The organism is Mesorhizobium sp. GbtcB19, from assembly GCF_019091085.1.
Lineage (GTDB): Bacteria > Pseudomonadota > Alphaproteobacteria > Rhizobiales > Rhizobiaceae > Mesorhizobium.
In genome coordinates, this window is the sequence record NZ_JAGXJY010000002.1 from 316,722 (window position 1) to 370,800 (window position 54,079).

Consider the following 54,079-nt stretch of genomic DNA (forward strand, 5'->3'; position numbering starts at 1 on the left):
CGTTGCGCTCGACGGCAAGCCGAACACCGATTTCCAGGTCCCGGACGGCATGAAGCTGATCGCCATCAACCGCAAGACTGGCATGCGCGCCGCCGAAGGCGCTCCCGACACCATCATCGAGGCATTCAAGCCCGGCACCGGCCCGGCCGACAGCTACTGGGTGATCGGCATGGGCGCCGACGGCTCCAACGCTGCCGGGGCGCTGTCGCCGCAGGCCAACCAGGCCATCCAGAGCGGCGGCGGCGGCCTCTACTGACGTCCTGCATTTCCCGAAATGGGCCGGCGCGAAACCGCCGGCCCATTTCGCTTTACAGGCGGCGATGCCGTGCCTATGTATCGCGCCTATCCCGCAAAGACCGAAAAGAACAGGACCGAACGAAAAGCCATGCGCGCGGAAACGCTCAACATTGTCGACGAGATCAGGCAGGCGATAACCCTGCTGAGGAGGCATCTTTGACTGGGATCAGGCTGTAAAGCGGCTTGAGTACCTGAATTCGCGCGCCGAGGATTCCAGCCTCTGGAATGATCCGATTGAAGCGCAGAAGCTGATGCGCGAGCGCCAGGAACTCGAGGACGGCATCGCCGCCGTCAAGGGAATGACCCAGGCGCTGGAAGACAATATCGGCCTGATCGAGCTCGGCGAGGAAGAGGGTGACGACAGCATCGTCGCGGAAGCCGAGGCGGCGCTGCGCTCGATGCAGGGCGAGGCCAAGGCCCGCCAGGTCGAGACGCTGCTTTCCGGCGAAGCCGATTCCAACGATACCTATCTCGAAATCCATGCCGGCGCCGGCGGCACCGAGAGCCAGGACTGGGCTTCCATGCTCCTGCGTATGTATACGCGCTGGGCCGAACGCCGCCGCTTCAAGGTCGAGGTGCTGGAAGTCCATGACGGCGAAGAAGCGGGCATCAAGTCCGCCACCGTGCTGATCAAGGGCCACAACGCCTATGGCTGGCTGAAGACGGAGTCCGGCGTTCACCGCCTGGTGCGCATCTCGCCCTATGACAGCAACGCGCGCCGCCATACATCCTTCTCCAGTGTCTGGGTCTATCCTGTCGTCGACGACAAGATTGAGATCGATGTCTCGGAATCTGACGTGCGCATCGATACCTATCGCTCCTCGGGTTCGGGCGGCCAGCACGTCAACACCACCGATTCCGCCGTGCGCATCACCCATCTGGCGACCGGCATAGCGGTCGCCTGCCAGGCTGAGCGTTCGCAGCACAAGAACCGCGCCAAGGCCTGGGAAATGCTGCGTTCGCGGCTCTACGAGGAAGAGCTGAAGAAGCGAGAGGCGGTCGCCAACGCCACCGAAGCCTCGAAGAGCGATATCGGCTGGGGCCACCAGATCCGCTCCTACGTGCTGCAGCCCTATCAGTTGGTGAAGGATCTGCGCACCGGTGTCGAGAGCACTTCGCCGTCGAGCGTGCTCGATGGCGATCTCGACGAATTCATGGAAGCCTCGCTCTCGCATCGCATCGAGGGCGGCGCAGGCGAAGCAGTGGCGGACCTCGACTAGGATATGTCCATATTCAGGTGGTGCTGAGCCTGAGCTGAATCTGATCATATCCCCGCGTTGCATGAAGGAAGAGCCGGTGACGCGCAAACTTACCGGACAATGCTTTTGTCGTGCCGTGAGTTACGAGGTGGCGGACGAATTCGTCTATGCCGCGAACTGCCATTGCTCCAATTGCAGGCGCACGACGGGCTCGGCCTTCAAGCCCTTCGCCGGCATCGAGAGCGATAAGTTTCGCCTGACCGCCGGCGGCGACCGGCTGCTGATCTATGGTGACGAAACCGGCCACGACGCGCATTGCGGGCAATGCGGTTCGCTTCTCTATTCGCTGGTGCGGGAGGGCGCTTACGTCCACGTCCCCATAGGAACGCTGGTCGATGAACCAGGCATTCGCCCGAGCGCCCACATCTTTGTCGGCTCCAAGGCGAAGTGGTTCACAATCACCGACGACCTGCCGCAGTATGATGAGCACGTTTCCGGCTGAACGCCGGGAACCAGCTTGAACCGAATCCCGTTGTCCGGCACCCGTTCCGCGCGGCTAACCGCTCGTTAACCAAGCCGGCGCACGATTCTGGACGGCAGAGGCTGGCGTGAATGACGGCATCGCCGTTGCAGGCGGTTGCTTGCGCCAGTCGAGGAATCAGCCCAGCCTTGGTGCTGGGGTTAAAAGCATTTATGGCCGGATGCGGCATATCTGCGACCGACGATTCGGCCACTGGGAAGACACGTTCCGGGAACGGGCAAGCGAAAAACGCTTGATGCTCGAAAGGAACGCTTCGATGTCTGCTGCCAAATCAAGATCGGCCCAAGCCGCTCGACCGGCTGGCCGACTTTTGTTTTCCCTGTTCGCAGTGGGTGCCATCTCGGTGCTGGCGCCGCCGGCCATCGCACACGACGCCAAACCCACGGCGGTGTTGCCGCAGGGGTGGAGCTATCCATTTGCCTGCTGCGCCAATTATGACTGCAAGGAGGTGCCGCAATCTTCGATCAGCGAGCGGCCCGAGGGCTACGTCATAAAAGGGACGGGCGAGGTGGTGGCCTATGCCGACAAGCGGGTCAAGAACTCGCCCGACGGGGAGTACCATTGGTGCGCCCATCAGGCAGGGCTCGATGCCGGCAAGACCATCTGCCTGTTCGTGCCGCCGCCCTCTTACTAGACCTCGCAACCCAAACACGAAGCGCGAGGGTCTTCGAGCACGGCAGGATACCTGCCGAAGCTGCTGACTGACAGTTGTCAGGATCGCTTCTTTATGTTGCCCTGCCACCAGGGGAATTCCGGCGTGGCGGCAGACAACGGAGAGGTGATTTTGATGACGATCAAGGGAAGCTGCCACTGTAAGGCGACAACCTTCGAGGTTGCCGAGCCGCCGCAGACGGTGACGCAATGCACATGCTCGTTCTGCTCGAAGCGGGGGGCGCTATGGGCCTACTACGTCCCGTCGCAATTCAGGCTGACCAGCCCCCCCGGAAATGTCTCCTTCTATCGCTGGGGCTCGAAGACCGTAAAGCACGGTTTCTGCGCCACCTGCGGCTGCGGCACCTTCACCGAGACGCCCGACTGGTCGACCGGGAAGCCGGATTTCGATAACCCGAAGATCAGCGTCAATTCGCGTCTGTTCGACGATTTCGATCTGGACAAGGTCGAGGTGGTGGTCATCGACGGTAAGAATTTGTGGTAGCGGCGAAACGGGAGGGATCGCCGAAACGTCGCCGGCCGCATTCCCGTTCCGTTTTTCGCCGCATTTCATGCTACAAGGCTGCGGAAGGGCTGATTTGGCGCGGCCGCAAAGGCCGCGAGTTGGAGAGGGACCAATCTCATGAAGAAGACTGTGCTCGTCGCCGTGGCGACGGCTTTACTGGTGAGCGCCTGCACCACCACCGATCCGTATACCGGCGACCAGAAGATCTCCAATACGGCGGCCGGTGCCGGCCTCGGCGCGCTGGCCGGTGCCAGCCTCGGTCTGCTCGCCGGCGGCAATGACCGCCGCAACGCCCTGATCGGCGCCGGCATCGGTGCGCTTGCCGGTGGCGCGATCGGCGCGACGATGGACCAGAACGAGGCGGAGCTCCGCCGTCAGCTGCAGGGCACCGGCGTCAGCGTCACCCGCAGCGGCGACCAGATCATCCTCAACATGCCGTCCGACATCACCTTCAACGTCGACCAGGACGCGGTGAAGCCGGGCTTCTATCCGGTGCTGAACTCGGTCGCGCTGGTGCTGAAGAAGTTCCGCCAGACCACCGTCGACGTCTTCGGCCACACCGATTCGACCGGCGGCGACCAGCACAATTTCGATCTGTCGCAGCGTCGCGCGCTCGCCGTCGCCAACTACCTGTCCGGCCAGGGCGTCGATCAGCGCCGCTTCGCCGTCACCGGCTTTGGCAAGACGCGCCCGATCGCATCCAATGCCACGGCCGCCGGCCGCGAGCAGAACCGGCGCGTCGAAATCCAGCTGTCGCCGCTCACCTGAGGCAAAACCGCCCGAAAGAGCGCATTTCCCGCGAAGCAAAACGGCCCTTTACGGGGCCGTTTTTTGTTTGGCGTTGCCCAAAGATGGGTCGAAGGTCTTAGGCCATTAGCTTGTTCTAATTGATACTTTTCCAGAACCTAGGAAAGGACTACCATCCTGATGTTCCAGAGGGGATGGGGTGGTCAACCGGCCGCGCAATCTGCATCTGCCGCCCCGGTCTTGCACGGCCAGATCAAGGGAATCTGGGAGGAATGCATGACAAGAACAGCTCGTCTCGGGCGCTGCGGTGCCCTCGTTTTGGCAGGCCTTATGGGCACATGGCTCGGCTCCGCCGCGGCCCGGGCCGAGGACGCCAACAAGGCCGACCTCGAGGCCTTGAAGAAATCGCTGGCCAAGTATGAAGATTACACGGCCGCCATCCGCGACCTCTATCTGTCGACCGAAGGCTGCGTCTACTATGCCGGCGAGAAGATAGAAGGGGCGATGTACTATCCCAAGGGCGCCATGGGCGTCCATTTCGTCAACGTCCCGAGTATCGGCAAGCCGCTCGACCCGATGAAGCCCAACGTCCTGATCTACGAGCCGACGAAAAAGGGTTTGAAGTTGGTCGGCGTGGAATGGCTGGTTCCTTTGACACCGGACGTGAAGGAAGCTCCGAAGCTGTTCGGCCAGAAATTCATGGGGCCGATGGAAGGACACTACCCGCTCATCCCGAGGGAGTTCGTCCACTACGACCTGCATGCCTGGCTGTTCAGGGACAATCCGAACGGCATGTTCACACCGACGAACCCGAATGTGAAATGCACCAAGGCCGAGTTCCCGATGCTGGAGAAGCCGACCAAGATGATGCCGGGCCCGATGTAGGGCAGGGCCCTTGGCCGGATTGCTTCAGGCGAAGCAGCCGCAAAAAAGAAACGGCCCCGTTCGGGGCCGTTTTCATTCTACCGGCGCTGGCATGCAGCTCAGACCTTGGCGACGATCCGCATGAAGGCCGGCACGTCGTCGCCGAAGCCGACGGTCGCGTCGTCTTCCTCGCGATGGCGGCCGGGGCGGTCGCGCTGCGGACGGGCGTCGCCGCGCTGCTCATGGCGGTTGCCCGAACCCTTGCGCTCATTCTCGGAACGGATCGCGTCCTCGCGGGCGCGGCGCTCGGCGATATCGGCCACTTCGGCGACCGGCTGCTCCTCGCGCGCGGCCTCGGGCGTCTCGTCGCGCTTGGCGTGACGGTCCTTCTTGCGCTCGCCGCGATCCTTGCGGTCCTCGTCTTTGCGGCCGGCGCGACGCGGCGCGCCGCGGCCACGGCGCGGCTGCTCCTCGCCTTCGCTTTCGGTCACGGTCGACAGGTCGCCGTCATGCCATTCGATCTTGGTGCCGATCAGCCTCTCGATGGCGTCGACATATTTGGTGTCGGAGCGCGTGGCGATGGTGAAGGACTTGCCGGCGCGTCCGGCACGGCCGGTGCGGCCGATGCGGTGGACATAGTCCTCGGCGTGGATCGGCACGTCGTAGTTGAACACGTGGCTGACATCGGGAATGTCGAGGCCGCGCGCCGCGACGTCCGAGGCAACGAGATAGCGCAGCTTGCCGTCGCGGAAATTGGCGAGCATCTGCATGCGGGCGCGCTGGTCCATATCGCCATGCAGGGCGCCTGCGTCGAAATCATGCTTCAACAGCGAGCGGAACAGTTCCGACACCTCGACCTTTCGGTTGCAGAAGATGATGGCGTTCTTCAGGTCGGCGTCTTCGGCCTTGATCAGGTTGCGCAGCGTTTCGCGCTTCTCCCAGGGCTTGTTGCCGGACTTCACCAGGCGCTGCGTGATGCTGGTCGCGGTGGAGGCGGCCTTGGAGACCTCGACGCGCACCGGCGCGTGCAGGAACTTCTCGGTGAGCTTGGTGATCTCCGGCGGCATCGTCGCCGAGAAGAACAGCGTCTGGCGCGTGAACGGGATCATTTCGCAGATGCGCTCGATGTCGGGAATGAAGCCCATGTCGAGCATGCGGTCGGCCTCGTCGATGACGAGGATTTCGACGCCGTTGAGCAGCAGCTTGCCGCGCTCGCGGTGGTCGAGCAGGCGGCCGGGCGTCGCGATCAGTACATCGGCGCCGCGCTCGAGCTTCTTGTCCTGCTCGTCGAACGAGACGCCGCCGATCAGGAGCGCGATGTTCAGCTTGTGGTTCTTGCCGTATTTGACGAAGTTCTCCTCGACCTGCGCGGCGAGCTCGCGGGTCGGCTCCAGGATCAGCGTGCGCGGCATGCGGGCTCGCGCCCGGCCTTTTTCAAGGCGCGTCAGCATTGGCAGCACGAAGGACGCGGTCTTGCCGGTGCCGGTCTGGGCGATTCCCAGCACGTCCTTGCCGAGCAGCGCGTGCGGGATGGCGCCAGCCTGGATCGGAGTCGGCTTGGTGTAGCCGGCATCTGAGACTGCGGAGAGGACCTTCGGCGAAAGGCCAAGGTCCGAGAATGTCAACGCTTCTTGAGCGGTCGTGGTGTCTGAGGACAAGTGTTTGATGTCTTTGGCTGGTTCGGGAAAATCGCAACACGTGTTGCGGCAGGCGCCGCGCGCTTGCAAGATCGCGGTTGCAGTTAGGCGCAAGTCCGCGATTTGTCAACAGAAACGGGCAGAAATCCGGCGATTGTGAAGACGTAACCTTAATCGCGATGCTTAAAGCGCGTCGCAATGAAACGGAAACAGGCGACGCGCTTCAAGTCTTTGCTTGATGGATGCCGTTTTTCCAAAACCGCTGCGCAGTTTTGGGCGACGTGCATCAATCGAAACAGTATCGCTGCGCCGGCTCAATAGCGGAATTGCTCGGCTAGGATGCGTTCGTTCCACGAATGGTTCGGATCGAACAGCAAAGTCGCCGTCGCCGTCGGCGATTCCCGCACGGTGACGGAAGCCACGGCCTTCACCTCGGTGTGGTCGGCGGCGGCATTCACCGGGCGCTTTTCGGCTTCCAGTATGTCGAAGCGCACGGTCGCCTTGTTGGAGAGCAGCGCTCCGCGCCAGCGCCGCGGCCGGAAGGGACTGACCGGCGTTAGCGCCAGAAGCGGCGCATCGAGCGGCAGGATCGGCCCGTGTGCCGACAGATTATAGGCGGTGGAGCCGGCGGGCGTCGCGATCATCACGCCGTCGCAATTCAACTCCTCCAGCCGCACCTGGCCGTCCACGGTGATACGAATCTTCGCCGTCTGGTAGGACTGGCGCCACAGCGCGACCTCGTTGATGGCCGGCGCCGAAATCGTTTCGCCGTCATGCGTCACCGCGACCATCTCCAGCGGGCGGATCGTCTCGGCGACCGCGGCGGCGATGCGCTCCTCAAGGCCCCCGGCACGATATTCATTCATCAGGAAGCCGATGGTGCCACGGTTCATGCCGTAGACCTTCTTGCCCGTGCTCATCGTGTCGCGCAAGGTCTGCAGCAGAAAACCGTCGCCGCCGAGCGCAATGATGATCTCCGCCTCCGCGACAGGCACCTGACCATAGCGCGCTGACAGGCTTTCCAGCGCGGCGCGGGCGTCGTCAGTGTCGGAAGAGACGAAGGCGAAACGGCTGGCGGCTTTGCTCATGACTCCCGGAGGGCGACCATTTGCCGGGCCGCGCCGGCGACGGCGTAGCATGCGGCGCCCGTGTCTGTGAAGGGCGCTATGCAGCGCTGGCGAGTGGGGTCCTCGACATGCAATCGCGCTTCGTGACAGAGGCGCAACGAATGTGATGGCTGTAATGGTTAAGACGAAGCTTAAACACTCGTAAAGCCGGATCGATCATGTTAGCCGACAGTGGATGGGTTGGCGGGGGCTGACCAGTCGAGAGACCTGTCTATTGCCAGTAACGCGTCTGATCATAGTCTTCCTGATGATGGGAAGCTTCGCGCTGATGTTCGCTGAACTGGTGCGTCATTCCGAAGAGATGAGCCAGCGCCCGCAGCCTACCGCTTCCCGCTGTGGCGACGCCACCGGAACGCCCTGTCCACAAAGAGCGCTGTAGGCTCCGCTTCCCCGATCGCTCAGCCGCCCTGCAGGTGGCAGCCTGGTTTGCGCTTGCCCGCGACATATTCGTCGATGAGCTGGAGGTAGCGCACTTTGCCGAAACTCGGAAAATGGCCGCCATGCACGACCGAGACGTCGAGCTCGCGCAGGGCAAGCAGCGTGCCGACATAGTCCTCGATGTCTGAGTGATAGACATCGTCGATCAGTGGCCCGTCATAGACGATGTCGCCTGACAGCAGGATGCCGGTTTTCTTCTCGTAGAGCGCGATGCCGCCGGGCGAATGTCCAGGCGTGTGGATGACCTCGAAGGCGCGGTCGCCGAGATCGATGACGTCGCCATGCCCGAGCAGCCTGTTGGCCGGCGCGGGCTGGATGCGATAGCCCGCCGTATCCCAGCCTTTCGGCGCGCCGTCGAACATCTCCTCATTGGCGTAGCGGTCGGCGACCGTCCATTCTTTGCGCGGATCGGCAAGGATTGCCGCCTCGGCCGAGTGCACGCAGCGATCCGGGAACTCGTGGTGGCAGCCGATATGGTCGAAATGCGTGTGGCTGGCGACGCAGGTAAGCTTGCGCTCGGCCACCAGCGGCACGTGGCGCCGCAAGCTGAAATGGCCAAGGCCGGTGTCGAACAACAGGTCGCGGTCGCGCCCGCGCACATGCCAGATATTGCAGCGGAAGAACGGTTTTATCCAAGGCTCGTGGATGAGCGTGACGTCGTCGGCCATGCGGATGGTTTCGTACCAGTCCGGAGCCTCTATCACCGGAAGCATGTTCATAATCAGACCGCCAGCAGGATGATGTCTTGAGCGTTGCACGAAACCGCTGTCGTGTCGCCCGCCTGAACGGTGGCCGAAGCGGGAGCCTTGGCGATGAATTGCAGCGCGGGATCCAGTGCCGAGGCGGCAAGCACGCGCTTGAAGCTGCCCTGGAAGACGACATCGCCGACCGTGGCCGTGCCGAGCGCGACATCGCCTTTTGCCTCTCCGAGAACCAGGTGTTCGGGCCGGATGGCGAGCGCGATCTTGGCGCCGGCAGGCGATGGGCCGGGCACTGAAATCGGACCGACCGGGGTCGAGGCCGTAACGATCCCGTTCCTCGCCTCGGTCACGGTGCCGGCAAGGATGGTGCTCTCGCCCATGAAGGTTGCGGAAAACCGTGTCGCCGGCCGCGCATAGACCCGCTCTGGCGGGCCTTCGTCCTCGATGCGCCCGTCATTCATCACCACGCAATGGTCGGCCAGCGCCATCGCCTCTTCCTGGTCGTGGGTGACATGGATGAAGGCGGTGCCGACGCGCTTCTGGATCGCCTTCAGTTCGTCCTGCATCTGCCGGCGCAGTTTCAGGTCAAGCGCGCCGAGCGGCTCGTCGAGCAAAAGCACCGCCGGTTCGATGACCAGCGCCCGGGCCAGCGCCACGCGCTGCCGCTGGCCGCCGGAGAGCTGATGCGGCTTCTTGTCGAAGGCGGCCGCCAGCCCGACAAGGGCAAGCGCATCGCGTGCCTTCGCAGCCCGGGTCGCGCCGTCGACGCCCTGCATGCGCAGCCCGAAGCCGACATTGCCGCCGACGCTCATATGCGGGAACAGCGCATAATCCTGGAACACAGTGGTCGTCGGGCGTTTGGCCGGGGGCACTGCGGTGCAGTCCTGGCCGCGAATAAGGACCTTGCCTTCGCTGGGCGTGACGAAACCGCCGAGGATGGAGAGCAGCGTCGTCTTGCCGGAACCTGAGGGTCCAAGCAGGATCGTGTAGCTGCCGGGTTCGATCGCCAGCGAGACGCTCTTCAGCACCGCAAGCTGCCCGAAGCGATGCGAGACGTTGCGGATATCGACCAGGGGCGCGCTCATGCCGGCTTTCTCCGCAACAGCGTCAGTTCGAAAAACACCACCAGGACGATGGAGACGGCAAAGACCAGCGAGCCGACGGCATTGGTCTTGGGGTTGAGCCCTGAGCGCAGCAGGTTCCAGATCTCGACGGGCAGCGTCGTCTCGAAACGGGTGAGCAGGAAGGAGATGACGAACTCATCCCAGGAGAAGGTCATCGACAGGAAGAAGCCGGCGAAGATCGCCGGCGCCATCACCGGCACGGTGATTAGCAAAAGCACCTTCCATTCGGCGGCGCCGAGGTCGCGCGCGGCACGCTCGATGTTGATCTGGTGGTCGCCCATCTGGCTGTAGATGATGGCGAAACAGAGCGGCAGGTTGATCACGACGTGGCCGATCCCGGCGGCTAAAAGCGACTTCGGCACGCCGGCCCAGTTGAACAGCACCAGCAGACCCATGCCGATGATCAGATAGCTGACGGTAAGCGGCAGCGTGATCAGCCCGCGCAACAGCGCCGAGCCCGGCAGCACGAAGCGCGCGAAACCCCAGGCGGAAAGGAAGCCGAGCGTGACGGAAGCGAGCGAGGACAGCACCGCCACCAGGATCGAATTGACCAGCGCCGAGGTGAGCCGCGCATCGGACAGCACCGACTGGTACCAGCGCAGCGACGGGCCGGTGAAGGGCGGGATCGGGAACGAGGTCGCCTGCAATGAGAACAGCACCAGCACCACCACCGGCAGGAAGATGAAGCCGTAGACGGCGATGGCATAGGCCCAGGCGGCGAGGCGGACGGCGGCGCGCATCGTCAGGCCCGCTCGATCTTCAGCCAGCGCGCGCAGGCGAGATAGGCGATGGTGACCACTGCCATCAGGATGATCGACAGCGCCGACGCCAGCGGGAAATCGCCGCGTCGGCCGATCTGCATCATGACGAGCTGCGGCATGACCAGCTCATTGTTGCCGCCGAGGATCTGCGGCGTGATGTAGTCGCCGATGCAAAGCACGAAGGTGAGGAAGGCGCCGACCATGATGCCGGGCAAGGTCAGCGGCAGCACGACATGGATGAAGGTGCGCACCGGTCCGGCGCCGAGATCAGCCGCCGCCTTGCGGTAGCTCGGGCTGAGCTGCTTCAAATTGGCGAAGATCGTCAGCGTCAAAAGCATGACGAAGAAGTGCACGAAGCCGGTGACGGTGGCGAAACGCGTGTTGGCAAGCTGCAGCGGCTCGCCGATCAGGCCGATGCCGGTCAGCGCCCGGTTGATGACGCCGTTCTGCGCCAGCACCAGCAGCCAGGAATAGGAGCGCACGACATAGGACGTCCAGAACGGCAGCACGGCCAGCATCAGCGCCAGCCGCTGCCAGCGCTCCGGCACTTGTTCCGCGAGGATCCAGGCAAAGGGATAGGCAAGCAGGATCGAAATGACGGTGACGATCGCCGTCACCTCCAGCGAGTTCACCATCGCCCGCCAATAGGAGGGGTCGGTGAAGAACTGGCTGTAATTGGCCAACGTGAAGCCGCCGCCCTCATGCGCCGTGAGGCTCGAAAACCCCATGGCGATGAAGGGCAGCACGAAGAACAGAAGCGTCCACGCCAGCGCCGGCGTGACCAGCGCCCAGGGCAGGGCACGCGAGTTTCCCGTGAACGCCATCGGCCGGTTACTGCGCCTGCAGCATTTCGGTCCACATATCCTGCATCTTCTTGTCGAGATCGGCGCTCGGCGCCGGATAGGCCTGGGCGCGGGCGAGGAAGCCGGGCTGCTCGTCGAAGCGCAGGATCTTCTTCTGTTCGTCGCTCAGCGCAGCCTTGTTGTTCGCCGGCATGCCCCAATAGCAGGAGGAGGTGGCAAGCCGCGCCTGGCCTTCCGGGCTCATGATGTACTGGATGAACTTCAGCGCCATGTCCTTGTTCTTGGAATCCTTGAACATGGCGAGCGACTGCGACCACAGCACAGCACCCTCTTTCGGGATCGAGAAGTCGAGCGCCGGGTTTTCCTTGGCGAGGCCGGCCGTGACCCACTCGCCGCCACCGACCAATATGTCGACCTCGCCGGTAGCGAGAGCGGTCTGGCTGGCGGTGACTTCGCCGACCAGCTTGGCGTTGGCCTTCATCTTGAGGAGCTCGGCCTTCAGCGCAGGCAGGTCGGCTTCGGTCAGGTCGGACGTCTTCTTGCCGATCGCCAACGCGGCCATGCCGATCACCGGCAGGTAATAGTCGTAGATCGCGACCTTGCCCTTGTATTTGTCGCTGGTGAGCGAGGCCAGCGACTGCATGTCGGCCGGATCGACCTTGGTCTTGTTGAAGCCGATGGTGTTGTAGCCGAATTTTTCGGTGATGCCGTAGCGCTTGCCGTCGACGATGGTCGACTTGTCCATCTTCACCTCCGGGAAGAGGTCGACGAAGGGCAATTTGTCCTCCGGCAGCGGCTCGAACAGGCCTTTCTCGACGCCACGCGGCACGTCGATGCTATCGATCACCATCACGTCCCAGTCGCCCGGCTGCGACTGTTCGACGATGGCGAGACCGGCGCCGGTGCCTTCGAACTCCTTGACGTTGACCTTGACATTGTTGGCCTCCTCGAAAGGCTGCAGCAGCGCAGGGTCGGAATGATCGCACCAGATCAGCGCGTTGAGATCGGCGGCCTGGGCGCTGCCGGCCGCGAGCAGCAGCGCAGCTGTCGCGCAGGCGGCTCCGAGACGGGACTTGAGGGTGGAAAGCGGATTCCGGACGGTGACGGTCATCGAGTGTTCTCCCTGCCTTGCTGGCTTGTTGGAAGAAAAGTTGAACCAATTCTAAAATTGAGTCAATTATGATTTTGTGGCAGAGAGGCCGATATGAGCGGATTGCGCGAACGGCAAAAGGCGGACCGGCACCGCCGCATCATCGATGCGGCAACGGAACTTTTCCGCGAGGCCGGCTATGAAGGCGCCAAGATCGAGGCAATCGCCGCCCGGGCCGAGGTCTCGATCGGCACCATCTACAATTACTACCAGAACAAGGGCGACATCCTCGGCGCCATCGTGTCGATGGAGGTCAACGAGGTGCTGAATGCCGGGCAAGGGGTGGTCGCCAGCCCGCCGGCCAATGTCGGCGACGCGCTGGACACGCTGATCGGCATCTATATCGAACACTCGCTGAACTATCTGAGCAAGGAGATGTGGCGCCAGGCGATGGCGATCTCGACGCAGCTGCCCGACAGCCCCTTCGGCCAGGCCTACACCGGGCTGGATCGGGAATTGACCAAGCAGATAAGCGCGCTGATCGCTCGCCTCCAGGAGATTGGCCTCGTGCGCGTCGATATCGATGGGGCGGCGGTGGGCGAGCTGATCTTCAACAACATGAACATGATGTTCATCGAGTTCGTGAAGCGCGACGAGGCGAAAATACCGGAGCTGAGGGCGGCGATAAGAAGGCAGAATAGGGTGCTGGTGGCGGCGATTGGGACATAACGCCACGAACTATCGGAACACAGAGCTTTCCGCATGTGCTTGTAGGGCGTTACCAGTTCAAAACCTCTCAAGCGACAAGATGATTTTGCCGGTGACACCGGGATTTTCTGACTATTGTAGGAGAGGATAGGCGCAACCCGGAGCAAGCCGCGGTTCTCTGAAGGAGTTCTGATGCTAACTATCGACCACGCAGTAGGCATGATCGAGAGGCTCGATGGGGGCGTGTTCCAGGTCGCGACGCAAACTTTGCCAAACGACCGCATCAGTTTACTGCGGTTGCAAAATCTGTCCCGGTCGGCTGCAGACGGCTACGTCTACCTTGAAGTTGGCTCGCATCTCGGCGGAAGCTTGTTCCCGCATTTGATTGATCCGCATTGCAGGGCAGCCTTTTCGATTGACCCTCGTCCGGCGCTCCAGGCCGATGAGAGGTCCGAACCGTCTGTTTACAGCGAAAACTCGACAGCCCGGATGATCAGCACTTTGTCAGACTGCCTTCCGCCCGGCACGACTACCAAGCTTGTGACGATCGAAAGTGATGTGTCGGACGTCCGAGCTCACCAGGTGGAGCCGAAAGCTACGCTTGCCCTAATTGACGGAGAGCACACCAACCGGGCGTGCTTTTCGGATTTTGTCGGACTCATGCCGCTTATGAAGCCCGACTGCCTGATTTGCTTCCATGACTCCAATCTTATCGCCGACGCTATCCTCAATGCCGAGCGTTACCTCGACTATCTTGGCCTACCGCATGAGACGGTGTTCCTCCCAGACGCTGTGGCCGCGATAGGGCTCGGTAGCCTCGCAGCCGCGGTGCGAGACGGTCTTGGACCCTTTGCGTTGCACCGTGGTCCCTATCTCGAAAGGTCACGACAAGAATTGTGGGCTCACATAGGCAGGGTGCAAACCAAGAACCTTCAAGCAGAGTTAAATCGTTTGCGCGTCGACAATGCTCGCCTGTTGGAGTGTGAGAAGCATCGCGCAGATCTCGAAGCCGAAGCCGACCGGCGGCGCTTCGAAGAGGCCCGGCTTGTTCAAGAGATCGAGCGAGCGCAACAGGCACAAAGAGCGGCTGAGGCCAGATTTTCAGAGATAGCTGAGAGCACGACCTGGCGCGCGACTGCCCCGGTGCGTGTCGCGGTCTATGGCTTAAAACGATGGATCGGCGTATCTCGATAGTTGGTGCTGGTGCCCCCGGCAGGGATCGAACCCGCGACCTTCGGTTTACAAAACCGCTGCTCTACCAGCTGAGCTACAAGGGCATGGCGCTCCGGTAGCATATTTCGTGCGCCAGTAAAGACAAAACTCCGTTTCGGGTTGCTAATGGACCCGACGCTGAGCCGGCATGCTGAAAAGCGACGCGGCGCTCCCTACATATTCTCCAAGTGCTATTGCATCGAATGGGGTGCCGCATGATCAGATTCGTCATCATCCTGCCGCTCATCGTCGTGACCTGGCTTCTCCTGGTGAAGGTCGTCAGCGACCTGAGGAAAGCCAACATCGACTGGACTGGAGTCGCCACCTTCGTCGGCTTCATCGTGCTTGCCTTCTGGCTGAGGCACGTCACGGGGATGGGGTGAAGGGAGTGAATAGGCAGTAGGCAGTAGGCTTGCTTCAATTCCCTACCGCCTAGTTCCTACTGCCTAACCCCTCAAAACCCTTCGAACCTTTTGCGGCTTCGCCACGACTGATCTCCGAGAGGCGAATGGTCGCCTCGATCAAGGATCCAGGAGATCATCATGTTCAAGCGCACACTGACTTCCGCTCTCGCAGCCATCTTTCTCGCCACCGGCGCGCTGGCCACCACGGTGCAGACGTCCTCGGCTCACGGCATGCATCACCATCACTACGACTACGACGACGACTTTGGTGACTATTGGTGGTACCACCACCATCATCATCACCACGGCCGGGTGGTCATTATCCTTTGAAACGAAAACCTGTTGCTTTCGAAGGGCGGCCTCGGCCGCCCTTTTTCATTTGCATGCAACCGGCCGATGGCCGACCGGCAAAACCGCCTGCTGCTCCAGCGAAAAAATTCTCGAACAATTTTCGAACCTTTTTCGTCGCCGCCGCGACCCATGATCAAGAGGCGGATGGTTCGCCTCTCCAACGAAACCCAGGAGATCGTCATGTTCAAGCGCACCATCGTTTCCGGCCTCATCGCCACCACCGTCGCCGCCGGCTCGCTCGTCGGTACCGTTCAGCCCTCGGCTGCTCACAATCATCACAATCGCGAACTCGGCATCGGCATTGCCGCCGGCGTCGGCGGCTTCGTGCTCGGCAGCCTGCTCTCCCAGCAGCAGCGCCCGGTCTATGTCGAAGATGACGGCTACGACTCGATCCACGTCCGCCGCTGCTACGCTCGCTACGCCAGCTACGACGAACGGTCGGACACCTATATGAGCTACGACGGCCCGCGTTATTGCCGGCTCTAAGAGGGAGCAAAATCAACGACAGGAAAAAGGGGCTGCACGCAGCCCCTCTTCTTGCGTTTGAACGCTTCCGCTGGACCGGCTTGACCTCAAGCGGCTCTTCTACAGCCGCCAGTTCTAAGGATTGGGCTTCGGTTCGGGCATCGCCAACCCAGTCGCGCGGCAGGTGCTGCCGACCGAGATGTCGTTTATCGCCAGCAGCTCGAAACTGCTTCCGTCATCGGGGTAGATCTTGCCGATGAAAGGTTCGGCGCTGCCTGGAGAGCCTTTGTCGTCGACATAGCCGCACACCAGGATCTCGTGGCGACCGCTCAAAGTGCGCTCTCCGGCGAGCATTGTTCCGAACCTGGCAGCGATCGGGTTCTTCAAATGCTGGCGGACGCCGGTAGCGATGATCTCCTCGAGAGCCAGCGAGATCGGCATGGGATCGACCAGTTGGTTGCCGCTGGGCTCGATCGGGGGCGGTGCCGCCGCCACACATCCGCACAGAGAAGCGGCCGATAAAAGCTGAATTGTTTTGCGCATCCGTGGCCTTTCGCACGCATCCGAACGCTCCGGCAAGGCGATCAAGTCCCTGCATGCAAAGGTGTACAGCGATTTTGCGAGCGTCTAGTCTGGACCCGCCGAAATGGGGAGGGTGGTTTGGACGAGCAGGACCCGAAGGAAGACGTTGTGGAGACGACCTTTCGCAACGGCACCGTCACCACGGTCGGCATCCTGCTGGCCTTCTCGTTGGGTTTCATCACCCATTGGGCCGCCAATCCGATCCCCTGGCAGACCCATCATCTGATCGCCGTGCTGCCGATCCTGGTCGGCATCGCGCTGCAGATGCGGGCACTTGCCATGCTGCTCGACCTCAAGTCGCTGCAGCGGCGCGTCTTCGAGCGCGCCAACCGCATCTTCATCACCGGGCTCGTCTTCACCGCTTGCGGCGTCGGCGGCGCGATCCTGCTCGACTTCTTCGCCATATCCGCCAGGAGCGTCGTGCCGGGCGGATGATCACGAGAAATCGCGGGAGCGATTTTCTCAGCCTGCCTTAGCGCCGCCGATCATCTTCGTCACCGCGGCCGCGGCGTCGCGCACCAGCGGACCGATCTCGGCCAGCCGCTCGGGCGTGACCCGCACCGTAGGGCCGGAGACCGAAACGCCGCCGATCGGCTCGCCATATTCGTCGAAGATGGCGGCGGCCACACAGCGCATGCCAGGATGGCGTTCCTCGTCGTCCACCGACCAGCCGCGATGTTTTATGGTCGCCAGGTCGTGGGCAAGGGCGGAAATGTCGGAAAGCGTCTTGTCGGTGTAGCGCTGCAGGCCTGCCTTGCGCAGGATGGCGGCGACCCGTTCCGGCTCGAGATGCGCCAGCACCGCCTTGCCGATGCCCGAGGCATGGAAGGGGCTGCGCGTGCCCGGGCGAAAGAAAGCGCGGATCGCCTGGTGCGTCTCGACCTGGTTGACGAAAACCACGCAATCGTCCTCCGCGACGCCGAGATTGGCGGTCTCGCCGGTCTTCTCCATCAATTCCTGCATGACGATGCGGGCGCGGTCGACGAGCTTGCGCCGGCGCAGGAAAGCCGAGCCCATGCGATAGGTCTCGACGCCGACCGACCACAACTGATCGGTCGTGTCGAACTCGACCATGCCGTGGTTTTCCAGCGTCGTCAGCATGCGGTAGGCGGTGGAGGCGGCAATGCCGCTTTGCGCCGCGATTTCGCTCAGCGACAGGCCGCTGGCCTCGGCGACGATCGCCAGGATGCGCAGCGCCCGGTCGAGCGACTGCACCGATGCCGCCTCGGAAGGGCCGTTGAAGGCGCGCGGCCGGCCGCGCTGGCGCTTTTCCGTCGTTTCCATAAGCGGCATTCTCGCCGATTTGGCGCTGGATGCAATGAAAAAGTTTTTCAGTGATTGTGTCGGCGGATTTTCTGGAAAACGAAAAGCAAAGTGAAATCAGGTAATAACAGCCGCTTTCTAGAAATGAAAAAATATTCTGAAAAAATTGAAAAATCGCAGACGCGCTGTCACTATCAAGCCAACCAACGAAATGGAGGCTTGCCATGGCAAGGATGCGCGCTGTCGACGCGGCGGTTCTCGTTCTCGAAAAGGAAGGCATCACCAATGCCTTCGGCGTGCCGGGCGCGGCGATCAACCCGCTCTACTCGGCGCTGAAGGCACGCGGCACCATCCGCCATGTGCTTGCCCGCCATGTCGAGGGCGCCTCGCACATGGCCGAAGGCTATACGCGGGCCAAGGCCGGCAATATCGGGCTCTGCATCGGCACCTCCGGTCCGGCCGGCACGGACATGATCACCGGCCTCTATTCGGCCTCGGCGGATTCCATCCCGATCTTGTGCATCACCGGCCAAGCTCCCCGCGCGCGCCTCAACAAGGAGGATTTCCAGGCCGTCGACATCGCCTCGATCGCGGCACCCGTCGCCAAATGGGCGGTCACCGTCATGGAGCCCTATCTGGTGCCGATGGCGCTTCAGAAGGCGTTCCATTTGATGCGCTCCTCGCGGCCAGGTCCGGTGCTGATCGACCTGCCGGTCGACGTGCAGCTCGCCGAGATCGAGTTCGACATCGACGCCTATGAGCCGCTCTGCCCCTTCAAGCCGGCGATGACCCGCGCCCAGGCCGAGAAGGCGCTGGCGATGCTCAATGAAGCCCAAAAGCCGCTGATCGTCGCCGGCGGCGGCATCATCAACGCCGATGCTTCCGACCTTTTGATCGAGTTTGCCGAGATCACCGGCGTGCCGGTCATCCCGACGCTGATGGGCTGGGGCGCGATCCCCGACGACCACCGGCTGATGGCCGGCATGTGCGGCCTGCAGACCTCGCACCGCTACGGCAATGCGACGATGCTGGCGTCCGACTTCGTCTTCGGCATCGGCAACCGCTGGGCTAACCGCCACACCGGCTCCGTCGATGTCTACACGAAGGGGAAAAAATTCATCCATGTCGACATCGAGCCGACGCAGATCGGCCGCGTCTTCGCGCCGGATCTCGGCGTCGTCTCCGACGCGGGCGCGGCGCTGAAGATCCTGCTCGACGTCGCCACCGAATGGCGCACGGCCGGCAAGCTGCGCGACTGGTCGGGCTGGGCCAAGGAATGCCAGCAGCGCAAGAAGACCATGAAGCGCAAGACGCATTTCGAGCAGGTGCCGCTGAAGCCGCAGCGCGTCTATGAGGAGATGAACAAGGCGTTTGGCCGCGACACGACCTATGTCACCACGATCGGCCTGTCGCAGATCGCCGGCGCGCAGTTCCTGCATGTCTACAAGCCGCGCAACTGGATCAATTGCGGCCAGGCCGGCCCGCTCGGCTGGACGCTGCCGGCAGCGCTCGGCGTGCGCGCCGCCGATCCGGATCGCGATATCGTCGCGCTGTCCGGCGACTATGATTTCCAGTTCATGATCGAGGAACTGGCGGTCGGCGCGCAGCACAAGCTGCCCTACATCCACGTCGTGGTGAACAACGCCTATCTCGGCCTGATCCGCCAGGCGCAGCGCGGCTTCTCGATGGACTACGAGGTGAGCCTCGCCTTCGAGAACGTCAACCGGGTTAACGATCCCGAAGCGGGCTACGGCGTCGACCATGTCGCGGTCGCCGAGGCGATGGGCTGCAAGGCGGTTCGCGTGAAGAAGCCGGAAGAATTCGCAGGCGCCTTCAAGGAGGCCCAGCGGCTGATGAAAGAACACCAGGTCCCGGTCGTTCTCGAATTCATCCTCGAGCGCGTCACCAACATTTCCATGGGCACTGAAATCGATAAGGTCACCGAATTCGAGGAACTTGCCGAGAGCCACGAGGATGCGCCGACGGCCATCGTCATGCTCGACTAGGGGCCTGGTGGGATAAGGAGAAAAAGAATGCCGCGTTTTTCAGCCAATCTGTCGATGCTCTTCGGCGAGCATGAGTTTCTCGATCGCTTCGACGCCGCCGCCCGCGCCGGCTTCAAGGGCGTCGAATATATCGGTCCTTACGACCATGCGCCGGACGTCATCGCCGCGCGCCTGAAGAAGAATGGCCTGACCCAGGTTCTCTTCAACCTGCCGGCCGGCGACTGGGCGAAGGGCGAGCGCGGCATTGCCGTCTTGCCCGATCGCGTGCCGGAATTCCGCCAGGGCGTCGCCAAGGCGATCACCTACGCCCACGCGCTGGGCTGCGAGCAGATCAACTGCCTTGCCGGCATCGCGCCGCAGGGCGCCGATCGCGCCGTGCTCGAAAACGTCTTTGCCGAGAATCTCGCCTTCGCGGCCGAGAAGCTGGAGCAGGCCGGCATCAGGCTGCTGATCGAGCCGATCAACACGCGCGACATTCCAGGCTTCTTCCTGAACTATTCCGACCAGGCCCTGGCGCTGATCGACCGCATCGACTCGAAGAATCTCTATTTGCAATACGACATCTACCACATGCAGATCATGGAGGGGGATCTCACCCGTACCATCGAGGCGAACCTTAGCCGCATCGCGCATATCCAGCTTGCGGACAATCCCGGCCGTCACGAGCCGGGGACGGGCGAGATCAACTATCCTTTCCTCTACGACCACATCGACCGCCTCGGCTATTCCGGCTGGATCGGCGCCGAATACAAGCCGAAAGCCGGCACGGAAGCCGGGCTCGGCTGGTTCAGCGGGTTCGCCGGGCAGGGAAGCGCGGCGGCTTAAGAGCTTCCTTCTCCCCGTCACTATACGGGGAGAAGGTGCCGGCAGGCGGATGAGGGGCAGCGCCTGCCTTTCGACAATTTCGAGCTAAGGATTTCTGGAGCAAACAAATGGAAACCATCGGTTTCATCGGCCTCGGCATCATGGGCGCGCCGATGGCGGGACATCTGCTCGACGCCGGCTATACGGTCATTGCCAGCGACCACCGCTCGAAGCCGCCGGCCGATCTCGTCGCCAAGGGCCTGAAGACCGTCACCGGCCATGACGCGGTGGCCAAGGCCGCCGGCATCATCATCACCATGGTGCCGGACACCCCCCAGGTCGCCGACGTGCTGTTCGGCGAGAACGGCGTCGCCGGTGGCCTGGCCAAGGGCAAGCTCGTCATCGACATGAGCTCGATCTCGCCGATCGCGACCAAGGAATTCGCCAAAAAGATCAACGATCTCGGCTGCGATTATCTCGACGCGCCGGTGTCGGGCGGCGAGGTCGGCGCCAAGGCGGCCTCTCTCACCATCATGGTCGGCGGCGAGGACAAGGCCTTCGAACGCGCCAGGCCGGTGTTCGAGAAGATGGGCAAGAACATCACGCTGGTCGGGCCGAACGGCGTCGGCCAGACCACCAAAGTGGCCAACCAGATCGTCGTGGCCCTCACGATCGAAGCCGTCGGCGAAGCGCTGGTCTTCGCCTCGAAGGCGGGCGCCGATCCGGCAAAAGTCAGGCAGGCGCTGATGGGCGGGCTCGCCGCCTCGCGAATCCTGGAAGTGCATGGCGAGCGCATGATCAAGCGCACCTTCGCGCCGGGCTTCCGCATCGAACTGCACCAGAAGGACCTCAACCTGGCGCTCGAAGGTGCCAAGGCGCTCGGCGTCTCTCTGCCCAACGCCTCGACGACGCAGCAACTGTTCAACTCCTGCGCGGCCAATGGCGGCGCCAAGGAAGACCACTCGGCGCTGGTCAGGGCGCTGGAGCGGATGTCGGCGCACGAGATTGGTGCAGACACGCAAGCCAAGGGCAAAGCAGCTTAGGTCAGGGGAGGGCAGCTCACGTTCCCACGCCGCCCGCTCTTTTCCTGTCAGAGAACGGGTTCCCGCGTTGTGCCGGAACCCGTTTCTCGCTTCGAGGCTCTATTCCAGTTCACTCAGCCGCGCTTCAGAAATGCGTTTGCCGCGTAGAGGCTCACCGCTGCCGCGTTCGACACGTTGAGCGAGTGGATGGCGCCAGGCATGTCGAGGCGGGCGAGCGCCGTCACCGTCTCGCGCGTCTTCTGGCGCAGGCCTTTGCCTTCCGCGCCCAGCACCAGCGCGATTTTCTCGCCGCCGAAGGTCTTTTCCAGTTCTGCCGGCCCTTCGGAATCGAGCCCGATGGTCTGGAAGCCGGCCTCGTGCAACTGTCCCAGCGCATCGGCAAGGTTCTTCACCTCGATCTGGTCGATATGCTCCAGCGCGCCCGACGCTGACTTCGCCAGCACCCCGGATTCCTGCGGGCTGTGCCGGGCCGTGGTGATCAGCGCTCCCGCGCCGAAGGCGACCGCCGAGCGCAGGATCGCACCGACATTGTGCGGATCGGTGACCTGGTCGAGCACCAGCACCAGCCTTGTGTCGCCAAGCGCGTCGAGACGCTTCGGCTTGAGAGGTTCGGCCTCGATCAGCACGCCCTGATGCACCGCGTCCGAACCGGTGATCCTGTCGATGTCCTTCGGCTCGACCAACTCGGCCTTGAAGGGCAGGGTGGCAAGCTCGCCGATCGAAAGCCGCTCGGCCGCGTTGCGCGTCACCAGCATCTTTTTGATCTTGCGGCGCGGATTGTCGAGGGCGGCCCGCACCGTGTGCAGGCCATAAAGCCGCACCAGCCCGTCGGCCGGTGCTTCGCCCGGCGGCACCGGCTGGCGCGGCCGGAATGCCGGCGGCCCGCCCGCCTTCTGGTCGCGATGCGCGCGCCGCAGCTTGGCGTAGTGGGTGTCCTTGGGGGTGCCCGGCTTGTTGCTTTTTTCGTCGCTCATGCGGCCTCTATAGCGGCCCCGTCCGGCTAAGGATATGGCCTGCGGCAATGAATGCCGAACATCTTCGAAAAACCCTGGCCGCGCCGGTTGACACCCACCGGCCTTGCCGCCATAAGGCGCTTCGCTGATTTCGGAGAAGATCCTTACTCGGGCTCCGGATCGGCGAAAATGCCTCGTTGCATGGCTCCGGCGGCAGACTGGAGAGGTGCCCGAGTGGTTAAAGGGGACGGACTGTAAATCCGTTGGCTTAGCCTACGTTGGTTCGAATCCAACCCTCTCCACCACTGCCGGCCCGGAAGCCCTGAAACGAAAAGTCTCGGACCGAAAAGTGCATGGCGCTTTTCGGGTGAATCCGGTACTTCAGTGTAAGGCGCGGGTATAGCTCAGTGGTAGAGCAGCAGCCTTCCAAGCTGAATATGCGGGTTCGATTCCCGCTACCCGCTCCAAAGCTTCAGCCACGGTGACATCACGTATCCGGACGCTGAGCAGGCATGTCAGGCGATCTTGTCGTCGCCCTATATCAAGCGTCGGAGTGCTCGCGCTCGCGGGCCGGGCGTCGGATCGTGAGAACCACGATCTCTTCGGCCACCTCATCCGCCGAGTAATAGACAATGTAGGGGATAACGTCGTGCGACAAGCTTGCGGACGCCCTCGACCCTTTGAGGCCTTCCGACATGAGGGAAGAGCACGAGATTCTGAAGCGCCTCAAGGATTGCAGCCCGAACTCGAAGGGCGGCTTGCGGGTTCCGCTCGCGGATGTAGGTAGCTATCTCGTCAAGATCCTGTGTTGCACGCGGCGTGAACCGAAGTTTCATCGGTCAAAGGAGCGAAACGCAGCCTCGACCTCGGTATCGGTTGCAAACTGGCGGCGCTTGGCTTGGGCAAGACCTTCGAGCACGGCAGGCAGATGCGCCGCATCGATTTCTTCCGGCTCGCCTTCGTTGCCGGTCAAGGTCAGCATGGCAAGCGCTATCTGATCCTGGCCGTCCGGCGGCAATTGACGCACTGCCTCTAGGGCTTTTTCCAGCAATTTTGTCATGGGCATAAGATACGGTCTTTAAACCGAATTGGAAGCGTATCGACGAAAATGTTCCCGACCCAGACTTCTTTCGAATGCCTGACACGAAAACGCCGCGCACCGTGGCGCGGCGTGTCCGAATTTCCTTGCGCCTTAGCTGTTGAAGGCTGAAGCGACCTGATGGTTCTGCGGGATCTGGCCGTTCGGCGTCAGCTTGTCGACGATGCCGGGCAGCGCCGTGGAGAGTTGCTGCAGCAGTTCCTGCTCGTTCATGCCGGTGCGCTGGGCGATCTCGCGGATTACCGCCGGACCAAGTGCGGAGCCGAGATCGTTGGCGTTGATCTGCTGGTTCTGGCCGGTGCCGACCCAGGAATCGGCGACGTTGCCATGGCCTGCATCCTTGAGCTTGTCGAGCAGGCCGCCGAGACCGCCGAGAAGGCCGCCATCGGCTGAAGCGCCGGTGTCCGCCGGCGTCGGCGCCGGGGCTTGCGGCGCGGCCGCCTCTTCGCTTCTGCCGCTCAGCATCTTGCCGACCAAAAGCGCGCCGAGCGCGATCATCAGGGGTTTGGTGATATTGCCGCCCGGAACGGCATTGTCAAAAAGGCCCATAGTGGATCTCCTTATCCAGCCAAGTCCGCCCGGCCCCAGAATGGAGCAAACGGGCAGAATTTCAAGCTGTCTTGAGCTTTTGACAATCATATGAAAATGATTGGGGCGGCGGGGAATTTGGAGGGAATTATGGGCATTATCAGCTGGATCATTCTCGGCATCGTCGCCGGGTTCATCGGCAGCAAGATCGTCAACAAGTCCGGGCAGGGCATGATCATGGACATCGTGCTCGGCATCGTCGGCGCCATCGTCGGCGGCGTGATCTTCAGCGCTTTCGGCGCGTCGGGCGTCACCGGCCTCAACATTTGGAGCCTGATCGTGGCCGTGGTCGGCTCGGTCGTCGTGCTCTGGGCCTATCATCAGATTTCCGGCAAGCGCACGCTTTAAGGCAAGGAAGGTCGCAACTGGCCGGGCTGCTGGAGGTCGACCCGTCCGGGTCGGCCCGTGCTGGATTCGCGCTTTCAGGCGACCATGGCCAGCCGGCGTTTTCTTTCGTCGAGCGAGACGATCGCCAGGCCGCTGGCCATCACCAGCAGGATGCCGCAGACGGCGAGCGCGTTGGGGAACTGCCCGAACACCAGCAGCCCCGAAATGACCGCCCAGACGGTGAAGCAGTAGTAGAAGGGCGCGACCGCGCTGGTCGGACCGACCCGATAGGCCATGAAGATGAAGAAATGGCCGAAGATCAGGAACAGGCCGGCTCCGGCGATCAGCAGTAGATGATGCCCCTCCGGCATCACCCATTGCTCGGAGACGAGGTGCGCCGCGCCTGACCCGGCCAGCACCACCAAGACGGCGGAGATGGCGACGATCATGCCCGGCACGTCGGCGCCCACCTTGCGGCCGGCAAGATCGCGCACCGCCGCGAAGGCCGCGTTGCCGAGCGCCAGCAGGGCGTAGACCGAAATACCTTGCATCGTCGGCTGCGCCACCATGAGCGCCCCGATAAAGCCAAGGCCGATCAGCGCCATGCGCGTGGCACCGATCTTTTCGCCGAACAGCAACGAGGAACCGACCAGCACGATGAGCGGCGTGATCTGCCCGAGCGCGGTCGAATCCGCGATCTGCATGTTGGCCAGAGCCACGACGTAGCACAGGATCGCCAGCAGCTCGAACAGGTTGCGGCGCAGCACCTTGCGCTCGAAGAGTAGCGGCATCTGCCTGGCATACCCCAACATCAGAAGCAGCGGCACGCCCCACAGCGTTGCGGCGGCACCCCGCAACAGGAGCACTTCATAGGGCGGCAGCCCGGCGGTCGCGAGCTTCATCATCGTGTCGTTGACGAGGTAGGACCCCGTCGAGACGATCATGAACAGCGGGCCGCGGATATTGGATGGAATGAACTGCATGCGGCGGACAAGATCAGAGCGGCGCCACGGCGGCAATGGGCCAGCCGGGCGCCTTTGATTTTACGAGCGGCGGACCTATATCCGCTCTACATCCCACTGAAATCGACCGTCGGTTCGGGTCGAGCGGGAATCCGCTCAGCCACAAGGCACTTGTGTTTTTCGGCCGTTGTCGCTAATCGCCCCGCATTCGACTGAACTGAAGGTCAAGGCCGTCCAAGGAAAGAGACTATGGCAAAAGGTAAATTCGAGCGCACCAAGCCGCATGTGAACATTGGCACGATCGGGCACGTCGATCATGGCAAGACGTCGCTGACGGCGGCGATCACGAAGTATTTTGGCGAATACAAGCGCTATGACCAGATCGACGCGGCACCCGAAGAGAAGGCGCGCGGCATCACGATCTCGACGGCGCATGTCGAGTATGAGACGGCCAACCGTCACTATGCCCACGTCGACTGCCCCGGCCACGCCGACTATGTGAAGAACATGATCACCGGTGCCGCCCAGATGGACGGCGCGATCCTGGTGGTTTCGGCCGCCGACGGCCCGATGCCGCAGACCCGCGAGCACATCCTCTTGGCCCGCCAGGTCGGCGTGCCCTCGATCGTGGTGTTCCTGAACAAGGTCGACCAGGTCGACGACGCCGAGCTGCTCGAGCTGGTCGAGCTCGAGGTTCGCGAGCTTCTGTCGAAGAACGAGTTCCCCGGTGACGACATTCCGATCGTCAAGGGCTCGGCGCTGGCCGCGCTTGAGGATTCCAACAAGACCATCGGCGAGGACGCCATCCGCGAACTGATGGCTCAGGTCGACGCCTATATCCCGACGCCGGTTCGTCCGCTGGACAAGCCGTTCCTGATGCCGATCGAGGACGTGTTCTCGATCTCGGGCCGCGGCACGGTGGTGACCGGCCGCGTCGAGCGCGGCATCGTCAAGGTCGGCGAGGAGCTGGAAATCGTCGGCATCCGTCCGACCACCAAGACGACCTGCACGGGCGTCGAGATGTTCCGCAAGCTGCTCGACCAGGGTCAGGCGGGCGACAACATCGGCGCGCTGCTGCGCGGTGTCGACCGTGAAGGCGTCGAGCGCGGCCAGGTTCTGGCCAAGCCGGGTTCGGTGAAGCCGCACAAGAAGTTCGTGGCCGAAGCCTACATCCTGACCAAGGACGAGGGCGGCCGTCACACGCCGTTCTTCACCAACTACCGTCCGCAGTTCTACTTCCGCACGACGGACGTGACGGGCATCGTGACGCTGCCGGCGGGCACCGAGATGGTGATGCCTGGCGACAACATCACCGTCGATGTCGAGCTGATCGTGCCGATCGCGATGGAAGAGAAGCTGCGCTTCGCCATCCGTGAAGGCGGCCGCACCGTCGGTGCCGGCATCGTCGTCACCATCAAGGAATAATCGATCCGGCTTCTGCCGGCTCGACAAGGAAAGGGCGGCCTTCGGGCCGCCCTTTTTCGTTTACTTGCACTGCGTGGAATAACTCTAGCCGGGTTGCTTCAAAGCCATTGCATACTCCATTGCTGTAAATATTATTGGTGGCGGTAGGGGCTTCGGCAAGCATGATTTCGAGGTGTCTTTCAAACAATACGGAAACCATATTGCTTGGGATGGCTCGCCTGGTCATGGCACTTGCGATGGCGATGGCTGCTTTCGCCGTGAAGGCAGGCGACATCTCCGACCCGAAAATGTGGAATCCCAATACCTGGTACTTTCAGCACCTCCTGACCGACGGTATATCGGAGATGCGGTTTGTCGTCGTGCGCAGCAGTGCCACCGGCTGTAAGACCAACTGTCCCGAATGGATTTCGGCCGAAGGCGCCATTCAGGCCGGCACGCCGGCCAAACTCAGAAGTATATTGAAGACGCTCGGTACCCGCAAACTGCCGATCATCGTCAATTCCCCTGGTGGCGATGTCGACGCCGCACTTCAACTTGGTCGCATCATACGCAAGAATGGGCTCGACATCGCGATCGGCAAGACCGAATTTTCCGATTGTTGGCCGGGGACGGAGGGCTGCGGAGCGAGCGTCGGCAAGGGCGTTACCTACTTGGGCGTGGCGTCTGATGGCGGCGCTATGTGCAACTCGGCATGTCCCCTGATGTTTGCGGGCGGTGTTCGCCGCCTGGCCGGTGGCTGGGCCTATCTGGGTGTTCATCAGATCACCACCACTTGGTTCCCCTCCACAAGGCATTTTCGAACCACCTATAAAACCATCCGGGGCAAAAGGTACCAGGTCACAACTGAGACCGTCACCGAAGGCCAAAGCTACAAGACCTATGAGATGGGCAAGGGGTTTGCGCGAAAAATCTCGGCCTATCTCAGGGAGATGGGAGTGGGGCAGGGCGTCCTCGAAAAAATGAAGGCCACTCCGGCGAGCGATATCCAGCGGATCACTCTCCACGACATGTTGACGATGAAACTGGCCACCAGCACGGACACCGTGGAGTTGTTCACCGGAGTGGTCCTGTGCATGGGCGACAAGCCTGCTCCGAATTGCCGGGAAATATCGGAGGATACCCGGCCGGCCGCCGTCACAACGGCAAAGACGGCGCCTGCGCCACAGGCGGAAGCTCCAATGTCCCAGCCGGCCGCTGTCACAATGGCAAAGACGGCACCTGCGCCGCAGGCGGAAGCTCCGATGTCCCAGCCGGCCAAGGCTCCACCAATCGCACCATTCCAGGCAGCGGCAGGAAATGCTGCGCCGGAGATGCGCTTCGTGGTCGTTCGCGGCAGCGATCCGCTCTGCGATCCAGACTGCCCGGAATGGATCTCGGCGGAAGGCGCGATCACCCCTCGAACTCCGCAAAAACTTCGCCAGTTGCTCGCCGCGCTCGACAACCCACGCCTTCCCATTGTGATCAGCTCACGAGGTGGTGACTTGTTCGGCGCCTTGGCCACGGGGCGGCTTATCCATGAACGCAAGCTCGACGTCGTCGTCGACCGCACCATCATCACAGGCTGCAATCCGGCCGGCGCAGGGTGCCTGGACGACAACGGCGCTTATATCGGGCTGATCAGCCAATTTGGTGTGGAGTGCGATTCAGCCTGCGCGCTCTTGCTTGCCGGCGGGGCCCGGCGACTGGTCGATCCCAAGGCGCGGCTCAGCGTGTCATCGATGGGACAGGCGCGGATCGTCAGAGCCTATCTGGACGAGATGGCGATCAGCCCGGCCCTGTTCGCAGCGATAGAGGGGAGTTCGGTCGAGCGTCAGCTTGAACCTGATATGATGCTCAAGGTCGGGCTGACGACCGGGCCGGACACGTCGGACACGCTGACCGGTCCCGTCATTTGCAGATCCATGCCAAAGCCGGACAATTGCCGACTCCCGCCCTCTGCCAACGCCCAGGCAAAGGCGCCGCCAAAACTTTAGGCGCGATGAAGGTCGAGGCAAGCAACCGACAGACTGGCATTGCCCGCACCCTTTTCAATTCTGTTGCAAGCATCGTCGCCCCAACTAGTATGGGTTGTATTCTTGGGGCTGCCAAACGTGGTTTCCGCATTCTGTTCAAAGATCATACGGCGCTGGCGCGGATTGATGCGGCTAGGGTTGGCCGCTGCCATGGCGCTGGTCGCCTTCGGCGCCACCGCCAAGGAAGATCCGCCGGATTATGGTCCGACGATGCGCTTCGTCGTCGTGCGCAGCAGCGCGCCGGGTTGCGAGCCCAACTGCCCGGAATGGATTTCGGCCGAAGGAACGATCGACGCCGGCACCCCGGCGCTGCTCAGGCGCCTGCTGAAGACGCTCGGCGAGCGGCAACTGCCGATCGTCGTCAATTCTCCCGGCGGCAATGTCGATGCCGCCCTGCAGCTTGGCCGCATGGTCCGCAAGAGCAAGCTCGATATCGCGGTCGGCATCACCGAATTTTCCGGCTGCTCGCCGGGTATGAAGAATTGCCGCGACAATGACGGCAAGGGCCAACCCTATTCCGGCGTCGCTTACGACAGCGGCGCGATGTGCAATTCCGCCTGCCCGCTGATGTTTGCCGGCGGCATCCGCCGCGTCGTCGGCGAATGGGCCTATCTCGGCGTTCACCAGATCACCACCACCTTCCGGCGCGAGAGGCTGCTCTACCGCACGACCTATCGGATCGTGAACGGCAAGAAGAAGATCATCAGCACCAAGATCGTCAGCCGCAAGAATGCCGGCAGTTACAAGACCTATGAGATGAGCAAGGCGGTCGAGAAGCGGCTGTCGGCCTATTTGAGCGAGATGGGCGTCGAACAGGGCGTGCTGGACGTGATGAAGGCGACGCCCGCCAGCGACATCAGGCAGATCGAGCCCAAGGACATGCTGGAGATGAAGCTCGTCACCAGTCTCGATTCACTCGATTTGCTGACCGAAAGGACCATCTGCCAGCGTCAGCCGGCGCCCGCGAATTGCCGCGAGATTCCGACGAGCGGCAAGCCAACCGAGGTTGCGGCCGTCGAGGCCAAGCCTGTTCCCATTGCCCCGGCGCCCGCGCCGGCGCCGCAGGCCCAGGAACAGGAGATGCGCTTCGTTCTTGTTCGCGGCAGCAATCCGCTTTGCAATCCCGATTGTCCGGAATGGATTTCGGCGGAAGGCACGATCGCCGCGGGCACCGCCGACAAGCTGCGCCAACTGCTCGATACGATCCGGGAGCGCCGGTTGCCCGTTGTCATCAACTCGCCGGGTGGAGATGTGCAGGCCGCGCTTGCGGCGGGCCGGCTGATCCGCGAACGCCGGCTGGATGTCGCGGTCGCCCGAACGGATTTTCTCGATTGCGATCCGGGCACGGTGGGGTGCGCCGCAACCGACGGTCTCCACACGGGCCTCACCATCGATGCAGGCGCTGAGTGCGACGCCGCCTGCGCGGTGATGGTCGCCGGCGGCGCCAGACGCCTGGTTGGCGCCGATGCGCATTTCCTTGTTCACGCCATGGGCATGGAAGACAAAGTGAGGGCGTATCTCGGCGAGATGGCGATCGGTTCGGGCTTTTTCGCTGCCATGCAGTCGGCCGAATATGCCAAGCACAGGGAACTCAGTCGGGACGAGTTGCAGAAATTCGGACTGACGACCGGGCCGCAATCGGTGGATGCGCTGACGGGCGCCACCATCTGCGGATCGGCGCCCAGGCCGGACAATTGCCGGGTTCAGCCGGCCGCCGATGCTGAGGCAAAGGCGCCGGCGAAGCTCTAGACTATTCACTCGCACTGGCCATGGAGGCAGGTTGAGCCGGGCAGGGCGCTGGCATTATTTTCCGCAACTGTCTGCAGAATGGAGGAGCGGCGATGAGCGAGGACATCCCGACTTTGTATCAATGGGCCGGCGGCATCGAGGCGCTGAACCGGCTGACCCGAACCTTTTACGACAAGGTGGCGGCGGATCCGGTTGTCGGTCCGGTGTTCAAGACCATGTCGCCGGACCACCCGGCGCATGTCGCCGCTTTCATCGGCGAGGTCTTCGGCGGGCCGAAGACTTACAGCGAAAAACATGGCGGTCACCGCGAGATGGTGATGCATCATCTCGGCAAGCACCTGACCGAAGAGCAGCGGCGCCGCTGGATCAATCTGCTGGCCGACGCGGCCGATGAGGTCGGCTTGCCCGATGACCCCGAATTCCGCTCCGCCTTTATGGGCTATGTCGAATGGGGATCGCGGCTGGCGAAGATGAATTCGAATCTCGGCGAGACCTGCGATCCCGAGACCGAGCCGATGCCGGCCTGGGGCTGGGGCGTGCCTGGCGGACCGTATAAGCCGCCGGCCGGGAAGTCGTAGCCGCGGCCGCGCCAGGCGCGCGACTGGTCACCAGGGGAATTGGAGCCCGGATTTCTGGCAAAGGTTCTAAAACCGCTTCCGAGTGCTCTTTACAGAGTGCCCGGAAGCTTTTAGGAAGCGCCTGCGCCGAACAAGCGCATGCACGGGCATAGCTCAGTTGGTAGAGCGGCGGTCTCCAAAACCGCAGGTCGTAGGTTCGAGCCCTGCTGCCCGTGCCATTTTCCAAATAGCCAATCAGAAGCCTCCGTGGTTGAAAATCGCCGGGTGGCTTGCCATATACCGGGAATTCGGGCATAAGCCCCGCATAGCCGGGACGGGACGACTGGATGGTTCCGAGGCGGCGCTAGAACATAAAGCGGACCCTTGCCACTTGCGTGGATTAAGAATCGGTTTTATGTAGACAGAACAGACACGCGACGCGTGGAGCTGGGAAGCCAGCTTTACGCGTCTGATTTGCATGGGTGAAATGGTGGCGCTGATTCGGCGCCGCACTTAGCCCAGGCGGCACGTCCCGGCCAGCGGGATCATCCAGGAGGCCCGGCCAACGGGTCTTGAAAACAGGCGGCACATGGCTTCGAAAACCACTAATCCCTTCACCTTTCTCCAGCAGGTTCGCGCGGAGACGGCAAAGGTGACATGGCCTTCGCGGCGCGAAACCATGATCTCGACCGTGATGGTCCTGGTGTTCGCGGTTATCGCGATGCTCTTCTTTTTCGCTGCCGACATTCTGATGGGCTATGCGATCGAGTGGATCCTGGGTCTCGGGCATTAATTCGGCGGTTTACGGAGAGGTCGGGAAATGACTGCGCGCTGGTATATCGTCCACGCCTATTCGAACTTCGAGAAGAAGGTCGCCGAGGATATCGAGAACAAGGCCAAGCAAAAGGGCTTGTCCGGCGAGATCGAGCAGATCGTGGTGCCGACCGAAAAGGTCGTCGAGATCCGCCGTGGCCGCAAGGTCGATGCCGAGCGCAAGTTCTTCCCGGGCTATGTGCTCCTGAAGGCCAACCTAACGGATGCCGTGTTCTCGCTGGTCAAGAACACGCCCAAGGTCACCGGCTTCCTGGGCGACTCCAAACCCGTGCCGATCACCGAGACGGAGGCGCAGCGCATCCTGAACCAGGTCCAGGAAGGCGTCGAGCGGCCGAAGCCCTCGGTCACCTTCGAGATCGGTGAGGCGATCCGCGTCTCCGACGGTCCGTTCGCGTCGTTCAACGGCGTCGTCCAGGAAGTGGACGAGGAGCGGGCCCGCCTCAAGGTGGAAGTTTCGATCTTCGGGCGCGCTGTGCCTGTGGATCTCGAATTCGGACAGGTCGAAAAAGGCTGATCCGGAAAATCCCTGCGCCGACAGGTGTCAGGGGCGGTTGCTTAAAGCGCCGCATGAACGGGTGGGAGGCGAAAGCGGCATAGCCGGCTGCTGGAACCGCACCACCAGACTGCAACCGCCGGTGTTCCCGAAAATGGGGCCGGCATGAAAGAAGGCAGGAATAGAGATGGCTAAGAAAGTAGCAGGCCAGCTCAAGCTCCAGGTTGCCGCGGGCTCGGCCACGCCGTCGCCCCCGATCGGCCCGGCGCTTGGTCAGCGCGGCATCAACATCATGGAATTCTGCAAGGCGTTCAACGCGCAGACCCAGGAGCTCGAGAAGGGGTCGCCGATCCCGGTCGTCATCACTTACTACCAGGACAAGTCGTTCACCTTCGTCATGAAGACGCCGCCGGTGAGCTACTTCCTGAAGAAGGCCGCCAACCTGAAGTCGGGCTCCAAGGAGCCGGGCAAGACCAAGGTCGGCACGATCAGCCGCGACAAGGTGCGCGCGATCGCCGAGCAGAAGATGAAGGACCTGAACGCAAACGACGTCGAAGCGGCCATGCGCATGGTCGAGGGCTCCGCCCGCTCGATGGGCCTGGAAGTGGTGGGCTAAGATCATGGCAAAGATTGCAAAGCGTGTTGCCAAGAGCCGCGAAGGCATCGATCCGAACAAGGCTTACGCGCTCTCCGAGGCGCTGCAGCTGCTCAAGGACCGGTCCAAGGTGAAGTTCGACGAGACCGTCGAGATTTCGATGAATCTCGGTGTCGATCCGCGTCACGCCGACCAGATGGTCCGCGGCGTGGTCAACCTGCCGAACGGCACTGGCCGCTCCGTGCGTGTTGCCGTGTTCGCCCGTGGCGACAAGGCCGAGGAAGCCAAGGCCGCCGGCGCCGATATCGTTGGCGCCGAGGACCTGGTCGACATCGTCCAGAAGGGCACGATCGATTTCGATCGCTGCATCGCCACCCCGGACATGATGCCGCTGGTCGGTCGTCTGGGTAAGGTGCTCGGCCCGCGCGGCATGATGCCGAACCCGAAGGTCGGCACCGTGACCGTCGATGTGGCCGCGGCCGTCAAGGCTTCGAAGGGCGGCGCCGTCGAGTTCCGCGTCGAGAAGGCCGGCATCGTCCAGGCCGGCGTCGGCAAGGTCTCGTTCGACGTCAAGGCGCTGGAAGAGAATGTGCGCGCCTTCGCCGATGCGGTGAACAAGGCAAAGCCCGCGGGCGCCAAGGGCAACTACGTCAAGAAGGTGTCCGTCACCTCGACGATGGGCCCCGGCCTCAAGCTCGACCTTGCGACGCTCGCCGCGTCGTAAGTGTCATCTGGTCGGCCAAAGGCCGATCGCTAGAACATGATCCCGAAAAGTGGGAACCGGTTTTCGGAAAAGATCATGTTCCAGCAGTGAAAGAATTCCGGACCGCCGATCCGTCGGCGGCCCGGTACCCCGGAAGCCGAAAGGTTTCCGGATATCCTGTCCGAGATTGCAGGCGGCCCAACAGCCTTAATTCATGTGGGCCTGCATGAGACGGGTGAAGACCCGACAAAGGAGCGGATGCTCCAATGAAAGGTTCGAACCGTGTTTGCCTTTTGTCAGCGCATCGCCGGCTTGGCCGTCGGTGTGGCGAAAGGGGGCAGGATCCTCGAGCGTCGTTCGGGAGATCCAGGATTTGGATGGCCCGGCCGGCAAAAGGCAACCCGACTTCTGACCTCGAAAATGAGGCAGGGGTCAACTGGAGATAGGCAGTGGACAGAGCGGAAAAGCGCGAACTCGTCACGGGCCTGAATGATGCGTTCTCGAACGCGGGTTCAGTCGTCGTGGCCCACTACGCCGGTATCACCGTGGCGCAAATGAACGACCTCCGGTCGAAGATGCGCGCCGCCGGCGGCACCGTCAAAGTCGCGAAGAACCGTCTCGCCAAGATCGCTCTTCAGGGCACGGACTCCGCATCGATCATCGATCTGTTCAAGGGACAGACGCTGGTCGCTTATTCGGAGGATCCGATTGCGGCGCCGAAGGTCGCGTCCGAATTCGCCAAGGGGAATGACAAGCTGGTCATTCTCGGCGGCGCGATGGGCACGACCTCGCTCAACGCCGATGGTGTCAAGGCACTCGCCACGATGCCGTCGCTCGACGAGCTGCGCGCCAAGCTGGTTGGCATGATCGCCACGCCGGCAACCCGGATCGCCCAGATCGTCAATGCGCCAGCGGCTTCGGTCGCGCGCGTCATCGGCGCTTACGCCCGGAAGGACGAGGCGGCATGAGGCCGTTCCTCGCTGTCAACAACACACGTTCGAACCAACTAAAGGAATATCAAAATGGCTGATCTGGCAAAGATCGTAGACGACCTTTCGAAGCTGACCGTCCTCGAGGCGGCTGAGCTGTCGAAGCTCCTGGAAGAGAAGTGGGGCGTTTCGGCCGCCGCTCCGGTGGCTGTTGCCGCCGCTGCCGGTGGTGCTGCCGCTGCTGCTGCTCCGGCTGAAGAGAAGACGGAATTCGACGTCGTTCTCGCCGACGCCGGCGCCCAGAAGATCAACGTCATCAAGGAAGTCCGCGCCATCACTGGCCTTGGCCTCAAGGAAGCCAAGGACCTGGTCGAAGCGGCTCCGAAGCCGGTCAAGGAAGGCGTTTCCAAGGCCGACGCCGACAAGTTCAAGGCTCAGCTGGAAGCAGCTGGCGCCAAGGTCGAGCTGAAGTAACCTGTTAGGCGAGGGCGGACGGTCTCGCGCCGTCCGCCCCCTCCCTTGGACTGAGGGAGGGCTTTGTTGCGCGAGGCGTTTGAAAACCTCTTTCCTGAGGGCCGAAAACGGCCTTCCGGAAACGGGTTTTCTCCCGTTTTAGCCGGTACCCGCCAAGCCATTGGCCCAAGAAATTGGCAGGGGCGGCCGGAAAACAGATAGGGGCAACCGCCAAGGCTGCCCATTGGTGCAAGGCGAGCCGCGGCGAGGTTCGTCCCGAGTTTTAGAGCTAAGGAGCGACGATGGCCCAGACCCAGACTTTCAATGGCCGCAGACGCGTACGCAAGTTCTTCGGAAAGATCCCGGAAGTTGCGGAGATGCCGAACCTCATCGAGGTTCAGAAGGCATCCTATGACCAGTTCCTGATGGTGGACGAGCCCAAGGGCGGTCGTCCGGACGAAGGGCTGCAGGCTGTTTTCAAGTCGGTCTTCCCGATCTCCGACTTTTCGGGCTCCTCGATGCTGGAGTTCGTGAAGTATGAGTTCGAGGCACCGAAATTCGACGTTGACGAGTGCCGTCAGCGCGACTTGACCTATGCCGCGCCGCTCAAGGTGACGCTGCGCCTCATCGTGTTCGATATCGACGAGGATACCGGCGCGAAGTCGATCAAGGACATCAAGGAGCAGGACGTCTACATGGGCGACATGCCGCTCATGACGTCGAACGGCACCTTCATCGTCAATGGCACCGAGCGCGTCATCGTCTCGCAGATGCACCGTTCGCCGGGCGTCTTCTTCGACCATGACAAGGGCAAGTCGCACTCGTCGGGCAAGCTTCTGTTTGCCGCGCGCGTCATTCCCTATCGCGGTTCGTGGCTCGACATCGAATTCGATTCCAAGGACGTCGTGCACGCCCGCATCGACCGCCGCCGCAAGATCCCGGTGACGTCGCTGCTGATGGCGCTCGGCATGGACGGCGAGGAAATCCTGTCGACCTTCTACAACAAGATCACCTACAAGCGCTCCGGCGACCACTGGCGCATTCCGTTCAACGTCGAGCGCTTCCGCGGCCTCAAGGCCGTCGGCGACCTGGTCGACGCCGACACGGGTGAAATCGTCGTCGAGGCCGGCAAGAAGATCACCGCCCGCCAGGCCCGCCAGCTCGGCGAGAAGGGTCTCAAGGCTATCAAGGCGACCGACGAGGACCTGCTCGGCAACTACCTCGCCGAGGACATCGTCAACTACGGCACCGGCGAGATCTTCCTCGAAGCCGGCGACGAGATCGACGACAAGACGCTGAAGGTGCTGCTCGGCACCGGCGAGGACGAGATCCAGATTCTGGACATCGACCACGTCAATGTCGGCGCCTACATCCGCAATACGCTCAACGTCGACAAGAACGAGAGCCGCCAGGACGCGCTGTTCGACATCTACCGTGTCATGCGCCCGGGCGAGCCGCCGACGCTGGAAACCGCCGAAGCCATGTTCAACTCGCTGTTTTTCGACAGCGAGCGCTACGATCTGTCGGCCGTCGGCCGCGTCAAGATGAACATGCGCCTTGAGCTCAAGGCCGAGGACACCGTGCGCGTGCTGCGCAAAGAAGACATCCTGGCCGTGGTCAAGACGCTGGTCGAGCTGCGCGACGGCAAGGGCGAGATCGACGACATCGACAATCTCGGCAACCGCCGCGTGCGCTCGGTCGGCGAGCTCATGGAGAACCAGTACCGCGTCGGCCTGCTCCGCATGGAGCGCGCCATCAAGGAACGCATGTCCTCGATCGAGATCGACACGGTCATGCCGCAGGACCTGATCAACGCCAAGCCGGCGGCCGCCGCCGTGCGCGAGTTCTTCGGCTCCTCGCAGCTGTCGCAGTTCATGGACCAGACCAACCCGCTGTCGGAGATCACCCACAAGCGTCGTCTCTCGGCGCTTGGACCGGGCGGCCTTACCCGTGAGCGCGCCGGCTTCGAGGTGCGCGACGTGCACCCGACGCATTACGGCCGCATCTGCCCGATCGAGACGCCGGAAGGCCCGAATATCGGTCTGATCAACTCCTTGGCCACCTTCGCGCGGGTCAACAAGTACGGCTTCATCGAAAGCCCGTACCGCAAGATCGTGGGCGGCAAGCTGACCAACGAGGTCGTCTATCTGTCGGCGATGGAAGAGGCCAAGCACTATGTCGCGCAGGCCAACGCCGAGCTCGACAAGAATGGCGGTTTCGTCGATGAGTTCGTCATTTGCCGTAACGCCGGCGAAGTGATGATGGCGCCGCGCGAAAACGTCGACCTGATGGACGTCTCGCCGAAGCAGATGGTGTCTGTCGCGGCAGCGCTCATCCCGTTCCTCGAGAACGACGACGCCAACCGCGCGCTGATGGGTTCGAACATGCAGCGTCAGGCCGTGCCGCTGGTGCGCGCCGAGGCGCCGTTCGTCGGCACCGGCATGGAGCCGGTCGTCGCCCGTGACTCGGGTGCGGCCATCGGTGCCCGCCGCGGCGGCGTGGTCGACCAGGTCGACGCGACCCGTATCGTCATCCGCGCCACGGAAGATCTCGATCCCGGCAAGTCCGGCGTCGACATCTACCGGCTGATGAAGTTCCAGCGTTCGAACCAGAACACCTGCATCAACCAGCGTCCGCTGGTGCGCATGGGCGACCGGGTGAACAAGGGCGACATCATTGCCGACGGTCCGTCGACCGAGCTCGGCGATCTGGCGCTCGGCCGCAACGTGCTGGTCGCGTTCATGCCGTGGAACGGCTACAACTACGAGGACTCGATCCTGCTCTCCGAGCGCATCGTGGCCGACGACGTCTTCACCTCGATCCACATCGAGGAGTTCGAGGTCATGGCGCGCGACACCAAGCTCGGGCCGGAGGAAATCACGCGCGACATTCCGAACGTTTCGGAAGAGGCGCTGAAGAACCTCGACGAGGCCGGCATCGTCTATATCGGTGCCGAGGTACAGCCGGGCGATATCCTGGTCGGCAAGATCACGCCGAAGGGCGAAAGCCCGATGACGCCGGAAGAAAAGCTTCTGCGCGCCATCTTCGGCGAGAAGGCCTCGGACGTTCGCGACACCTCCATGCGCATGCCTCCGGGCACCTTCGGCACGGTCGTCGAAGTGCGCGTCTTCAACCGCCACGGCGTGGAGAAGGACGAGCGCGCGATGGCGATCGAGCGCGAGGAGATCGAGCGTCTGGCCAAGGACCGCGACGACGAACAGGCGATCCTCGACCGCAACGTCTATGCGCGTCTTTCCGACATGCTGGTCGGCAAGGAAGCGATTGCCGGACCGAAGGGCTTCAAGAAGGGCTCGAAGCTGTCGAAGGACACGCTCGACGAGTATCCGCGTTCGCAGTGGTGGCAGTTCGCCGTCGAGAACGAGAAGCTCCAGGGCGAGCTCGAGGCTCTGCGCGGCCAGTACGACGAGTCCAAGAAGGCGCTCGAGCAGCGCTTCATGGACAAGGTCGAGAAGGTGCAGCGCGGCGACGAAATGCCTCCGGGCGTCATGAAGATGGTCAAGGTCTTCGTGGCGGTGAAGCGCAAGATGCAGCCGGGCGACAAGATGGCCGGCCGCCACGGCAACAAGGGTGTCGTGTCGCGCATCGTTCCGGTCGAGGACATGCCTTTCCTCGAGGACGGCACGCATGCCGATATCGTGCTCAACCCGCTGGGCGTGCCGAGCCGCATGAATGTCGGCCAGATCCTGGAAACGCATCTGGGCTGGGCTTGCGCCGGCATGGGCAGGAAGATCGGCGAGCTGATCGACGCGTATAAGGGTGGAGGCGACATCAAGCCGTTGCGCAAGACGCTGGAAAGCTTCATGCCGGCCAACGACCGCAACGAGCCGATCCGCGAGTATGACGACGAGAGCATCGTTCGCCTGAGCGAGCAGATGCGCCGCGGCGTCTCCATCGCGACACCGGTGTTCGACGGCGCGCATGAGGCCGACATCAACACCATGCTGGAGCAGGCAGGCCTGCACACCAGCGGTCAGTCGCAGCTCTATGACGGCCGCACCGGCGAGCCGTTCGATCGCAAGGTGACGATGGGCTATATCTACATGCTCAAGCTGCACCACCTGGTGGACGACAAGATCCACGCGCGTTCGATCGGTCCGTACTCGCTCGTCACCCAGCAGCCGCTGGGCGGCAAGGCGCAGTTCGGCGGCCAGCGCTTCGGCGAAATGGAGGTCTGGGCGCTCGAAGCCTACGGTGCCGCCTACACGCTGCAGGAAATGCTGACGGTGAAGTCGGACGACGTGGCCGGCCGCACCAAGGTCTACGAGGCGATCGTGCGCGGCGACGACACGTTCGAAGCGGGCATCCCGGAGAGCTTCAACGTTCTCGTCAAGGAAATGCGCTCGCTCGGCCTCAATGTGGAGCTGGAGAACACCCAGGTCGAAGAGAACCAGACGCGTCTTCCCGACGCGGCCGAGTAAAGGCTACGGCGCGCCGCGCTTGGACGCGGCGCGCCTTTCAAATCTACGGCCGGCTTAACCGGCCAGTCTGCGGACATTTCGTCCGCGATCGATTGAAGGGGTTATCGAGGACCCCGAAAAGGAGAACGGCATGAACCAAGAGGTCATGAATCTCTTCAACCCGCAGGCGCCTGCGCAGGTGTTCGATTCCATCCGGATCTCGCTTGCCAGCCCAGAGAAGATTCTGTCCTGGTCGTTCGGCGAGATCAAGAAGCCGGAGACCATCAACTACCGCACCTTCAAGCCGGAGCGTGACGGCCTGTTCTGCGCGCGCATTTTTGGCCCGATCAAGGACTATGAGTGCCTGTGCGGCAAGTACAAGCGTATGAAGTACAAGGGCGTCATCTGCGAAAAGTGCGGCGTCGAAGTCACGCTGTCGCGCGTTCGCCGCGAGCGCATGGGCCATATCGAGCTCGCCGCGCCCGTCGCCCATATCTGGTTCCTGAAGTCGCTGCCCTCGCGCATCGGCACGCTGCTCGACATGACCCTCAAGGACATCGAGCGTGTGCTCTACTTCGAGAACTACATCGTCACCGAGCCGGGCCTCACCGCGCTGAAGGAGAACCAGCTTCTCAGCGAGGAAGAGTACATGCTCGCCGTTGACGAGTATGGCGAGGATTCTTTCACCGCCATGATCGGCGCCGAGGCCATCCATGACCTCCTGGCCGGCATGGACCTGGAGAAGATCGCCGGCGACCTGCGTTCGGAGCTGGCTTCGACCACCTCCGAGCTCAAGCAGAAGAAGTACCTGAAGCGGCTCAAGGTCGTCGAAAACTTCATGGAATCCGGCAACCGTCCGGAATGGATGATCATGAAGGTGGTTCCGGTGATTCCGCCGGACCTGCGCCCGCTCGTCCCGCTGGACGGCGGCCGTTTCGCAACGTCCGACCTGAACGACCTCTATCGCCGCGTCATCAACCGCAACAACCGCCTGAAGCGGCTGATCGAGCTTCGCGCTCCCGGCATCATCGTGCGCAATGAAAAGCGCATGCTGCAGGAAGCCGTCGACGCGCTGTTCGACAACGGCCGTCGCGGCCGCGTCATCACCGGCGCCAACAAGCGTCCGCTGAAGTCGCTGTCCGACATGCTCAAGGGCAAGCAGGGCCGGTTCCGTCAGAACCTGCTCGGCAAGCGCGTCGACTATTCCGGCCGCTCGGTCATCGTGACCGGTCCGGAGCTGAAGCTGCATCAGTGCGGCCTGCCGAAGAAGATGGCGCTCGAGCTGTTCAAGCCCTTCATCTACGCCCGCCTCGACGCCAAGGGTTTCTCCTCGACCGTCAAGCAGGCGAAGAAGCTGGTCGAGAAGGAGCGTCCGGAAGTCTGGGATATCCTCGACGAGGTCATCCGCGAGCATCCGGTGCTGTTGAACCGCGCGCCGACGCTGCACCGCCTCGGCATCCAGGCGTTCGAGCCGACCCTGATCGAAGGCAAGGCGATCCAGCTGCATCCGCTGGTCTGCACCGCCTTCAACGCCGACTTCGACGGCGACCAGATGGCGGTCCACGTGCCGCTGTCCCTGGAAGCGCAGCTTGAAGCCCGCGTGCTGATGATGTCGACCAACAACATCCTGCACCCGGCCTCCGGCGCGCCGATCATCGTGCCGTCGCAGGACATGGTTCTTGGTCTCTACTATCTCTCGATCGTCAACCAGAACGAGCCGGGCGAAGGCATGGTGTTTGCCGACATGGGCGAGCTCCAGCACGCGCTGGAGACCAAGGCCGTGACGCTGCACGCCAAGATCAAGGGCCGCTTCCGGACCGTCGACGCCGAAGGCAACGTCGTGTCGAAGATCTACGACACCACGCCTGGCCGCATGATCATCGGCGAGCTTCTGCCGAAGAACGTCAACGTTCCGTATGAGACCGCCAACCAGGAGATGACCAAGAAGAACATCTCCAAGATGATCGACACCGTCTACCGCCACTGCGGTCAGAAAGAGACGGTCATCTTCTGCGACCGCATCATGGCGCTCGGCTTCGCCCATGCCTGCCGTGCCGGCATTTCGTTCGGCAAGGACGACATGCTGATCCCGGACACCAAGCTGAAGCTTGTTTCCGACACCGAGGCTTTGGCCAAGGAATACGAGCAGCAGTACAATGACGGCCTGATCACGCAGGGCGAGAAGTACAACAAGGTCGTCGACGCCTGGGCCAAGTGCTCGGAAAAGGTCGCCGACGAGATGATGGCGCGCATCAAGGCGGTGGAGTTCGAGGACAACGGCCGTCAGAAGCCGATGAACTCGATCTACATGATGTCACATTCGGGTGCGCGCGGTTCGCCCACCCAGATGCGTCAGCTCGCCGGCATGCGCGGCCTGATGGCCAAGCCCTCGGGTGAAATCATCGAGACGCCGATCATCTCGAACTTCAAGGAAGGCCTCACCGTGCTCGAGTACTTCAACTCGACCCACGGCGCCCGCAAGGGCCTGGCCGACACCGCCTTGAAGACCGCGAATTCGGGTTACCTCACCCGTCGTCTCGTCGACGTGGCGCAGGACTGCATCGTCAACTCCGTGGATTGCGGCACCGACAAGGGCCTCACCATGCAGCCGATCGTCGATGCCGGTCAGATCGTCGCTTCGGTCGGCCAGCGCGTGCTGGGCCGCACCGCGCTCGACGACATCAACCATCCGGTCACCGGCGATCTGCTGGTCAAGGCCGGCAAGCTGATGGACGAGCGCGATGTCGAGCAGATCGAAAAGGCCGGCGTGCAGTCGGTCCGCATCCGTTCGGCTCTGACCTGCGAGGTCAGGACCGGCGTGTGCGCGGTCTGCTACGGTCGCGACCTGGCCCGCGGCACTCCCGTCAACCAGGGCGAGGCCGTCGGCGTCATCGCGGCGCAGTCGATTGGCGAGCCTGGCACCCAGCTCACCATGCGTACCTTCCACATGGGCGGCACGGCGCAGGTGGTGGATAGCTCGTTCCTTGAAGCCTCCTATGAGGGCAAGGTGCAGATCCGCAACCGCAACGTGGTGCGCAACTCGGAAGGCCAGCAGATGGTCATGGGCCGCAACATGGCGGTGCTCATCCTCGATGAGACCGGCAAGGAGCGTGCCACGCACCGCGTCGCCTATGGTTCGCGTATCTTCGTGGACGATGGCGACAAGGTGAAGCGCGGCCAGCGTATCGCCGAGTGGGATCCCTATACCCGCCCGATCCTCACCGAAATCGAGGGCAGGGTGGCGTTCGAGGACCTGGTCGACGGCATCTCCGTTCAGGAAACGGCCGACGAGTCGACCGGCATCACCAAGCGTGAGGTCATCGACTGGCGTTCGACGCCGCGCGGCAGCGACCTGAAGCCGGCGATCGTCATCCAGGACGCCAAGGGCAAGGTCGGCAAGCTGTCGAAGGGCGGCGATGCGCGCTTCCTGCTCTCGGTCGAGGCCATCCTCTCGGTCGAGCCGGGCGCCCATGTGAAGCCTGGCGACGTGTTGGCGCGTATCCCGATGGAGAGCGCCAAGACCAAGGACATCACCGGTGGTCTGCCGCGCGTTGCGGAACTGTTCGAGGCTCGCCGTCCGAAGGATCACGCCATCATCGCCGAGATCGATGGCACGATCCGCTTCGGCCGCGACTACAAGAACAAGCGCCGCATCATCATCGAGCCGCATGACTCGACGCTGGAGCCGGTGGAGTACCTGATCCCGAAGGGCAAGCCGTTCCATCTCCAGGACGGCGACGTCATCGAGAAGGGCGACTACATCCTCGACGGCAATCCGGCGCCGCACGACATCCTGGCGATTAAGGGCGTGGAGGCGCTTGCCTCCTACCTCGTGAACGAAATCCAGGAGGTCTACCGTCTGCAGGGCGTGTCGATCAACGACAAGCACATCGAGGTGATCGTTCGCCAGATGCTGCAGAAGGTCGAGATCACCGTCCAGGGCGACTCGACCTACATCCCGGGCGACCACGTCGACGTGATCGAGCTGGAAGAGGTCAACGAGCGCCTGATCGAGGACGGCAAGAAGCCGGCCGAAGGTCAGCCGGTGCTGCTCGGCATCACCAAGGCCTCGCTGCAGACGCCGTCCTTCATCTCGGCCGCCTCCTTCCAGGAGACGACCAGGGTGCTGACCGAAGCCGCGGTTGCCGGCAAGACCGACATGCTGCAGGGCCTGAAGGAAAACGTCATCGTCGGCCGTCTGATCCCGGCCGGCACCGGCGGCACGATGAGCCAGATCAGGCGCATCGCCACCTCGCGCGACGAGCTCATCATCGACGAGCGCCGCAAGGCCTCCGGTGTCGAGGTCGCCGACCCGATGCTGACCGATATGGTCAACGCCGCGCAGTAAGCGGCATGACATGAGAAACGAAGAGAAGGGGCCCACGCGGCCCCTTTTCGCATTTCAGAGCATGATCCCAAAAAGTGGGCACCGGTTTTCGGAAAGATCATGCTCCAACAGGAACCAGATCAGGATGATGGCTCTTAGCCGTCATCCTGATCTGGCTTCATGAGAACGAGGAAGAGCTATGAGCAGCAAGACTTGGACGGCTGTCGACGACTACATCGTTTCCTCTCTTTTCGAAGCGGATCCCGCGCTGGACGCAGTGCTTGCGGCCAACCGTAAGCAGGGCCTGCCGGCCATCGACGTCTCGGCCGCGCAGGGCAAATTGCTGTCGCTGCTGGTGCGCATCCGCGGCGCGAAAAAGGTGCTGGAGGTCGGCACGCTCGGCGGCTACTCGACGATCTGGATGGCAAGAGGGTTGCCGGCGGATGGCAAGGTCGTGACGCTGGAGCTCGACCCGCACCACGCCAAAGTCGCGCGGTCGAATTTCGAGCGGGCAGGAGTTTCCGACAAGGTCGACCTGCGGGTTGGTCCCGCGCTCCAATCGCTCGCCGCGCTGGCTGGCGAAAATGCCGGTCCGTTCGACCTGATCTTCATCGACGCCGACAAGCCGAACAACCCGAACTATCTCGACTGGGCAATGAAGCTGTCGCGCTCAGGCACGGTCATCGTCTGCGACAATGTCATCCGCGACGGCGCGGTGCTCGATAAGGATGGGCGCGACGCCAATGTCGAAGGAGCGCGTGCGGCGTTTTCCTTCATCGGCGGAGAGAAGCGGCTGGACGGCACGGCTATCCAGACCGTCGGCGCCAAGGGCTATGATGGATTTGCGATCGCGATAGTGGACTGACGCGCGCTGGCGTCAGTCCCCATTAGCTCAGTCGAAGAACGCTTCGACCACGTTGCGCTTGCCCAGCATGAAGGCATCCGCCACATGCTGCAGCGGCGCGAGGTCGACATCGGAAATCCCGGCGCGAACGATCTCGGCGAAGCGCTTGTAGAGCATCGGATATTCGGCTTCCGGCTCGTCATGGACGATCTTGCCGTCGATGGCGAGCCTGGCGCCACCGCCGGACAGCACCATCCTGCCCTTGTCGGTCTCGGCCACAATGTCCCAACTCTGCGGACCGGTCTGCAACCAGTCGAGCTCCATCGTCACCGGCAGGCCGTTCGAGGTGCGGAAGGCGACATGCGCCGCAACCGGTGCCGCGCGGTTCTCCGGGAAGTCGAGCACGGCCGAGGTGATGAACATCGGCGGCAGGATGTGAGTGGCGATCGACAGCGCGTTGATGCCCGGATCGAACACGCCAAAACCGCCCGGTTCCCAGATCCATTCCTGGTTGGGATGCCAGCGGCGCACGTCTTCCTTCCAGTTGATGGCCGCGGAAGTCAGCCTGGCCGAGGCGAGGAAAGCGCGCGCGGCCTCGACCGCCGGCGCATAGCGTGAATGCCAGCTGGCAAAGAGCGAGACGCCGTTCTTTTCGGCAAGCGCCTTGAGGTGCTCGACCTCGCTCACCGTGGCGCCCGGCGGCTTTTCGAGGAACACATGCTTCCTGGCTTCCAGCGCGGTGCGCGCGGCGTCATAGCGGAACTGCGGCGGCATGCAGAGCGAGACCGCCTCGAGACCAGGTTCAGCCGCAAGCATCGCCTCGATGCTGAGATAGTTTGGAATGCCGTCGACCTTGCCATGGCGGCTGGCCGCGGCGGCAAGCTGGTAGTCGCCATCTTTCGCGACCGCCGGCAGATGCTGGTCGCGGACGATCTTCCCCACGCCGACGATGCCGAGCTTGATGGGATTGCTGGTCATGGAAACTCCGGAAAGGGAAGAGAGTGGATGTTTAAGCGAGGAGTGGTTGGCGGTCGGGCCGGGAAAGGACGTTGCGCGGGGCAGCGAGATCAGAACGGCTCGTCGAAGGTGACGATCGAAACTTCACCTTCCAGCGCGCCCTGATAGGCTGACAGATGCGGCTCGTCATCGGGCTCGCCTTCCATGTCGCCGATCTGGTCGAGCTCGGCCTCCGCGAATCCCTCGGCGGCGAGCGATTCGAGCGCGCGGCGCACGGCAGAATCATCGTCAGGCGCCACAAGCATCACATGCACGCCTTCCGGCTTGCCGCCTTTCTTGCGCCAGACCCGCCCGGTGATGATGGTGACCGGCCTTTCTTCATTGTCGTTCACGGGCTGATTCCTCGTTTGCCGGCGGAAAAGTCCGGCTCAGGCCGCCTTTTGGCACGAAGCCGGTGCGGAAGACAGCCGCAAGCCGGTCACTTTCTTCCTCGCTCTTGAAAAAAGACGCAAGAAAATTACATGCGTTTTGCGCATGGCTGCCAAGCCTCGAATTGACCGCAATATTTGCCGTTGCGGGGTTGACGGGCAATGGCCTTACGAGTAGAAGCCGCGACGTCAGAACCGATGTGAGACCAGCCTTTCCGAGGCGACGCGCTTTGGAGTTTGTCTCAAACAGGGTTCGTTTTACGAGCGAAAAGACATTTCCGGCGCGCATGAAGCGGCTCCCGCTTCCTCTGCAATTTGTTCGGGCAGGACCGCGAGACGCGGTGTTTTGCCCGAATTCGCGTATGGGAATGACGCTTTGAGCGGCCCTGACAGGGCAGACACGGAATTGAGAGACAAGAGGGTTTAATGCCTACCGTCAACCAGCTGATCCGCAAGCCGCGCCTGGCGCCGGTGAAGCGAAACAAGGTCCCGGCCATGCAGCAGAACCCGCAGAAGCGGGGCGTCTGCACGCGCGTCTACACCACGACGCCGAAGAAGCCGAACTCGGCGCTGCGCAAGGTGGCCAAGATTCGCCTGACCAATGGCTTTGAGGTGATCGGCTACATCCCGGGCGAAGGCCACAACCTTCAGGAACACTCGGTGGTCATGATCCGCGGCGGTCGCGTCAAGGATCTGCCGGGCGTCCGCTACCACATCATCCGCGGCGTGCTCGACACGCAGGGTGTGAAGAACCGCAAGCAGCGTCGTTCGAAATACGGCGCCAAGCGTCCGAAGTAAGGGTTTTCCGATGTCCCGTCGTCACAGTGCAGAAAAGCGTGAGATCAATCCGGACCCCAAGTTCGGCGATCTCGTCGTTACCAAGTTCATGAACGCCGTCATGTATGACGGCAAGAAGTCGGTTGCCGAGACCATCGTCTACGGCGCGCTCGACCAGGTTCAGTCGAAGACCAAGCAGGAGCCGGTCACCGTCTTCCATCAGGCGCTCGACAATGTCGCGCCGCATGTGGAAGTGCGCTCGCGTCGCGTCGGCGGCGCCACCTATCAGGTTCCGGTCGACGTGCGCCCCGAGCGTCGTCAGGCGCTGGCCATCCGCTGGCTGATCGCCGCGGCCCGCAACCGCAACGAGACGACCATGGTCGACCGCCTCTCGGGCGAGCTGATGGACGCGGCCAACAACCGCGGCACCGCCGTCAAGAAGCGTGAAGACACTCACAAGATGGCAGAAGCCAACCGCGCCTTCGCGCACTACCGCTGGTAAAGCGCGAACGAGACTGAGAGGCAACCTCCCATGGCCCGCGAATACAAAATCGAAGACTACCGCAATTTCGGTATCATGGCGCATATCGACGCCGGCAAGACGACGACGACCGAGCGCGTCCTGTATTACACGGGCAAGTCGCACAAGATCGGCGAAGTCCATGACGGCGCTGCCACCATGGACTGGATGGAGCAGGAGCAGGAACGCGGCATCACCATCACGTCGGCCGCGACCACGACCTTCTGGAAGGGCCGTGACGGCAAGATGCGCCGCTTCAACATCATCGACACTCCCGGACACGTCGACTTCACCATCGAGGTCGAGCGTTCGCTGCGCGTGCTCGACGGCGCCATCGCGCTGCTCGACGCCAACGCCGGTGTCGAGCCGCAGACCGAGACCGTGTGGCGCCAGGCCGACAAGTACCACGTGCCGCGCATGATCTTCTGCAACAAGATGGACAAGATCGGTGCCGACTTCTACCGCTCGGAAGAGATGATCGGTTCGCGCCTCGGCGCGCAGGCCGTCGTCATGCAGCTGCCGATCGGCGCCGAGACCGAGTTCAAGGGCGTCGTTGACCTCGTCGAGATGAACGCGCTCGTCTGGCGCGACGAAACCCTGGGCGCTGCCTGGGATGTCGTCGAGATCCCGGCCGACCTGAAGGCCAAGGCCGAGCAGTATCGCGAGAAGATGATCGAAGCCGCCGTCGAGATGGACGAGACCGCGCTCGAGAACTACCTCGAAGGCAAGATGCCGTCGAACGACGAGATCCGCGCGCTGATCCGCAAGGGCACCATCGCGGTCAAGTTCTTCCCGATGTTCTGCGGCTCGGCCTTCAAGAACAAGGGCGTGCAGCCGCTGCTCGACGCCGTCGTCGAATACCTGCCGTCGCCGATCGACGTGCCGGCCATCAAGGGCGTCGACGCCAAGACCGACGCCGAGATCGAGCGTCATGCCGATGACAGCGAGCCGCTGTCGATGCTGGCGTTCAAGATCATGAACGACCCGTTCGTCGGCTCGCTGACCTTCGCCCGCATCTATTCGGGCAAGCTCACCAAGGGCACCTCGCTCGACAACACGGTGAAGGGCAAGAAGGAGCGCATCGGTCGCATGCTGCAGATGCATGCGAACTCGCGCGCCGACATCGAGGAAGCCTACGCCGGCGACATCGTCGCCCTGGCAGGCCTCAAGGACACGACCACCGGCGATACGCTCTGCGATCCGCTGCACCCGGTCATCCTCGAGCGCATGGAATTCCCCGATCCGGTCATCCAGATCGCCATCGAGCCGAAGACCAAGAACGACCAGGAAAAGATGGGCCTCGCGCTGCATCGCCTGGCGGCTGAGGATCCGTCCTTCCGCGTCAAGACCGACGAGGAATCGGGCCAGACCATCATCGCCGGCATGGGCGAGCTGCATCTCGACATCATCGTCGACCGCATGCGCCGCGAGTTCAAGGTGGAAGCCAATGTCGGCGCGCCGCAGGTGGCTTATCGCGAGACCATCACCCGCACGCACGAGCAGGATTACACCCACAAGAAGCAGACCGGCGGTACCGGCCAGTTCGCTCGCGTCAAGATCATCTTCGAGCCGAACACCGAGAGCGAAGAGTTCGTGTTCGAGTCCAAGATCGTCGGCGGTGCGGTTCCGAAGGAATACATCCCGGGCGTCGAGAAGGGTATCAACAGCGTCATGGGTTCCGGCCCGTTCGCCGGCTTCCCGATGATCGGCGTCAAGGCGACGCTGATCGACGGCGCCTTCCACGACGTCGACTCCTCGGTGCTGGCGTTCGAAATCGCCTCCCGCGCCTGCTTCAAGGAAGCCGCTCCGCGCCTCGGCGTGCAGCTTCTGGAGCCGATCATGAAGGTCGAGGTCGTGACGCCCGAAGATTATGTCGGCGGCGTCATCGGCGACCTCAACGGCCGTCGCGGTCAGATCCAGGGTCAGGAAGCGCGTGGCGTTGCCGTCGTCATCAACGCGATGGTGCCGCTCGCCAACATGTTCAAGTACGTCGACAATCTGCGTTCGATGTCGCAGGGCCGCGCCCAGTACACGATGCAGTTCGACCACTACGAGCCGGTTCCGACCGCGGTCGCCCAGGAAGTTCAGAAGAAATACGCGTAACTCGAGCGGGTTGCACGAGACCTTAATTCAAGGCCCGCACGGGCAGGCAGGAATGGAGAGATCACATGGCAAAAGGTAAATTCGAGCGCACCAAGCCGCATGTGAACATTGGCACGATCGGCCACGTCGATCATGGCAAGACGTCGCTGACGGCGGCGATCACGAAGTATTTTGGCGAATACAAGCGCTATGACCAGATCGACGCGGCACCCGAAGAGAAGGCGCGCGGCATCACGATCTCGACGGCGCATGTCGAGTATGAGACGGCCAACCGTCACTATGCCCACGTCGACTGCCCCGGCCACGCCGACTATGTCAAGAACATGATCACCGGTGCTGCCCAGATGGACGGCGCGATCCTGGTCGTGTCGGCCGCCGACGGCCCGATGCCGCAGACCCGCGAGCACATCCTCCTGGCCCGCCAGGTCGGCGTTCCGTCGATCGTGGTGTTCCTGAACAAGGTCGACCAGGTCGACGACGCCGAGCTGCTCGAACTGGTCGAGCTCGAGGTTCGCGAGCTTCTGTCGAAGAACGAGTTCCCCGGCGACGACATTCCGATCGTCAAGGGCTCGGCGCTGGCCGCGCTTGAAGATTCCAACAAGACCATCGGCGAGGACGCCATCCGCGAACTGATGGCTCAGGTCGACGCCTATATCCCGACGCCGGTTCGTCCGCTGGACAAGCCGTTCCTGATGCCGATCGAGGACGTGTTCTCGATCTCGGGCCGCGGCACGGTCGTGACCGGCCGCGTCGAGCGCGGCATCGTCAAGGTCGGCGAGGAGCTGGAGATCGTCGGCATCCGTCCGACCACCAAGACGACCTGCACGGGCGTGGAGATGTTCCGCAAGCTGCTCGACCAGGGCCAGGCCGGCGACAACATCGGCGCGCTGCTGCGCGGCGTCGACCGTGAAGGCGTCGAGCGCGGCCAGGTTCTGGCCAAGCCGGGTTCGGTGAAGCCGCACAAGAAGTTCGTGGCCGAAGCCTACATCCTGACCAAGGACGAAGGCGGCCGTCACACGCCGTTCTTCACCAACTACCGTCCGCAGTTCTACTTCCGCACGACGGACGTGACGGGCATCGTGACGCTGCCGGCCGGCACCGAGATGGTGATGCCTGGCGACAACATCACCGTCGATGTCGAGCTGATCGTGCCGATCGCGATGGAAGAGAAGCTGCGCTTCGCCATCCGTGAAGGCGGCCGCACCGTCGGTGCCGGCATCGTCGTCACCATCAAAGAGTAATTGGACTGAAACGGATCTGTCGCGGGCGCGGGAGCTGCCCGCGCCGCGCCAGAACAAGGAATTGACGCATGAACGGACAGAATATCCGCATCCGCCTTAAGGCGTTTGACCACCGGGTGCTCGACGCCTCGACGCGCGAAATCGTGTCGACCGCCAAGCGCACCGGCGCCAACGTCCGCGGCCCCATTCCGCTGCCGACGCGGATCGAAAAATTCACGGTCAACCGGTCGCCCCACGTCGACAAGAAGAGCCGTGAGCAGTTCGAGATGCGCACGCACAAGCGGCTGCTCGACATCGTCGATCCGACCCCGCAGACGGTCGATGCTTTGATGAAGCTCGATCTGGCCGCCGGTGTCGACGTCGAGATCAAGCTCTAAAGGAATGAGAGCGCGGTAAGGGGCGGTGCCCCTGGCCCGGAACTCTAAAGGAATTGAACCGATGCGTTCAGGTGTGATTGCAAAGAAGGTGGGAATGACCCGCATCTATAACGATGCCGGGGAACACGTTCCCGTCACCGTTCTCCAGATGGAGAACTGCCAGGTCGTGGCTCAGCGCACGCAGGAGAAGAACGGCTACACCGCCGTCCAGCTCGGCGTTGGCCTTGCCAAGGTGAAGAACACGTCGAAGGCGATGCGCGGCCATTTCGCCGCCGCTTCCGTCGAGCCGAAGGCCAAGGTCGCGGAATTCCGCGTCTCCGCCGACAACATGATCGACGTCGGCGCCGAGCTGACCGTCGAGCATTTCGTCGCCGGCCAGAAGGTCGACGTCACCGGCACCTCGACCGGCAAGGGTTTCCAGGGCGTGATCAAGCGGCACCACATGGGTGGCGGCCGCGCCACGCACGGTAACTCGGTCTCGCACCGCACGCACGGTTCGACCGGCCAGCGCCAGGACCCCGGCAAGGTGTTCAAGGGCAAGAAGATGGCCGGCCACATGGGCGACACCCGCGTCACCACGCAGAATGTCGAGGTCGTCTCGACCGACGCCGATCGCGGCCTGATCCTGATCCGCGGCGCGGTTCCCGGCGTCAAGGGCGCCTGGATCCTGGTTCGCGACGCTGCGAAGGTTGCGCTGCCGGCCAATGCGCCGAAGCCTGCCGCGATCCGCGCCGCTGCCGCCAAGAACGAAGCCCCGGCCACTGAGGGAGCCGAATAATGGATCTCAAGATCACAACGCTGGGCGGCAAGGACGCCGGCAAGGTGAAACTCTCCGAGGAGATTTTCGGCCTTGATCCGCGCGAGGACATCCTGCAGCGCGTCGTGCGCTGGCAGCTCGCCAAGAAGCAGCAGGGCACGCACAAGGCCAAGGGCCGCGCCGAGATCGCGCGCACCGGCGCCAAGATGTACAAGCAGAAGGGTACGGGCCGCGCTCGTCACCACTCGGCTCGCGCTCCGCAGTTCCGCGGCGGCGGCAAGGCGCACGGCCCGGTCGTTCGCAGCCATGAGCACGAGCTGCCGAAGAAGGTGCGCGCCCTCGGCTTGAAGCATGCTCTCTCGGCCAAGGCCAAGAGCGCTTCCATCATCGTCATCGACGAGCTGAAGCTCGCCGAGGCCAAAACCAAGACGCTGGCGGCGAACCTCGAGACGCTGGGGCTGACCAACGCCCTGGTGATCGGCGGCGCCGAGCTCGACCAGAACTTCAAGCTGGCGGCGACCAACATTCCGAACATCGACGTGCTGCCCATCCAGGGCATCAACGTCTACGACATTCTGCGCCGCGGCACGCTGGTCCTTTCCAAGGCCGCCGTCGAGGCTCTCGAGGAGCGCTTCAAATGACCGACCTTCGTCATTACGACGTGATCGTCTCGCCGGCGATCACCGAAAAGTCGACCATGGCTTCTGAGCAGAACCAGGTCGTCTTCAACGTCGCCAAGAAGGCGTCGAAGCCGGAAATCAAGGCTGCCGTGGAAGCTCTCTTCGGCGTCAAGGTGACGGCTGTGAACACGCTCGTCCGCAAGGGCAAGATCAAGCGCTTCCGCGGCACCGTTGGCCGCCAGGGCGACGTCAAGAAGGCGGTAGTGACGCTGGCCGACGGCCAGTCGATCGACGTCGCGACGGGTCTCTGAGCAAGGCCGCGAGGACAGGACAATGGCACTTAAGAAATTCAACCCGGTAACGCCGAGCACCCGCCAGCTGGTCATCGTCGACCGCTCGGGCCTCTACAAGGGCAAGCCCGTCAAGGGCCTGACCGAAGGCCTGACCAAGTCGGGCGGCCGCAACAATTACGGCCGCATCACGGCCCGCTTCATCGGCGGCGGTCACAAGCGTTCGTACCGCATCATCGACTTCAAGCGTAAGAAGTACGACGTCGTCGGTACGGTCGAGCGTATCGAATACGATCCGAACCGCACCGCCTTCATCGCGCTGATCAAGTATGACGACGGCGAGCTGTCCTACATCCTGGCCCCGCAGCGCCTTGCTGCCGGCGACAAGATCGTGGCCGGCGAAGCGGTTGACGTGAAGCCGGGCAACGCGATGCCGCTGGCCTCGATGCCGGTCGGCACGATCGTCCACAATATCGAGCTGAAGCCGGGCAAGGGCGGCCAGGTCGCCCGTTCGGCTGGCGGTTACGCCCAGCTCGTCGGCCGCGACCAGGGCATGGCGATCCTGCGCCTCAATTCGGGTGAGCAGCGCGTCGTGCACGGTTCCTGCATGGCCACCGTCGGTGCCGTGTCGAACCCCGACCACGGCAACATCAACGACGGTAAGGCCGGTCGCACCGTGTGGCGCGGCAAGCGTCCGCACAATCGCGGCGTGACCATGAACCCGGTCGACCATCCGCACGGCGGCGGCGAAGGCCGCACCTCGGGCGGCCGTCATCCGGTTTCGCCCTGGGGCAAGCCGACCAAGGGCAAGAAGACGCGGTCCAACAAGGCGACCGACAAGTTCATCCTGCGCTCGCGTCATCAGCGCAAGAGCTAAGAAGAGGTAACGCCAAGTGACTCGTTCGATTTGGAAAGGCCCCTTCATCGACGGCTACCTTCTCAAGAAGGTGGACAAGGTTCGTGAAGGTGGTCGCAATGAGGTGATCAAGATGTGGAGCCGTCGCTCCACCATCCTGCCGCAGTTCGTCGGCTTCACCTTTGGTGTCTACAACGGCCAGAAGCACGTCCCGGTCTCCGTGAACGAGGACATGGTCGGCCACAAGTTCGGTGAATTCGCTCCGACCCGGACCTATTACGGTCATGGCGCGGATAAGAAGGCGAAGAGGAAATAATCATGGGCAAGGCCAAAGCTCCGCGCAGGCTTGCTGATAACGAGGCGCGTGCCGTTCTGCGCACGATCCGTATCAGCCCGCAGAAGCTGAACCTGGTTGCCGCGCTGATCCGCGGCAAGAAGGTCGCGACAGCGCTTTCCGACCTCGAATTCTCGGCCAAGCGGATTTCCGGCACGGTCAAGAAGACGCTGGAATCGGCGATCGCCAATGCGGAAAACAATCACG

The 54,079-nt window shown here is 62.7% G+C and carries 59 protein-coding genes and 4 tRNA genes (2 of these 63 only partly in view); 44 read left to right on the forward strand and 19 right to left on the reverse strand.

Going from position 1 to position 54,079, the window contains the following annotated elements; genetic code table 11:
- The 7 genes from KVT37_RS05525 to KVT37_RS05555 form a co-directional block, all read left to right on the forward strand.
- Positions 1-256: the 3' end of a penicillin-binding protein 1A gene (locus tag KVT37_RS05525; RefSeq protein WP_217570478.1), read on the forward strand. 2,198 nt of this gene lie to the left of the window's left edge; only the last 256 of its 2,454 coding nucleotides appear in the window; its start codon lies off the left edge, out of view; the stop codon is at positions 254-256.
- Positions 257-385: 129 nt separating this feature from the next.
- Positions 386-1,517, forward strand: a protein-coding gene (gene prfB, locus KVT37_RS05530) for a peptide chain release factor 2 (RefSeq protein ID WP_217570479.1) whose coding sequence is annotated in 2 segments (ribosomal slippage) — positions 386-451 and positions 453-1,517 — 1,131 coding nt in all. Because the reading frame shifts where the segments join, the coding sequence is not laid out codon by codon here.
- Between the two features lie 61 nt (positions 1,518-1,578).
- On the forward strand, positions 1,579-1,998 hold the full coding sequence (locus KVT37_RS05535) for a GFA family protein (RefSeq protein ID WP_217570481.1): 420 nt from the start codon (positions 1,579-1,581) through the stop codon (positions 1,996-1,998).
- Between the two features lie 295 nt (positions 1,999-2,293).
- Entirely contained in the window at positions 2,294-2,671 is a 378-nt protein-coding gene (locus KVT37_RS05540; protein WP_127230189.1) for a hypothetical protein, read from the forward strand.
- Positions 2,672-2,824: 153 nt separating this feature from the next.
- The gene (locus KVT37_RS05545) at positions 2,825-3,193 is read left to right on the forward strand and encodes a GFA family protein (protein ID WP_217570483.1); all 369 of its coding nucleotides are present in this window, start codon (positions 2,825-2,827) and stop codon (positions 3,191-3,193) included.
- A 138-nt stretch (positions 3,194-3,331) separates the two neighbouring features.
- On the forward strand, positions 3,332-3,982 hold the full coding sequence (locus KVT37_RS05550) for an OmpA family protein (protein ID WP_112099652.1): 651 nt from the start codon (positions 3,332-3,334) through the stop codon (positions 3,980-3,982).
- 255 nt (positions 3,983-4,237) lie between these two features.
- A complete protein-coding gene (locus KVT37_RS05555; protein ID WP_217570485.1) occupies positions 4,238-4,846 on the forward strand; it encodes a hypothetical protein in 609 nt (202 codons plus the stop codon).
- 98 nt (positions 4,847-4,944) lie between these two features.
- On the opposite strand, the gene KVT37_RS05560 is transcribed toward KVT37_RS05555, so the two are convergent.
- The 7 genes from KVT37_RS05560 to KVT37_RS05590 all read right to left on the reverse strand — a co-directional run bounded on the left by KVT37_RS05560 (position 4,945) and on the right by KVT37_RS05590 (position 12,527).
- Entirely contained in the window at positions 4,945-6,483 is a 1,539-nt protein-coding gene (locus KVT37_RS05560) for a DEAD/DEAH box helicase (RefSeq protein WP_217570487.1), read from the reverse strand.
- Positions 6,484-6,776: 293 nt separating this feature from the next.
- Complete coding sequence (locus tag KVT37_RS05565) at positions 6,777-7,550, reverse strand: NAD kinase (RefSeq protein WP_217570489.1); 774 nt, start codon at positions 7,548-7,550, stop codon at positions 6,777-6,779.
- A 437-nt stretch (positions 7,551-7,987) separates the two neighbouring features.
- Positions 7,988-8,746 carry an MBL fold metallo-hydrolase gene (locus KVT37_RS05570; protein ID WP_217570491.1) on the reverse strand — a complete coding sequence of 253 codons (759 nt, stop codon included), beginning with the start codon at positions 8,744-8,746 and terminating at the stop codon, positions 7,988-7,990.
- A 2-nt stretch (positions 8,747-8,748) separates the two neighbouring features.
- A complete protein-coding gene (locus KVT37_RS05575) occupies positions 8,749-9,813 on the reverse strand; it encodes an ABC transporter ATP-binding protein (protein ID WP_217570493.1) in 1,065 nt (354 codons plus the stop codon).
- Positions 9,810-10,592 (reverse strand): ABC transporter permease, encoded by a 783-nt coding sequence (locus tag KVT37_RS05580; RefSeq protein ID WP_217570495.1) that lies wholly within the window; start codon positions 10,590-10,592, stop codon positions 9,810-9,812. Before KVT37_RS05580 ends, KVT37_RS05575 begins: the two co-directional genes overlap by 4 nt.
- A gap of 2 nt (positions 10,593-10,594) precedes the next feature.
- Positions 10,595-11,437, reverse strand: coding sequence for an ABC transporter permease (locus KVT37_RS05585; RefSeq protein WP_217570497.1), 843 nt, complete (start codon positions 11,435-11,437; stop codon positions 10,595-10,597).
- 7 nt (positions 11,438-11,444) lie between these two features.
- Positions 11,445-12,527, reverse strand: coding sequence for a spermidine/putrescine ABC transporter substrate-binding protein (locus KVT37_RS05590; RefSeq protein WP_217570499.1), 1,083 nt, complete (start codon positions 12,525-12,527; stop codon positions 11,445-11,447).
- 93 nt (positions 12,528-12,620) lie between these two features.
- Between KVT37_RS05590 and KVT37_RS05595 the strand changes: the two genes are divergently transcribed.
- Both KVT37_RS05595 and KVT37_RS05600 read left to right on the forward strand, forming a co-directional pair.
- On the forward strand, positions 12,621-13,235 hold the full coding sequence (locus tag KVT37_RS05595; RefSeq protein WP_217570501.1) for a TetR/AcrR family transcriptional regulator: 615 nt from the start codon (positions 12,621-12,623) through the stop codon (positions 13,233-13,235).
- Positions 13,236-13,406: 171 nt separating this feature from the next.
- A complete protein-coding gene (locus KVT37_RS05600) occupies positions 13,407-14,408 on the forward strand; it encodes a class I SAM-dependent methyltransferase (RefSeq protein ID WP_217570503.1) in 1,002 nt (333 codons plus the stop codon).
- Between the two features lie 7 nt (positions 14,409-14,415).
- On the opposite strand, the gene KVT37_RS05605 is transcribed toward KVT37_RS05600, so the two are convergent.
- Positions 14,416-14,491, reverse strand: a tRNA-Thr gene (locus tag KVT37_RS05605).
- A 150-nt stretch (positions 14,492-14,641) separates the two neighbouring features.
- Between KVT37_RS05605 and KVT37_RS05610 the strand changes: the two genes are divergently transcribed.
- The 3 genes from KVT37_RS05610 (at position 14,642) to KVT37_RS05620 (ending at position 15,667) form a co-directional block, all read left to right on the forward strand.
- On the forward strand, positions 14,642-14,809 hold the full coding sequence (locus KVT37_RS05610; RefSeq protein WP_127235896.1) for a hypothetical protein: 168 nt from the start codon (positions 14,642-14,644) through the stop codon (positions 14,807-14,809).
- A 159-nt stretch (positions 14,810-14,968) separates the two neighbouring features.
- Positions 14,969-15,160, forward strand: a complete 192-nt coding sequence (locus KVT37_RS05615; protein WP_217570505.1) for a hypothetical protein — start codon at positions 14,969-14,971, stop codon at positions 15,158-15,160.
- Positions 15,161-15,310: 150 nt separating this feature from the next.
- A complete protein-coding gene (locus tag KVT37_RS05620) occupies positions 15,311-15,667 on the forward strand; it encodes a BA14K family protein (protein WP_254633826.1) in 357 nt (118 codons plus the stop codon).
- 114 nt (positions 15,668-15,781) lie between these two features.
- On the opposite strand, the gene KVT37_RS05625 is transcribed toward KVT37_RS05620, so the two are convergent.
- A complete protein-coding gene (locus KVT37_RS05625) occupies positions 15,782-16,189 on the reverse strand; it encodes a hypothetical protein (RefSeq protein ID WP_217570507.1) in 408 nt (135 codons plus the stop codon).
- A gap of 117 nt (positions 16,190-16,306) precedes the next feature.
- Between KVT37_RS05625 and KVT37_RS05630 the strand changes: the two genes are divergently transcribed.
- Positions 16,307-16,663, forward strand: a complete 357-nt coding sequence (locus KVT37_RS05630; RefSeq protein WP_217570509.1) for a hypothetical protein — start codon at positions 16,307-16,309, stop codon at positions 16,661-16,663.
- A 27-nt stretch (positions 16,664-16,690) separates the two neighbouring features.
- Here KVT37_RS05630 and bhcR read toward each other — a convergent pair whose 3' ends face one another.
- The gene (gene bhcR / locus KVT37_RS05635) at positions 16,691-17,512 is read right to left on the reverse strand and encodes an HTH-type transcriptional regulator BhcR (protein ID WP_217570511.1); all 822 of its coding nucleotides are present in this window, start codon (positions 17,510-17,512) and stop codon (positions 16,691-16,693) included.
- Positions 17,513-17,715: 203 nt separating this feature from the next.
- On the opposite strand from bhcR, the gene gcl reads away from it, so the two are divergent.
- From gcl to KVT37_RS05650, 3 genes are all read left to right on the forward strand, one after another.
- Entirely contained in the window at positions 17,716-19,497 is a 1,782-nt protein-coding gene (gene gcl, locus KVT37_RS05640) for a glyoxylate carboligase (protein ID WP_217570513.1), read from the forward strand.
- 27 nt (positions 19,498-19,524) lie between these two features.
- Positions 19,525-20,322 carry a 2-oxo-tetronate isomerase gene (gene otnI / locus KVT37_RS05645; RefSeq protein ID WP_217570515.1) on the forward strand — a complete coding sequence of 266 codons (798 nt, stop codon included), beginning with the start codon at positions 19,525-19,527 and terminating at the stop codon, positions 20,320-20,322.
- 107 nt (positions 20,323-20,429) lie between these two features.
- A complete protein-coding gene (locus tag KVT37_RS05650; protein WP_217570517.1) occupies positions 20,430-21,344 on the forward strand; it encodes a 2-hydroxy-3-oxopropionate reductase in 915 nt (304 codons plus the stop codon).
- Between the two features lie 113 nt (positions 21,345-21,457).
- Here KVT37_RS05650 and KVT37_RS05655 read toward each other — a convergent pair whose 3' ends face one another.
- Entirely contained in the window at positions 21,458-22,318 is an 861-nt protein-coding gene (locus KVT37_RS05655) for an RNA methyltransferase (RefSeq protein ID WP_217570519.1), read from the reverse strand.
- A gap of 199 nt (positions 22,319-22,517) precedes the next feature.
- Between KVT37_RS05655 and KVT37_RS05660 the strand changes: the two genes are divergently transcribed.
- Both KVT37_RS05660 and KVT37_RS05665 read left to right on the forward strand, forming a co-directional pair.
- Positions 22,518-22,602, forward strand: a tRNA-Tyr gene (locus KVT37_RS05660).
- An 88-nt stretch (positions 22,603-22,690) separates the two neighbouring features.
- Positions 22,691-22,764, forward strand: a tRNA-Gly gene (locus KVT37_RS05665).
- 144 nt (positions 22,765-22,908) lie between these two features.
- Here KVT37_RS05665 and KVT37_RS05670 read toward each other — a convergent pair.
- The 3 genes from KVT37_RS05670 to KVT37_RS05680 form a co-directional block, all read right to left on the reverse strand.
- A complete protein-coding gene (locus KVT37_RS05670; RefSeq protein WP_254633827.1) occupies positions 22,909-23,133 on the reverse strand; it encodes a type II toxin-antitoxin system RelE/ParE family toxin in 225 nt (74 codons plus the stop codon).
- Positions 23,130-23,357: a hypothetical protein gene (locus tag KVT37_RS05675; RefSeq protein WP_217570521.1), complete on the reverse strand. Its 228-nt coding sequence runs from the start codon at positions 23,355-23,357 to the stop codon at positions 23,130-23,132. Before KVT37_RS05675 ends, KVT37_RS05670 begins: the two co-directional genes overlap by 4 nt.
- A gap of 132 nt (positions 23,358-23,489) precedes the next feature.
- The gene (locus KVT37_RS05680) at positions 23,490-23,945 is read right to left on the reverse strand and encodes a YidB family protein (RefSeq protein WP_217570523.1); all 456 of its coding nucleotides are present in this window, start codon (positions 23,943-23,945) and stop codon (positions 23,490-23,492) included.
- A gap of 129 nt (positions 23,946-24,074) precedes the next feature.
- Here KVT37_RS05680 and KVT37_RS05685 point away from each other — a divergent pair, with 129 nt between their 5' ends.
- Positions 24,075-24,332 (forward strand): GlsB/YeaQ/YmgE family stress response membrane protein, encoded by a 258-nt coding sequence (locus KVT37_RS05685; protein WP_217570525.1) that lies wholly within the window; start codon positions 24,075-24,077, stop codon positions 24,330-24,332.
- Positions 24,333-24,406: 74 nt separating this feature from the next.
- On the opposite strand, the gene KVT37_RS05690 is transcribed toward KVT37_RS05685, so the two are convergent.
- Complete coding sequence (locus KVT37_RS05690) at positions 24,407-25,294, reverse strand: DMT family transporter (protein ID WP_217570527.1); 888 nt, start codon at positions 25,292-25,294, stop codon at positions 24,407-24,409.
- Between the two features lie 228 nt (positions 25,295-25,522).
- Between KVT37_RS05690 and tuf (KVT37_RS05695) the strand changes: the two genes are divergently transcribed.
- Together tuf (KVT37_RS05695) and KVT37_RS05700 are read left to right on the forward strand one after the other, a co-directional pair.
- Positions 25,523-26,698: an elongation factor Tu gene (tuf, locus tag KVT37_RS05695; protein WP_112099610.1), complete on the forward strand. Its 1,176-nt coding sequence runs from the start codon at positions 25,523-25,525 to the stop codon at positions 26,696-26,698.
- A gap of 209 nt (positions 26,699-26,907) precedes the next feature.
- Positions 26,908-28,671, forward strand: a complete 1,764-nt coding sequence (locus KVT37_RS05700) for a hypothetical protein (RefSeq protein WP_254633828.1) — start codon at positions 26,908-26,910, stop codon at positions 28,669-28,671.
- Here the strand turns inward: KVT37_RS05700 and KVT37_RS05705 are convergent.
- Entirely contained in the window at positions 28,668-28,862 is a 195-nt protein-coding gene (locus KVT37_RS05705) for a hypothetical protein (RefSeq protein ID WP_217570529.1), read from the reverse strand. The genes KVT37_RS05700 and KVT37_RS05705 overlap by 4 nt on opposite strands.
- Between KVT37_RS05705 and KVT37_RS05710 the strand changes: the two genes are divergently transcribed.
- The 12 genes from KVT37_RS05710 (at position 28,861) to KVT37_RS05765 (ending at position 44,633) form a co-directional block, all read left to right on the forward strand.
- Positions 28,861-30,459, forward strand: coding sequence for a hypothetical protein (locus KVT37_RS05710; RefSeq protein ID WP_217570531.1), 1,599 nt, complete (start codon positions 28,861-28,863; stop codon positions 30,457-30,459). The genes KVT37_RS05705 and KVT37_RS05710 overlap by 2 nt on opposite strands.
- 92 nt (positions 30,460-30,551) lie before the next feature.
- The gene (locus KVT37_RS05715) at positions 30,552-31,037 is read left to right on the forward strand and encodes a group II truncated hemoglobin (protein ID WP_217570533.1); all 486 of its coding nucleotides are present in this window, start codon (positions 30,552-30,554) and stop codon (positions 31,035-31,037) included.
- A 142-nt stretch (positions 31,038-31,179) separates the two neighbouring features.
- Positions 31,180-31,255: transfer RNA gene (locus KVT37_RS05720), tRNA-Trp, on the forward strand.
- 350 nt (positions 31,256-31,605) lie between these two features.
- Positions 31,606-31,809: a preprotein translocase subunit SecE gene (gene secE, locus KVT37_RS05725; RefSeq protein WP_027170383.1), complete on the forward strand. Its 204-nt coding sequence runs from the start codon at positions 31,606-31,608 to the stop codon at positions 31,807-31,809.
- A 27-nt stretch (positions 31,810-31,836) separates the two neighbouring features.
- Positions 31,837-32,364: a transcription termination/antitermination protein NusG gene (nusG, locus tag KVT37_RS05730; RefSeq protein ID WP_041003121.1), complete on the forward strand. Its 528-nt coding sequence runs from the start codon at positions 31,837-31,839 to the stop codon at positions 32,362-32,364.
- 166 nt (positions 32,365-32,530) lie between these two features.
- A complete protein-coding gene (gene rplK / locus KVT37_RS05735) occupies positions 32,531-32,959 on the forward strand; it encodes a 50S ribosomal protein L11 (RefSeq protein WP_042642146.1) in 429 nt (142 codons plus the stop codon).
- 4 nt (positions 32,960-32,963) lie between these two features.
- Complete coding sequence (rplA, locus tag KVT37_RS05740; protein WP_217570535.1) at positions 32,964-33,662, forward strand: 50S ribosomal protein L1; 699 nt, start codon at positions 32,964-32,966, stop codon at positions 33,660-33,662.
- A gap of 428 nt (positions 33,663-34,090) precedes the next feature.
- Positions 34,091-34,609, forward strand: coding sequence for a 50S ribosomal protein L10 (gene rplJ / locus KVT37_RS05745; protein ID WP_128261369.1), 519 nt, complete (start codon positions 34,091-34,093; stop codon positions 34,607-34,609).
- A gap of 54 nt (positions 34,610-34,663) precedes the next feature.
- Positions 34,664-35,044, forward strand: a complete 381-nt coding sequence (gene rplL / locus KVT37_RS05750; RefSeq protein ID WP_040983055.1) for a 50S ribosomal protein L7/L12 — start codon at positions 34,664-34,666, stop codon at positions 35,042-35,044.
- 281 nt (positions 35,045-35,325) lie between these two features.
- A complete protein-coding gene (rpoB, locus tag KVT37_RS05755; protein ID WP_217570537.1) occupies positions 35,326-39,462 on the forward strand; it encodes a DNA-directed RNA polymerase subunit beta in 4,137 nt (1,378 codons plus the stop codon).
- 130 nt (positions 39,463-39,592) lie between these two features.
- Complete coding sequence (rpoC, locus tag KVT37_RS05760; protein ID WP_217570540.1) at positions 39,593-43,789, forward strand: DNA-directed RNA polymerase subunit beta'; 4,197 nt, start codon at positions 39,593-39,595, stop codon at positions 43,787-43,789.
- Positions 43,790-43,967: 178 nt separating this feature from the next.
- Positions 43,968-44,633, forward strand: coding sequence for an O-methyltransferase (locus tag KVT37_RS05765; RefSeq protein ID WP_217570542.1), 666 nt, complete (start codon positions 43,968-43,970; stop codon positions 44,631-44,633).
- Positions 44,634-44,660: 27 nt separating this feature from the next.
- On the opposite strand, the gene KVT37_RS05770 is transcribed toward KVT37_RS05765, so the two are convergent.
- The 3 genes from KVT37_RS05770 to KVT37_RS05780 all read right to left on the reverse strand — a co-directional run bounded on the left by KVT37_RS05770 (position 44,661) and on the right by KVT37_RS05780 (position 46,286).
- Positions 44,661-45,590, reverse strand: a complete 930-nt coding sequence (locus KVT37_RS05770) for a Gfo/Idh/MocA family protein (protein WP_217570543.1) — start codon at positions 45,588-45,590, stop codon at positions 44,661-44,663.
- A gap of 89 nt (positions 45,591-45,679) precedes the next feature.
- Entirely contained in the window at positions 45,680-45,961 is a 282-nt protein-coding gene (locus KVT37_RS05775; RefSeq protein WP_217570545.1) for a transcriptional regulator, read from the reverse strand.
- The gene (locus tag KVT37_RS05780; protein WP_217570547.1) at positions 45,948-46,286 is read right to left on the reverse strand and encodes a hypothetical protein; all 339 of its coding nucleotides are present in this window, start codon (positions 46,284-46,286) and stop codon (positions 45,948-45,950) included. The genes KVT37_RS05775 and KVT37_RS05780 overlap by 14 nt, the downstream gene beginning before the upstream one ends.
- 137 nt (positions 46,287-46,423) lie before the next feature.
- Here KVT37_RS05780 and rpsL point away from each other — a divergent pair, with 137 nt between their 5' ends.
- The 11 genes from rpsL to rplV all read left to right on the forward strand — a co-directional run.
- A complete protein-coding gene (gene rpsL / locus KVT37_RS05785) occupies positions 46,424-46,795 on the forward strand; it encodes a 30S ribosomal protein S12 (protein ID WP_006202128.1) in 372 nt (123 codons plus the stop codon).
- Between the two features lie 10 nt (positions 46,796-46,805).
- Positions 46,806-47,276: a 30S ribosomal protein S7 gene (gene rpsG / locus KVT37_RS05790; RefSeq protein ID WP_112099612.1), complete on the forward strand. Its 471-nt coding sequence runs from the start codon at positions 46,806-46,808 to the stop codon at positions 47,274-47,276.
- 30 nt (positions 47,277-47,306) lie between these two features.
- The gene (fusA, locus tag KVT37_RS05795; RefSeq protein WP_217570549.1) at positions 47,307-49,397 is read left to right on the forward strand and encodes an elongation factor G; all 2,091 of its coding nucleotides are present in this window, start codon (positions 47,307-47,309) and stop codon (positions 49,395-49,397) included.
- Between the two features lie 65 nt (positions 49,398-49,462).
- Positions 49,463-50,638, forward strand: a complete 1,176-nt coding sequence (gene tuf, locus KVT37_RS05800; RefSeq protein WP_112099610.1) for an elongation factor Tu — start codon at positions 49,463-49,465, stop codon at positions 50,636-50,638.
- Between the two features lie 68 nt (positions 50,639-50,706).
- Positions 50,707-51,015, forward strand: coding sequence for a 30S ribosomal protein S10 (rpsJ, locus tag KVT37_RS05805; protein WP_006205468.1), 309 nt, complete (start codon positions 50,707-50,709; stop codon positions 51,013-51,015).
- A 61-nt stretch (positions 51,016-51,076) separates the two neighbouring features.
- Positions 51,077-51,793: a 50S ribosomal protein L3 gene (gene rplC, locus KVT37_RS05810; protein ID WP_095765515.1), complete on the forward strand. Its 717-nt coding sequence runs from the start codon at positions 51,077-51,079 to the stop codon at positions 51,791-51,793.
- Positions 51,793-52,413 (forward strand): 50S ribosomal protein L4, encoded by a 621-nt coding sequence (rplD, locus tag KVT37_RS05815; RefSeq protein WP_112099609.1) that lies wholly within the window; start codon positions 51,793-51,795, stop codon positions 52,411-52,413. The genes rplC and rplD overlap by 1 nt, the downstream gene beginning before the upstream one ends.
- Complete coding sequence (locus tag KVT37_RS05820) at positions 52,410-52,703, forward strand: 50S ribosomal protein L23 (protein ID WP_040983033.1); 294 nt, start codon at positions 52,410-52,412, stop codon at positions 52,701-52,703. The genes rplD and KVT37_RS05820 overlap by 4 nt, the downstream gene beginning before the upstream one ends.
- 22 nt (positions 52,704-52,725) lie before the next feature.
- Positions 52,726-53,559 carry a 50S ribosomal protein L2 gene (rplB, locus tag KVT37_RS05825; RefSeq protein ID WP_095818138.1) on the forward strand — a complete coding sequence of 278 codons (834 nt, stop codon included), beginning with the start codon at positions 52,726-52,728 and terminating at the stop codon, positions 53,557-53,559.
- Positions 53,560-53,575: 16 nt separating this feature from the next.
- Entirely contained in the window at positions 53,576-53,854 is a 279-nt protein-coding gene (gene rpsS, locus KVT37_RS05830; protein WP_006205463.1) for a 30S ribosomal protein S19, read from the forward strand.
- A gap of 2 nt (positions 53,855-53,856) precedes the next feature.
- A protein-coding gene (gene rplV, locus KVT37_RS05835) for a 50S ribosomal protein L22 (protein WP_010909277.1) crosses the window boundary here: on the forward strand, positions 53,857-54,079 show its 5' portion. 167 nt of this gene lie beyond the right edge of the window; only the first 223 of its 390 coding nucleotides appear in the window; its start codon is at positions 53,857-53,859; the stop codon falls past the right edge of the window.

Coding starts and splice junctions, on each gene's coding strand:
- KVT37_RS05545 (WP_217570483.1), top strand. CDS start 2,825: ATGACGATCAAGGGAAGCTGCCACTGTAAGGCGACAACCTTCGAGGTT.
- rplA (WP_217570535.1), top strand. CDS start 32,964: ATGGCAAAGATTGCAAAGCGTGTTGCCAAGAGCCGCGAAGGCATCGAT.
- KVT37_RS05700 (WP_254633828.1), top strand. CDS start 26,908: ATGGCTCGCCTGGTCATGGCACTTGCGATGGCGATGGCTGCTTTCGCC.
- KVT37_RS05685 (WP_217570525.1), top strand. CDS start 24,075: ATGGGCATTATCAGCTGGATCATTCTCGGCATCGTCGCCGGGTTCATC.
- KVT37_RS05570 (WP_217570491.1), bottom strand. CDS start 8,746: ATGAACATGCTTCCGGTGATAGAGGCTCCGGACTGGTACGAAACCATC.
- tuf (WP_112099610.1), top strand. CDS start 49,463: ATGGCAAAAGGTAAATTCGAGCGCACCAAGCCGCATGTGAACATTGGC.
- rpsG (WP_112099612.1), top strand. CDS start 46,806: ATGTCCCGTCGTCACAGTGCAGAAAAGCGTGAGATCAATCCGGACCCC.
- rplD (WP_112099609.1), top strand. CDS start 51,793: ATGGATCTCAAGATCACAACGCTGGGCGGCAAGGACGCCGGCAAGGTG.
- KVT37_RS05690 (WP_217570527.1), bottom strand. CDS start 25,294: ATGCAGTTCATTCCATCCAATATCCGCGGCCCGCTGTTCATGATCGTC.
- KVT37_RS05555 (WP_217570485.1), top strand. CDS start 4,238: ATGACAAGAACAGCTCGTCTCGGGCGCTGCGGTGCCCTCGTTTTGGCA.
- KVT37_RS05610 (WP_127235896.1), top strand. CDS start 14,642: ATGATCAGATTCGTCATCATCCTGCCGCTCATCGTCGTGACCTGGCTT.
- KVT37_RS05585 (WP_217570497.1), bottom strand. CDS start 11,437: ATGGCGTTCACGGGAAACTCGCGTGCCCTGCCCTGGGCGCTGGTCACG.
- KVT37_RS05575 (WP_217570493.1), bottom strand. CDS start 9,813: ATGAGCGCGCCCCTGGTCGATATCCGCAACGTCTCGCATCGCTTCGGG.
- KVT37_RS05765 (WP_217570542.1), top strand. CDS start 43,968: ATGAGCAGCAAGACTTGGACGGCTGTCGACGACTACATCGTTTCCTCT.
- rplL (WP_040983055.1), top strand. CDS start 34,664: ATGGCTGATCTGGCAAAGATCGTAGACGACCTTTCGAAGCTGACCGTC.
- KVT37_RS05705 (WP_217570529.1), bottom strand. CDS start 28,862: ATGGCAGCGGCCAACCCTAGCCGCATCAATCCGCGCCAGCGCCGTATG.
- gcl (WP_217570513.1), top strand. CDS start 17,716: ATGGCAAGGATGCGCGCTGTCGACGCGGCGGTTCTCGTTCTCGAAAAG.
- KVT37_RS05535 (WP_217570481.1), top strand. CDS start 1,579: ATGAAGGAAGAGCCGGTGACGCGCAAACTTACCGGACAATGCTTTTGT.
- KVT37_RS05590 (WP_217570499.1), bottom strand. CDS start 12,527: ATGACCGTCACCGTCCGGAATCCGCTTTCCACCCTCAAGTCCCGTCTC.
- rplB (WP_095818138.1), top strand. CDS start 52,726: ATGGCACTTAAGAAATTCAACCCGGTAACGCCGAGCACCCGCCAGCTG.
- bhcR (WP_217570511.1), bottom strand. CDS start 17,512: ATGGAAACGACGGAAAAGCGCCAGCGCGGCCGGCCGCGCGCCTTCAAC.
- KVT37_RS05550 (WP_112099652.1), top strand. CDS start 3,332: ATGAAGAAGACTGTGCTCGTCGCCGTGGCGACGGCTTTACTGGTGAGC.
- rpsL (WP_006202128.1), top strand. CDS start 46,424: ATGCCTACCGTCAACCAGCTGATCCGCAAGCCGCGCCTGGCGCCGGTG.
- KVT37_RS05675 (WP_217570521.1), bottom strand. CDS start 23,357: ATGACAAAATTGCTGGAAAAAGCCCTAGAGGCAGTGCGTCAATTGCCG.
- rplC (WP_095765515.1), top strand. CDS start 51,077: ATGCGTTCAGGTGTGATTGCAAAGAAGGTGGGAATGACCCGCATCTAT.
- KVT37_RS05715 (WP_217570533.1), top strand. CDS start 30,552: ATGAGCGAGGACATCCCGACTTTGTATCAATGGGCCGGCGGCATCGAG.
- rpoB (WP_217570537.1), top strand. CDS start 35,326: ATGGCCCAGACCCAGACTTTCAATGGCCGCAGACGCGTACGCAAGTTC.
- KVT37_RS05710 (WP_217570531.1), top strand. CDS start 28,861: ATGGCGCTGGTCGCCTTCGGCGCCACCGCCAAGGAAGATCCGCCGGAT.
- tuf (WP_112099610.1), top strand. CDS start 25,523: ATGGCAAAAGGTAAATTCGAGCGCACCAAGCCGCATGTGAACATTGGC.
- fusA (WP_217570549.1), top strand. CDS start 47,307: ATGGCCCGCGAATACAAAATCGAAGACTACCGCAATTTCGGTATCATG.
- rpsJ (WP_006205468.1), top strand. CDS start 50,707: ATGAACGGACAGAATATCCGCATCCGCCTTAAGGCGTTTGACCACCGG.
- KVT37_RS05670 (WP_254633827.1), bottom strand. CDS start 23,133: ATGAAACTTCGGTTCACGCCGCGTGCAACACAGGATCTTGACGAGATA.
- otnI (WP_217570515.1), top strand. CDS start 19,525: ATGCCGCGTTTTTCAGCCAATCTGTCGATGCTCTTCGGCGAGCATGAG.
- nusG (WP_041003121.1), top strand. CDS start 31,837: ATGACTGCGCGCTGGTATATCGTCCACGCCTATTCGAACTTCGAGAAG.
- rpoC (WP_217570540.1), top strand. CDS start 39,593: ATGAACCAAGAGGTCATGAATCTCTTCAACCCGCAGGCGCCTGCGCAG.
- KVT37_RS05615 (WP_217570505.1), top strand. CDS start 14,969: ATGTTCAAGCGCACACTGACTTCCGCTCTCGCAGCCATCTTTCTCGCC.
- KVT37_RS05625 (WP_217570507.1), bottom strand. CDS start 16,189: ATGCGCAAAACAATTCAGCTTTTATCGGCCGCTTCTCTGTGCGGATGT.
- KVT37_RS05680 (WP_217570523.1), bottom strand. CDS start 23,945: ATGGGCCTTTTTGACAATGCCGTTCCGGGCGGCAATATCACCAAACCC.
- KVT37_RS05655 (WP_217570519.1), bottom strand. CDS start 22,318: ATGAGCGACGAAAAAAGCAACAAGCCGGGCACCCCCAAGGACACCCAC.
- KVT37_RS05780 (WP_217570547.1), bottom strand. CDS start 46,286: ATGCGCGCCGGAAATGTCTTTTCGCTCGTAAAACGAACCCTGTTTGAG.
- rplK (WP_042642146.1), top strand. CDS start 32,531: ATGGCTAAGAAAGTAGCAGGCCAGCTCAAGCTCCAGGTTGCCGCGGGC.
- KVT37_RS05540 (WP_127230189.1), top strand. CDS start 2,294: ATGTCTGCTGCCAAATCAAGATCGGCCCAAGCCGCTCGACCGGCTGGC.
- secE (WP_027170383.1), top strand. CDS start 31,606: ATGGCTTCGAAAACCACTAATCCCTTCACCTTTCTCCAGCAGGTTCGC.
- KVT37_RS05650 (WP_217570517.1), top strand. CDS start 20,430: ATGGAAACCATCGGTTTCATCGGCCTCGGCATCATGGGCGCGCCGATG.
- KVT37_RS05620 (WP_254633826.1), top strand. CDS start 15,311: ATGATCAAGAGGCGGATGGTTCGCCTCTCCAACGAAACCCAGGAGATC.
- KVT37_RS05770 (WP_217570543.1), bottom strand. CDS start 45,590: ATGACCAGCAATCCCATCAAGCTCGGCATCGTCGGCGTGGGGAAGATC.
- KVT37_RS05820 (WP_040983033.1), top strand. CDS start 52,410: ATGACCGACCTTCGTCATTACGACGTGATCGTCTCGCCGGCGATCACC.
- KVT37_RS05580 (WP_217570495.1), bottom strand. CDS start 10,592: ATGCGCGCCGCCGTCCGCCTCGCCGCCTGGGCCTATGCCATCGCCGTC.
- KVT37_RS05595 (WP_217570501.1), top strand. CDS start 12,621: ATGAGCGGATTGCGCGAACGGCAAAAGGCGGACCGGCACCGCCGCATC.
- KVT37_RS05565 (WP_217570489.1), bottom strand. CDS start 7,550: ATGAGCAAAGCCGCCAGCCGTTTCGCCTTCGTCTCTTCCGACACTGAC.
- KVT37_RS05600 (WP_217570503.1), top strand. CDS start 13,407: ATGCTAACTATCGACCACGCAGTAGGCATGATCGAGAGGCTCGATGGG.